Origin of the sequence: Flavobacterium psychrolimnae (assembly GCF_003312425.1) — a bacterium.
GTDB classification, from domain to species: domain Bacteria; phylum Bacteroidota; class Bacteroidia; order Flavobacteriales; family Flavobacteriaceae; genus Flavobacterium; species Flavobacterium psychrolimnae.
Genome location: NZ_QNUX01000002.1, coordinates 1 through 57,671, shown reverse-complemented (window position 1 = coordinate 57,671; position 57,671 = coordinate 1). Strand labels below are relative to the sequence as shown.

The window sequence follows — 57,671 nt, the reverse complement described above, 5'->3', positions numbered from 1 at the left end:
CCATAAGAGTTTGGCTGAAAAAGACCATCGAAGGTTACGAAAAAATGTTTCCTCAATTAGCTGAGCAAATAAGCGGATTAGAATTACATAAACAAGTAGGTGAATTGAAAGACGACGAAGTACTTTCAATATTTTCCCCTTTTAATAAAATTAAGTTATCTGACGGTTCTGAACAAATTCCAACAATCTCTGTAAGACAATATGCCAACTCAGACATAAGTAAATTGCCGTACCGAATTGCAAACATTTTAAATACTCTTCCAGAAAATAGAACAACTAAACAAGACGAAGACTTAAAAAGACTGTCCAAGATGAGTAAAGGAGGAGAAAAACTAGTGGATGAATACGGTTCTCAGATATATGAAATCAATGAATTTACATATGGTGATGATGAAAACATCTTAATTTATAGCATGCCAATTAGTGAATTTAATAAAAGAGTTAAGCAAAAATCTACTAAACCTAATATAGAATCAATAATGATACCTGGAGGAACCACTGGGGTTTATATCTCAAAATACAGTTTTGAAAAATTATGTAAAAAATTAGATGTCAAAGAAGAAATTAATAAAGATTTTTTTTTCAAACATATATATGAAAATCATAAAATTTCAAAATTTTTCAATAAACTAGATTTAAAATATCTCTTTAATGTAAAAAACATGCTTAATGGAGAAATTAGTTTTTATGAGATGACCGCTAAATCTAATGACTCAAATTCATATGTTTTTGAACAAAGTGGTCGGACATTAAAATACCATTTAAATTCAGATTGTGTTTATCTGAAAAATGATTATCAAAACTACACTGTTCCATCAGAAATAGGCAATCTTGGAATTGAAGCGGTAAAGAAATACAGAGATTGGTTTATTGATAATAAATTTAAAGAACAAATAGAAAAAGGAGAGATAGATAAGTCTTTAATATTATACAAATATAATACTGAATTTAGGAAACAGTTAGGTGTTCCTGCTTTAAATGAAAATTACGAATTAATTAAAATTATAGAGCATTCCGGTTCAATAACTATTAACAGTGAATTTACCCATGAGTTTTTTTTAGATACACTAGAAGAATGTGTTATAAAAACAGAATTAATATTACAACGCAAACCTTATTGGTATAAAAAATTATTAAAACATGATTATTTAATAGAGAGAGATGATTTGTATATTCGAGAGAAAATGAAGTCGCTTTTTTATGAAGAATCCTCTCTTTTGGAAATAATAAAAATTAAAGAATTTTTAATTGAATATAGAAAAATAAAAGAAATAGTTATAAAAAATCTAATTGATTATTTTATGTGGACCTTTAAAAAAGGTATTATTGATTTTGATAAAATTATATTCGAAAATTTCGGATTAGAATGTTGTAAATTTTGTGAAACGGAAAATAATAGCTCTAGTATATTTGATCCAAAACATCGCGAAATAAAAGTCCTTTTCATATCCTCTAGATCTCTAATTTTTCAAGATAATTTTTTTTTCATTGCTAAGGTACAAACACATCATCAGATTTTAAATATACAAATACATGAGGAAGACCGGGATTATTATGAGAGAGGTAAAACCTATTCATGTATTATTGTAAGAGACAATAAAGGTAAAATAAGATATGAATTGGGATTAGAAATAACTGACTGAATAATAAGATAAATCAACTTGCTTCAGTTCGCAAAATGTCCACCTTGAAAAAGTAAAAGAATTTCTAAACCACAATCAATAAAAACCATTGATTAAGTGGTCAGATACTAAGAAGGGCATCTCAAAATCAAAGGCTTTTAGAGCTAGAAATAATTTCTAAGTAGCATTGATAGATAATTAAACAAATCTTAAAACTCAATTTCGTTTATACTTTCTTTTTCTTTTTTACTAACTTTGAGAAAACTAAAAAAACCTATTAATGAAACCAACCTCAATATTCTGTTTGTTCCTACTACTATTCATTTCTCATACCAATTACGCACAAACCACAGTCGATGATCCCGAAATAAAAAAAATGATTACCGAAGTACAATCGAAAAACATGGAAGCTACCGTTCGTAAACTCGTATCCTTTGGAACCCGACATACATTAAGTGACACCAAAAGCAACACCCGCGGTATTGGTGCGGCGCAACGCTGGGTAAAATCAGAGTTTGATAAATATGCTTTGGCATCAAACGGAAGACTAACTTCAGTTATTGATTTTTTTACCATCAAAGCAGACGGAAGACGTATTACCACCGACAGCCAGTTGGGGAACGTGATGGCAACCTTAAAAGGAACTGACCCTACAGATGATCGTGTATTGATCATAAGCGGCCATCTAGATTCCCGTGCTTCAGATGTTATGGATGCTAAATCAGATGCGCCAGGTGCTAATGACGATGCTTCTGGAGTTGCAGCGATGATGGAACTTGCCCGAATATTGAGCCAAAGAGAATTCCCTTTTACGCTGATTTTTGTGGCAGTTGTTGGTGAAGAACAAGGATTGTACGGAGCTAAACATTTAGCGGATGTTGCCAAAGATGGAAAATGGAATGTAATTGCGATGATCAATAATGACATGATTGGAAACAGTTTATCCAGCGGAACTTTATTGAGAGACAATACTAAAGTTCGCGTTTTCAGTGAAACAATTCCATTCTTAGAAACGGAAGCAGAATCAAAAATGCGTAAATCTACCAATCGTGATAATGACAGTCCATCGAGACAATTAGCCCGATATATCAAAACAGTTACGAATCAATATGTAGAGCAACTGGATATTAATTTAGTCTATCGCAACGACCGTTTCTTGCGTGGAGGAGATCACACTCCATTCAGTCAAAACGGATTTACAGCGATTCGTTTTTGTGAAATGAACGAAAACTACGATCACCAACATCAAAACGTGCGAAAAGAAAACAACATCCAGTACGGTGATTTAGCTGAATTTATGGACTTTGAATACATGAAGAAAGTGACCTGTTCTAACTTGGCTACATTCAGCAATTTGGCTTGGTCACCTAAAGCACCTACAAACGTAGGAATTGAAGTAAAGGATTTGACTAATTTCTCTACTTTAGTTTGGACAGCTCCTGAAGGAAAGTCGGTTTATGGATATAACATTCTTATCAGAGAGACGTCATCACAGCATTGGGAAAAAACAATTTTTGTTAAAGACACAAAAGCTGAAATCCCATATTCTAAAGACAATTTTTTCTTCGCTGTTCAAGCTGTAGATGCATTAGGACATTCCAGTTTACCGGTTTTTCCAATACCAATTCGCTAAAAAGCATTCAATACTAAATAAAAAAAGCGTTTGCCTGAGGCAAACGCTTTTTTTATGGGTATCATTTACAAATTAAATATTAATTGTAAACACTCTCTTTTTTGAAGTGAACAGTCAGTAAATAATAAATTACCACTCTGTATTTATTCTTGTTAGAACGACCGTATTTTTCCATCACGGCATCTATTGCCGCATCTAATTCCGGTCCGTCACTAAGTCCTAATTTCTTGATTAAGAAATTGTTTTTTACCGTATCTAATTCGGCTTGCTGACTTCCGGCAACCGTTGCCGAATCAGCATTATAAATTGACGGTCCACAACCAATAGTTACTTTTGTCAACAAATCCATGTCTGGACTTACACCACATTTGTCTTTTAAATCAGCGGCGTACTTTACAATTAATTCTTCTCTTGCACTCATAAATTAAGATTTTGTTATTGATTAATAGGTTTTTATATAACCAAATTTAAACATTAATTCATCTCATTTCACGAATTAGAAAAAAATATTAGACTAATTCTTTAAAATATTGCAGTAAAATGCTGTCATTTTTTAATGTGGGTGTGAAAATTTCCAAAATACTTGGTTTTTCATTTTGAGCATATAAAGCGGTCAAACTTCTTGATAAACTAGCTTCATCGCTGGCAATACTATATTCAAAACCATACATTTTAGCCAAATGTTCCGCAGTTAAACAATGGGAAGTTTCAAAGAAAGTATTAAAAACAGGACTCTCTTCGTGTCCTGGTAAAATCCTAAAAATTCCGCCACCTCCATTATTGATTAAAATAATCTTGAAGTTCTTTGGGATATAATTGTTCCATAACGCATTGCTATCGTACAAAAATCCAATATCTCCTGTTATAAAAACAGTTTGTTTATCATCTCGTCCTAAAGACGAGACAGCCGCACCTATAGCAGTAGAAGTACTTCCGTCGATTCCGCTGGTACCACGATTGCAATACACTTCAATGGAAGGATCAATATCTATTAATTGTGCATATCGAATCGCTGAACTATTGCTGATTTGCAATTGACTGTTGATGGGCAAACAGTGCATCACTTTTTCGAAAACTTTAAAATCCGAAAAAGGAATTTTGTTTAAATAAATATCACTTTTTAGCTTTCGCAACGCTTTAACAGCGTCTAATTGCTCGAAATAATTACTTTCTATTGCGTTTATAAGTGGCAAGAAAGTGTCAAAAAACACATTTGGGTCAACTTCAAAATGTTTAGTCAAAGCGCCAAACGTATCATACGCTCTCCAAGAATCAATATGCCAGTGGTGTTTTGGTTTGTATTTTCTTAAAAAAGCCTTGATTCGTTTTGAAACGACCATTCCGCCAAAAGTCACCAATATTTCCGGACGAAAATTTTCAAAATCTTCATTCGTAAAAGGCGTAATTATCGTGTCAATATTATTGATAAAAGTATCATGATGCAAGTTAGAAGTCGTTTCGGTCAACACTACAACCGACTCATCTTTGGCGAAAGCCTCAATTATTTTTTCATTGATTGCATTCGGTTCATTCACGCCAACCAGAATCATTTTTTTGGTGGAATTGTTCCAAATCGTTGCGTATTCTAAAACATCTTCCATGGAAATCGTCTGAGTAGCATTTGCGAAAGCAACAGTATTGACTTTAACTGAAAGCTCAGAAACGGTTTCATATAAGGGCTCTTCAAAAGGCGCATTGATGTGAACAGGACCTTTTTGAGTGATAGCCGTATTAATCGCTTCGTTAATTTTTAAATCATTCTCGGCTGAAACATCTTCATGCAAATTAGCATTGTATAGCGAATGGTTTTCGAATACATTTTCCTGTCGGATGGTTTGTCCGTCACCAATATCAATTTTGCTTTGCGGTCTGTCTGCCGAAATCACAATCATAGGAATCTGGCTGTAAAATGCTTCCGCAAAAGCTGGGTAATAATTCAATAATGCAGAACCGGAAGTACAGACCAATGCCACTGGCTGCTTGGTTTGTTGTGCGATTCCCAATGCAAAAAATGCAGCCGAACGCTCATCAGCAATACTGTAACATTGAAAGGCGGGATTGTTTACAAAACCAATTGTAAGCGGGGCATTTCGAGAACCCGGAGAAATAATTATGGTGGTGATTCCTTTGGCCAAACAAATTTCAATAATGCTTTGTGCTAAAGGTATTTTGGGGTAAATCATTGTGTAAATTTTCTGAAATACAAAGTTACAAACTTGCATCCCTTTTTCCTTTATTTTTAACGGTTATTTCTTAATTTTGAAGCAAATAAACAACACATGGAAATTAAATTACGAGCTTATAAAACGGAAGATACTCAGGCTATTTTGGACATAATTAATTACAATATTTTGCACTCCACAGCGCTGTATGATTACAACATCCGAACATTTGAGCAACAAAAAGCCATACTCGAAGAAAAAATTGGAAAAAACTTCCCGGTGATTGTAGCGGAATTAGAGGGGACAGTTGTTGGTTTTGGAATGTATAGTGAGTTTCGTTTTCGGGAAGCCTATAAATTTACGGTTGAACATTCAGTTTATGTCAACCAAGACCACCATGGGAAAGGTATTGGAAAAATTCTGCTGCAGGAATTAATCCGTCTTGCTAAGAATCAGAAATTACATACCATGATTGCCGTAATTGATGCTGAAAATCAAAGCAGTGTAGAATTTCATGAGAAATTTGGTTTTAAAACTGTGGGAATCATCAAGGAATCCGGTTATAAATTTGATCGTTGGTTGCACTCTGTGTTCATGCAATTGATTTTAGAATAAAGCGAATTTTATCATCATGTAGTTCATTTTGTGCTATGTTTTGACTTTATGAATTTTATAACTTTAAGACCTGCTACTTTATAGTATATTTGCGCAACTAAAAATTTCATGGATTATACCTTACTTTCATCGCCTTTACAGGGATTTACCGACTTTCGTTTTAGAAATGCCCAAAACAAATTATTTGGAGGAATTGACACTTTTTACTCGCCTTACATTCGCTTAAACGGAAAAATGGTTATCAAACCATCTTACGAACGCGACCTGCTTCCAGAGAATAATCTTGATTTAGAGGTAATTCCACAAGTGATAACAAACGATGCCGATGAATTTTTATTTGTAGCAAAATATGTTAGAGAATTGGGTTATAAAGAATTAAACTGGAATTTAGGCTGTCCTTATCCTATGGTGACCAAGTCTGGCATGGGTTCCGGCTTAATAAGTAATCCCGAAAAAATCAACAATATCCTTCACAGAGCACACAATGAATCTGACATTATTGTGTCTATGAAAATGCGTTTGGGGTATGAAAACAGTGAAGAAATCCTGGATGTCTTACCTATTTTAGATACCTATCCTATTAAGAATATTGCGATTCATGCTCGCATTGGAAAGCAATTGTATAAAGGTGGCGTAAACTTAGATGCGTTTCAGTTATGTGTAGATAATACCAAACATAAATTGTATTACAATGGTGATATAACCTCCGTTGCTAAATTTCATGAAATGCAGCAACGCTTTCCAACTATTGATCATTGGATGATTGGCCGAGGATTAATTTCGGATCCATTTTTACCCAGTATGATAAAAAACAATACATTAGAATATCCTGCAAACAAAATAGAATTGTTCAGTGCGTTCCACGATACTTTGTATTCTATTTATAGTGAATCTCTTTCTGGTTCAACCCATATTTTATTGAAGATGTACCATTTATGGGAATATTTTTCAGCTACTTTTTCGAATCCCCATAAGGTTTTAAAAAAAATAAAAAAAGCGCAAAGTATTCGGAATTACGAAGCTGCTGTAGCTGAAATTTTCAAAAACGAAAAATTCTAAAGAAAAAATAAACCATTAAGAAATTAAGAAAAATTAAGCTCTGATTCTTAATGTAACTTAATTTCTTAATGTTTAAATTTTTAGAAAATATTCGACACCTACTTAAACCACAAAAAAAAGAGATTTTCATTTGACTGAAAATCTCTTTTGATTATTTACTTAATAAAAATTATCAAATTAGCGGTAGAAAATTATGCTTTAATCCAATTCAATACTTCTGGATCTGTTACTAATGTTCTTGGAGCAATTACTTTTTCCAATTCCCCTTTTTCGTTGATTAGGTATTTTTGAAAATTCCATTCTACAGTTGAATCTTGCAATCCATTTTTAGATTTCTGAGTCAAAAATTGATAAATAGCCGCCATGTCATCTCCTTTTACAGAAACTTTATCCATCATTGGGAAAGTAACTCCATAATTCATTTGGCAAAAAGTTGCAATTTCTTCATTAGTTCCTGGCTCTTGTGACGCAAAGTTATTTGCTGGAAAACCTACAATTACTAATCCTTTGTCTTTATATTCTTTATAAACTGCTTCAAGATCTTTGTATTGTGGAGTTAATCCACATTTTGAAGCGGTATTTACAATCATGATTTTTTTTCCTTTCAAAGAAGCAAAGTCAAAACTTTTACCTGATAAATCTTCTACTTTGAACTGATAAATCGTTTCTTTAGCAACTACTGGTGTACTCATTTTATTTTCAGATTTTTGTGGTTGTGCCTGGTTTTGACAACTAAATAACATCAAAGCGCAAGTCGCTATGTATACTAGATTTTTCATAATTGAAATTTTTTATAAAATTAGATAAAAATTTGTTTTATCAAAGCATTTTTTAGTTAAACAGTAGTTAAATAAAAAAGAAAACCTGACACTATGAAAATGCCAGGCTTCCAAACAAATAAACAACAAATCTTAATGTGGTATTTAAAACGTATAGGTAATTTTTCCTTTCATGAAGAAAGGCGTTCCTGGAGTAAAATGAATTTCTTCAACACTTTCAGGCTCATTTTGAAGCCTGGATTCAGTGGCAAATTGTGTTTCGTTCCATGCCGTGTCAAAAATATTCTCTACTGCAATTCCGAAATTGATATTTTTATATTGATAATTAACATTTAAGTCGGAAATAAAATAACCTTTGGCAACAATAGAATTATCTTCATTTGCCGGACGATTTTTTAAATAACGATACCTAATTCCTCCTGAAAAACCATTCAACTTTTGGAAACTTAATCCTCCGGTAGTAGTGAAATCTGGTGCTAATGGAATGTAATCTTGTCCTTTTGGTTCATCAATACTTCTGGCATACGTATAATTTGCATCAGCATCAAAATACAACCAATCGTTCAATTGATAACGCAATCCAAGCTCTGCTCCCATACGTTTTGATTTTCCGCTTGGCTCAATAATTCCGGCATCTCCAACGTAAACAAACTCCTGTTCTAAAAATAAATACCATAAAGCTGAAATCACAATCAACTTAGGAAATGGTTTCCAAATGGTACCAATATCTGTTCCTATTGCGGTTGGTAAAATTTGTTTTCCACTGTTTTGAACGACAACACGAGCATCATTCGAATGGAAACCCATTCCTGATTTTACAAAAAACTGCAAATTATTATTTTGCGAATAAATGAAATTCAGTTTTGGAGAAAACTTAACTTTTGATTCCGATTGTGTTTTGTAATTCTCCATCAATTTATCTTGATAATTGAATTTGAAATAATCCAATCGAATGGCCGGATTAATCATCAGTTTCCCAAAATTAAATTCTGAATTCAAATAAGTAAACAAATTTGATTCATCAATATCACCTAATTTTATATTCTCAAGAACCGTTCTTCTGTTCAAAGTGTGTGAAAGCTCCGTATCTGTTGTCGCATCGGCACGAAAACCAGCTCCAAATTGCAACAAAACATCTGTATCATTTATTTTCGTCTTCTTATTCAACTCCGCATTCATTCCATAGATATCGCGATTTTCTTTCTGTTTAATTTGGTCCCCATTAATAGGATCATCCAAAAAGAACGTAAAATTAGAATACAATTCAAATTGATAGTTTGAATAAAAAGCATTCGCTTTCAAAAATGTATTTTCATCAATTGGTTTGCTCAAACTCGCATTAAAATTGGTTCGGGATGTATTCCCTCCTTCGGTATCATCAACAGCACCAAATCTTGAAATCGTTCCATTATCAACCAAACGCTGCGGAATTTGTCCCGAAGCATCCCATTTGCTTGAAAAGCGAGAAGCCAAAATTGAAAACTTGCTGTTATCCTTCAAAATAGCGGAATATTTCCCTAACAAGTTTATTCTATTAAAATTTTGAGGAGAATCAAACGGACCATCTGTCAAGATATATTCTGTGGCAATGTAAGCACTTTGTGTTTTTTGGTTGCCCAAAAGATTAAAAAGTCCTACCGTTCTCAGCGTGTTAAATTGTCCTACTTCTACGCCAATACTACTTTTTTCTATTTTATCTTTAGTTTGGAAGGTAACGTATCCTGCCGTTGCAAAATCCCCTTTGTTAGCATAATACGTTCCTTTTCCAAAATCTATTTTTTCTACCGTTTCCGGAATAACAAAATGCAAATCTGCATAACCTTGACCATGTGCGTGAGACACCATATTTACTGGCATTCCGTCTACTGAAATGGCAATATCAGTTCCGTGATCGATGTCAAATCCTCTCAAAAATATTTGCTCTGCTTTTCCTCCGCCGGCATGTTGCCCGATGAATAATCCAGGAACTTTTCTAAGAATTTCCTGAGAAGAATTCACTGGAGTCGTTTGCAAATCTATTTTTGAAATAACATTCATTGCGGAAAGTTTCGGTTGAATTACGATTTCATTCAATCTAAAAATATCATCTTCAATGATAATTGTATCATCAGAGGAAACAATAGTGAAATTTGATTTTTTATATCCTAAAGCGGTTATTTTGATAATATCACCTAGAACCGTTTTATCCAAACTGAACAACCCAAATTCATTGGTATGTGCATGGCTTTCAGAATTTGTATTCACTAAATATGCGTTTTCAACAGGATTACCGTCACTATCCAACACTTTACCTTTTTGAATTTGGGCATAAGTTGACACTCCAAAAAGGATAATCAACACTAAAATAATATTTTTCATACGCTATAATTGATTTACCTTTTTCTCGAAATTAGGACCCAATTCATATAAACTGGATAGTAATTCCTCCTTAATAGGTTTCGTTTTGAGCGCTAAATTATTTGATTTGTAAATCATTGCCAAGTGGTATTGCACCTTTGGTTCAAAGGATTTTCCAACCACATGATTCTGAGCAATTTCTAATGCTTTTTTATTTTCTCCTACATTTAAATACGCCCAAGCTAATAAATCGTAAGAATCAGCTGTAGGTCTGTGATCTACTTCAATTTTGGCAATTTCTAATGCTTTTTGAGCGGTTTGTTTATCATCAGCATAAATTAGAGCATTGTATTTATTGTACATCGCACCATAATTATTCTTTTCCATCATAGAAAAATAGGCATTTCTGTTTTTTACTTCCTCACTTTTATTGCCTTCAAATTGAGCAATTTGAGATTTCAATAAATAAAAATCCGGTGTATTATGAGTTGCTGCAATAGCATCAATAATTCTATTGGCCTCGTTTACATTTCTTTCTTTAGAAAAAACAATCCATGCAATTCCTTTTAACGCATAGGAATAATTAGGATCTAGTGCTAATGTTTTGAGGTAACTATCGTACGATTCTTGAATTCTTCCAGAATGTCCATAAAAATCCCCCAAATTCGAATAGGACCAGATTTTCAGCACTTTATTGTCTTCTTTTTCAGCAATATCTCGTGCCTTTTCCATGAAAGTTATCGCCGTTTCTAAATCGCCTTTGTGATCGTTCCATTTAGCCAAGCGAATCAAATAATCGAAACTATTCATGTCTCTTATTGCATTCAGATTTTTAACCGCTTCCGGATAATTTCCCAATTCCATTTGAACATCGAACAGTAATTTTTGAGTTTCTTTTTTTCCTTCGCCTATAGCTAATGCTTTATTAGCAAGTTCAAGTGCTTCCTTAAACCTATGTTGTGAAATATAATTTCTTGCCAATGATCGAACTGTGGAAACCCTTGAATAATTGTATGCTTCATTTGATTTAGTCAATAAATCTTCTGATTTATATAAGTTTTTGATATCACCAGTATATTCAAAAAGTGTGTTATAGTTTGCCGCAAGTTGACTTAAATAACTGATTTGGTTTGGAGCACCGTTATATTTTTTCTGCCAAAAATCAATTTCTTTATGAGCAAAAGACAACGATTTATTGTCTTTTAGACTCAAGTATTTAGAATAGTCTTCTTTGCTGGTGATTTCTTCTGATTTACTTTCACAACCTAATAAAAGTAGGGTTGTGAAAACAAAAAGGAAAGTTGTTTTTAAAGTTTTCATACTCTAATTATTTTGTTTGTTTGTTTGTTTGTTTGTTTGTTTTATTAAAAAAAACAGAGCGAATAGTAATGTTGTAAACGCTCTGTTTTTTTTGAGGAAATACTACCAAGCAGAAGCTAGGTAAGGGAAAGTTGTTCCAAATGCCTTATCATTTGCATTTACATTATCTTTAGTCAGACCTGGATTAGAAGTTCCCATTGGTCCTCCAAAAATCAATAATAATTCAACATCTATTACGTCATCTGCCAAAGCTCTTCCTGTCAAAACATTAGTTCCGTCAAAGAAAGTTGTTGGTGCAGTTTTAGACACTCCTAATACATCTGTAGCTAAAAGACCTGTAAGCTGCGCGGCAGTTTGTCCTAAAGCATTTGTAGTATATGCAGGATTCAAAGCCAATAATCTGGATTGAAAAATAGATTGGTATTTAGCTCCCATTGCTGATGGAATGGCAGCATTGAAATCATCTTTAGGTTGTCCTGAAGCAACGAATACTGTATTGATTGCTGGTCTCGCCATTTGATCTTGCTGAACATAAGTGCCTGAAAAATCAAGGCTTACACTAGAATCACCGTTTGAATCGTCATTATCACAATTTACTGAAACAACTGCAGCTACTAGTGCGATTGTTATAATTTTGAATTTATTTGTTTTACTCATGATGTTTATATTTTAAAATTTTTTCGAAATCAAAAATCTTCGATTTCATGTTTTTGCTTTTTTTAAATAAATTTAATTATTGTTTTTTCTTAGTTTCAGCCCAAACACCAACAGTACTTGATGAACCCAACATTGATTTTGGAACTTCAACAACTATAGACATTACATTAGTACCTGCAAATGTGTCTGTCCCCGGATTATTAAATCCTGTAGCTGTTCCGCCAAGAATTGCTTGAAAGCGACCTAAATCAAAAAAGAAGGGATCGTCTCTTGGTCCTGCGAAAAATTTCATTCCGTTTTGTTCTGCTGTCAAAGCTGCTGTACCATATTTAGATATAGTAACACTTCCTGAGGCTGCTGCAGTTTTAACGGTACTTGAAGTTCCAGTTGTTCCTGGAGCTACAGGTCCAAAGAAATACATTTTGTCGTCTCTCTTAATTGCCTGAATCACTAAATCTTCAACATTGTCACCATTATTGTCAATGTTTATTTCCACCATCACATTATCTTTGAATGTGGCAGCACCAGTAGCATTAGGACTTAACAATCCTTGAGTGTTTACTGCAAATACTAAATTACTTGTGTTTTGCCCTTGAAAAGCATAAACATCTGTAATATCACCTGCGTCTCCTGACATTGTAGCCGGTGCATCAATGTGATCCGCTGCTACTAAAATTAAGCCCGAAACCGCCACTAGCGACAGACCTAAAAGCATTTTTGTTTTTTTCATTTTGTTTTAAATTAAAAGGTTATAAATGCATTTACGGTATTGTTTCCGATTTGGTTTTTTAAATACTAAAAAAAAATTAAAATAATACACAAACAACTGATTATTAATAATTTAAATACTTAAAAAAAGTAAAATTATTTTTATTTTGATGTTGGCAACTAGATAATCTGTTATTTTTAGATAAGAATGTATAAGTTTGTATTAGTTAAATAAATAAACGTATGAGTCAAGAAGAATTATTAGTATTAATTTACAAGAAAGACGAAAGAGCATTTACACATCTCTATGATATGTATTCCAAAAGTTTATTTTCGGTAATTAATGTTCTTGTAAAAAATAGAGAAGAGGCCGAAGACGTGCTACAGGAAGTATTTGTTAAAATCTGGAAAAACATTGATTCCTACCATGAAAGCAAAGGAAGATTTTATACTTGGATACTGAATATTGCCCGAAATACTTCTATTGATAAACTGCGTTCTAAGAATTTTAATAACAGTCAAAAAAACCTTTCTACTGATAATTTCGTAAATCACTTTGAAGACAGTTCGAAACTGTCGGACAAAGTGGATACTATAGGTTTACAGGAATTTGTAAAAAGACTGAAACCAAAATGTATTCAAATAATTGATTTACTGTTTTTCAAAGGCTATACCCAACAGGAAGCTTCGGACGAATTGGCAATTCCTTTAGGAACGGTAAAAACGCAAAATAGAAATTGTATTAACGATCTACGAAATTATTTGAAAGTATAATGGAAACAAAAGAATATATTGAATCAGGAATTCTGGAACTTTATGTTTACGGTTTATTAAGTGAAAACGAAAACGAAGAAGTTACAGCTATGGCAAAAAATAACCCGGAAATAAATGCTGAAATTATAGCTATTGAAAAAGCGATTGTTGCACTATCATCTAGCTTTTCACCATTTCATTCGGTAGCTAATTTCGAAAAAATTAAAGAGAAATTAGAGCTGAAACATGCCGAAGTCATTCAATTAGAACCTCGTAAAAACAGGTCTCAATACATTGGATGGGCAGCAGCTGTGTTATTATTGGTAGGTATTGGATACCAATACAATCAGTTGAACCAAACATCAACGCAAGTGGCTAATACTGAAATTGAAAAAGCAAAACTAGAAAAAGAGTTTAATGTCTTGAAATTAAAAAATGCGGCTAACGAAACAAGTTTAGCGGTTGTCAGAGACATTAAAAATACGGTTGTAGCTCTTGGTGGACAAGCAGTTGCTCCCGAATCTTCGGCTAAAGTGTATTGGAATCAAGAGACCAAGGTTGTCTATATAGATGCAGCAGGTTTACCTGAACCACCGGAAGGAATGGTGTATCAGGTTTGGGCTTTAAAATTAAGCCCGTTGACTCCAACCAGCATTGGATTATTAGAAGACTTTGATGTAAATGAGCAAAAATTATTTGCAGTGAATAATGCCAATGAAGCTGAAGCTTTTGGAATTACACTTGAGCCTAAAGGAGGAAGTTTGACTCCTACAATGGAACAATTATATACGTTAGGAAAAGTATAATTCTTTTAAAATTTGAATTCATATTAAAACCAGACTTTCAGTGAAAGTCTGGTTTTTTTATATGAGCTAAAGTGCTTTTCATTATATCTTATATTAGGAATATAGCAAATCCCTTTCCTAAAATACCCATATATTTCTGAAAATAAATTATTTATGTAAATATTTCTCCGTTATATTTTACAATTTTCATAAAGAAAAAAAGCCAAGAGCATCCGAAATTATGAAGCGGCTATTACAGAGATATTAATGGCAAGAAATACAATATTTTAAATGGATTTTATAATATTGGAATAGAATAACTTTTAAATTATACCTACAAGCCGTACCTTGTTTTAAGATTGTTAAAGTTTTGAATGATCTCCGCCGGGCTTAAAATTCTATTATAAACTTGGAAATTCCCAATTGCACCATTCCATTGCCACCCACCATTAGAGCCTCCTATATATAATTTAGTATTTGCAGAGGCGTTTCTGTAGCCAGCTGTTCCATAAAGTACGCCGTCATAATACAATCTTGCAGTATTAGACACAGCATCGTTAACCACCACATAATTATGCCAATTACCATTTGCTGCCGTAGCAGGTATATTTCCAAAAGGATTATTAGAGCTGTCCCAAGTATTCCAACTGAGAACCCCGCCGTAAAAAAATAAATCTGGACCAGAACCATCATTACCCGCATTAAATAACATATTGCTTGCAGAAGTCGATTTAGTCCATACTGAGAATGTACATGATGCAGTTTTTGTAAGCGGGGCATCTACATAAGTATTGGATCCATTAAACACAAGGTTACCTCCATTAGAAGAATTATAAACAGGGTTATTTACTAATATTCCATTATTTCCCAAACCACTTAAGTCGGTCCAAGTAGTTCCAGTTCCCAGGTAGCTGGCTAGATTACCAGCATCTAAATTCATTACCAAACCAGTTAATAAATCATAAGATTTTGTTTGAATAGAGAGCCCATTTTTATTAACCCCAAAATCACTCCTTATAGCCCCATTTTTATTAACATAATTGAAATCAGTTGTAGAAACTTGTCCATTTTTTGTTAAAACAGAAACCGCATTTACTGTCAAAGTAGCACTTATAGAATCACCATAATGAGTCGAATTAGCTGCTTGAGTAGCGGTAATTGTGGTGCTTCCCGCTCCTACAATTGTTACTGTTGTACCAATGATAGTTGCTACAGCAGTATTACTACTTGCATAACTAATAGCGTCCGTACTACTGGTACTTGGTGGTGAAATTGTATAAGAACCATCAAAATACGTTTTTATTTGTGAATTAAAATTACCTAAATTTGGATTTTTTAGTACGGTTACAGTCACACTACTAGAAACAGAACAGCCTTCATTAGCAGAATAACCCGTAACTTGATAAGTAGTAGTTTCTGTTGGAGTAACTGTAAATGTTTGTCCCGGTACCATTGGTTGTCCATAAATACCGTAATAAGAAGCGGTACTTTGTTCGATTTTTTCCCTATTATTGTCTGATAACACGGAATTAAATACAAATATATCTGCCACATCAGCGTCTGAAGGTTCACTTTCATTTATTCTTAATCCATTTGGACCGTTCAATCCTCCATTGGTATTTAAAGTTTTAGAAATCCCATTTTCAAAAATTCTTGAGGCACTTCCAGTTCCCGTCGCAGTGTATACATATGCGTTGTTATCAGCCGTAGTGTTTCCATCTCTAGAAACCCAACCGTCATAGTGAGCTTGACTTTTACTTCCATTCCACCAACCAAGCAACCAGTTATTATTTGCATTTAAAACACGACCTCTACTTGGACCTGTCTGTTTTGCACCATAAACTACTGTGTATGGTGGTGTGAAATTGATATTATTTTTTATACTTTGTGCAGTATTAAATCTCAAAATCGGTTTAGCATTCAATCCATTATAAACATAAAGTGGTTGCGCATTTACAGATGGTGGAACCATATCATTCCCATTACCTGATTGATCATAAAGTTTAACACAATATCCTGCTGACATACCCAACCAAGAAGATATCGCTGCTGTATTTAAATCCGTAAGTGTAAATCCAAAATCAGCTTCTACATTGTCGCTCGCACGTCTCAAACGAACTGCAGGTCCTGTATATTCAGTCCTAAGTAAACGCAAACCAACAGCAAGTTTACAACTTGCAACTTGGTCCAATGGCGTTGTTATACCTGTACCCCACAAATAAGTACTCGCTCCTGATGCAGTAAGAGTAATTGAGTCTCCTGAATTAATGCTTACAGCTGATGGTGTAACAGTTATTGCAGTTAAATTCTCTACTATTATTGCTCCAGAAATACCGCTAGTAATTGTAGTTCCTTGTAAATCGGAAACAACAACATAATAATACGTTGTCCCGCTAACAGATGTTGGCGGAGTAAAAGTATTAGTAATAGCACCATTAATTAAAGTTCCTCCAGTTGCGCTTGGACTGGAATTACTGTACCATTGATACGTTATATTTTTTCCTGAAGCCTGAACTGTCAATGGAATTGCCGTTGCCCCCATACATGTGTTTTGAATTGAAGAAGCAGGATTTTTCAGTATTGCAGTAGCACATAATGTCATTGAAATTCCAAAATAAGTACCTTGATTACATTCTATTGATTCCCGAATATTATTCGCATTTAAAGTAGAAAATCCGATGGCTTCACTTTCTAAAATGGAACCTCCACTTCCACCTCCATCGTAATTACCTATAAAGATTTTATTTAAGTTATCCGTTCGAGAACTTATGGATAAAACCATACCTTCATTAACAGGAGTAAGGGATTCAGCAGTTGTTTTCGAAATCCCATTTTTCCATATTGCAAGTGGATAAACGTTAGAATGAAATGTTGTCCCTCCAGTTTCTAATATCCCTCCTATTCTTGGACTTCCCTCAAGAATAGTATGATAACTTGGCCAACTAGTACTTTCTGATCTTATAACACTAGTAATACTTGCTAAAATTAATGAACCCGAATAAACCAGTCCCTTATTTCCTGAAAAATCAATCGCCACTTTAGTTCCAATGTATTTGAACGCTCCGTTAAATACTATTTGTGGTTGAAGATTATAATCGGTTTTAATCAAATTCCTTGCATTCCCACTTTGATCGTACCAAATAGTCACGAAACCATTATTTGCACCAACAAAAGTCAATAAAGCAGCCGTGTTTAAATCTCCATTACCATCAAAACCAATATCCTGAGTGGTATTGTCTGTACTTCGTCTTACCTGTACGGCACTACCAGCGTAAGAGCTGCTTAATTTCCTCAAACTATAAGCTCCAGCCGCTGGTGTAGCGCTAGTAAGCCCTAAATTGTCTAGCGTGTTTTGAGCATAAACTTCTAAAGTAGCAACAATCAAAAAAAAGAAAACTATTTTTTTATAAAACTTCATGATATAACTTTTTTAGAAGTCACTATTAATAAAAATAATCAAACTGAACTCTATCATTAACAGATAATATGTAAGAACCATTATTAGCTGGAAAATAGGTTAATGTTGTTCCACTTACACTATAAGCAGCATTACTGATTCTAATTCCATTAACATACATTTTTACTTTACTATTAATTGATGGAGTTTGAGTCAATGTAAAACTATTTTGACTTGCTGCAGCAGATGTTTCGTCTGCAACTTCACGTACTGGAGCAGCACCGGTTGAAACGGTTCCATCTGCCATTAAATATTGTGCTGAGGTTCCTCCTGATTTCACAAAAGAATTTCCAGTAACTGTACTACTAAATGTTTTTGCCCCAGCTATAGTTTGTGTGGTAGTTAAGTCAACAAACTCATTGCTTGAAGCAACAACAGGGGCAACCCAACTAGCATTACCGAAGGCATCCGAAGTAAGAACTTTTCCATTTCCTGGACTTCCTGCAGTTACCGCTAATTTAGTAATAGAAACCACTCCGTTGTTATCAATATGCATAGATTCAATATCAGTACCATCAGCATTTTTGTAATATGAAAAAGTCAGTTTTTCTAACACTCCGCTGTTTTGATTTGTTTTAATTCTAAATTCATTTTGTCTAAAACCAAATTTTAAAGCTCCTTCACCAGACCCGTATCCATAATCATATTTCAGTGGATTATCAAAATTACCATCACCACCAATTTGGAATTTAGAAGTGGGACTATCGGTAAAAAATCCAATTGTATTTGTAGAACTATTTACATTAAACTGACTGTTATTAACGTTTAAGCTGGATAAAGTTGCTGCTCCTCCATTAACGGTGCCAGTCACATTTAATTTTCCTGGGATATAAATTCCATCATTTGCAATTACAAAACGATCACTATCCACTCCTGTACTTTGATTATAATATGAAAATGTCAAATTTTCTAAAACGCCACTATTCTGATTTGATTTTATTCTGTATTCGTATTGTCTAAAACCAAATTTCAAAGCGCCGTTACCTCCACCATCATAGTCATATTTAAGTGGATTATCACCTGAACCATTACCTCCTATTTGAAACAAAGAAGTAGGCGCATTAGTTCCAATCCCTATTTGAGTTCCCGAATCAAAAATTAGACTATTCGCTAAAGCACGCGATGAAGAAAATTTTGGAATATAATTAGTTGTTCCGTTCCCTGTAACACCTATGGAAGTTAATGCGTCTACATAATTTTTAGTAGCTGCATCTTGAGGATTTGTTGGATCGGCTACTTCTGTTAACTTATTATTGCCTAAAGCAACAGCACTAGCAGCTACTCCAAAACCACTCAGAGGAATATTTGCTTTGTCTAATTTAGCATTGGTTATGTTACTATCAGCAATTTTAGTAGTTGTTATTACATTAGTAGCAATAGTGGTTAAGTTTCCAATACTTGTAACATCACCAGTTAAATTAGCATTTGTTGCGTTTGCAGCTGTAACGAAAGCAGTAGTTGCTAAAGCTGTTGAATTATTTTCAGCAGATTGTGTTACAGCAATTGTTCCGGTTGGTAATGATGGTGTTCCTGTAAAGTTTGGGGAAGCCAAATTAGCTTTTAAGTCCAAATTAGTAGCTAAAGTATTTTCGGCCAAAGTTGCTCTTTCGGTTTCTATAACCAAATTACTAGCAATTGTATTTTCCGCTAAAGTTGCTCTGGAAATCTCATTCGTTAAAGCCAAAGAATTTGAAGATGAACTTGCGTCCACATATGTTTTTGTCGCTTTTTCGGTTGGGAATTTCACATCTGAATTTGAAGTAAAACTTCCGTCTGTACTTTTATTTACAGCATCTTCTTTCTTTGCTTCAGCAACAATTGCTCTGTTTACTTCCGTAGTAATTGCAGTTGCATTTGTAGTTTCCGCCAAAGTCGCTCTTGAAATCTCATTGGTTAAAGCTAAAGAATTGGATGAAGCAGATGCGTCAACATAGGTTTTAGTCGCTTTTTCAGTTGGGAATTTCACATCTGAATTCGAAGTAAAACTTCCGTCTGTGCTTTTATTTGCTGCATCTTCTTTAGTAGCTTCCGCTAAAGTCGCACGAGTTGTTTCAGCAGTTATTGCAGTTGCGTTGTTTGTTTCCGCCAAAGTCGCACGATTTGTTTCAGAAGTTATTGCTGTTGCGTTGTTTGTTTCCGATAAAGTTGCTCTTTCGGTTTCCGTAACTAAATTCGCTGCAATAGCATTTTCCGCTAAAGTCGCTCTTGAAATTTCATTAGTTAAAGCCAAAGAATTAGATGAAGCGCTTGCATCCACATAGGTTTTAGTCGCTTTTTCAGTTGGGAATTTCACATCTGAATTCGAAGTAAAGGTTGCGTCTGTACTTTTATTTGCTGCATCTTCTTTAGTCGCTTCGGCAGCTGTGGCGCGATTTACTTCTGCAGTTAAGTTAGTTGATAAAGTATTTTCTGCTAAAGTCGCACGATTTGTTTCAGCAGTTAAATTCGTTGATAATGTAGCTTCCGCTAAAGTTGCACGATTTGTTTCAGCAGTTATTGCCGTTGCATTTGTAGCTTCCGCTAAAGTTGCTCTTTCAGTTTCTAAAACCAAATTTGCTGCGATAGTATTTTCTGCTAAAGTTGCTCTTGAAATTTCATTGGTCAAAGCCAAAGAATTGGAGGAGGCAGAAGCGTCAACATAGGTTTTCGTAGCTTTTTCGGTTGGGAATTTCACATCAGAATTCGAAGTAAAACTTCCGTCAGTACTTTTATTTGCTGCATCTTCTTTAGTTGCTTCTGAGGTCGTAGCACGATTTACTTCTGCAGTTAAGTTTGTTGTTAATGTAGCTTCCGCTAAAGTCGCACGAGTTGTTTCAGCAGTTATAGCAGTTGCGTTTGTAGCTTCGGCTAAAGTTGCTCTTTCAGTTTCTAAAACCAAATTTGCTGCGATATTATTTTCCGCTGTAGTTGCTCTCGAAATTTCATTGGTCAAAGCCAAAGAACTGGATGAAGCGCTCACATCAACATACGTTTTAGTCGCTTTTTCAGTTGGGAATTTCACATCTGAATTTGAAGTGAAACTTCCGTCTGTGCTTTTATTTGCTGCATCTTCTTTAGTCGCTTCTGCGATCGTGGCGCGATTTACTTCTGCAGCTAAGTTTGTTGCTAATGTAGCTTCCGCTAAAGTTGCACGATTTGTTTCAGCAGTTAAATTCGTTGATGAAGTAGCTTCCGCCAAAGTTGCTCTTTCGGTTTCTGAAACCAAATTCGCTGCGATAGTATTTTCTGCTGTAGTTGCTCTAATGATTTCATTGTTCAAAGCTAAAGAATTGGATGAAGCACTTGCATCCACATAAGTCTTAGTTGCTTTTTCTGTTGGGAATTTCACATCAGAATTTGAAGTAAAACTTCCATCAGTACTTTTATTTATTGTATCTTCTTTGGTTGCTTCGGCGGTTGTAGCACGATTTACTTCTGCAGTTAAGTTTGTTGTTAAAGTAGATTCCGCTAAAGTCGCACGATTTGTTTCGGCAGTGATTGCTATGGCATTGTTAGCTTCCGCCGAAGTAGCTCTTTCAGTTTCTGAAACCAAATTTGCTGCGATAGTATTTTCCGCTAAAGTTGCTCTTGAAATTTCATTGGTCAAAGCTAAAGAATTGGATGAAGCAGTTGCATCAACATACGTTTTAGTTGCTTTTTCAGTTGGAAATTTCACATCTGAATTTGAAGCAAAACTTCCGTCTGTACTTTTATTTGATGAATCTTCTTTAGTCGCTTCTGAACTTGTGGCACGGTTTACTTCAGCAGTTAAGTTTGTTGTTAAAGTAGTTTCCGCTAAAGTTGCACGAGTTATTTCAGAAGTGATTGCAGTTGCGTTGGAAGTTTCCGCTAAAGTTGCTCTTTCAGTTTCTGAAACCAAATTTGCTGCGATAATATTTTCCGCTGTAGTTGCTCTAGTGATTTCATTGGTTAAAGCCAAAGAATTGGATGAAGCACTCGCGTCCACATAGGTTTTAGTCGCTTTTTCGGTTGGGAACTTTACATCTGAATTTGCAACAAAACTTCCGTCTGTACTTTTATTTACTGCATCTTCTTTAGTCGCTTCAGCTGTTGTGGCGCGATTTACTTCTGCAGTCAAGTTTGTTGTTAAAGTAGCTTCCGCTAAAGTTGCACGAGTTGTTTCAGCAGTTATAGCTGTTGCGTTGTTTGTTTCCGCTAAAGTTGCTCTGGAAATTTCATTGGTCAAAGCTAAAGAATTTGATGAAGCACTCGCATCCACATACATTTTCGTTGCTTTTTCGGTTGGGAATTTCACATCAGAATTTGAAGTAAAGGTTCCGTCTGTACTTTTATTTACAGCATCTTCTTTAGAGGTTTCGGCAACTGTGGCACGGTTTACTTCTGCAGTTAAGTTTGTTGTTAATGTAGTTTCCGCTAAAGTTGCACGATTTGTTTCGGCAGTGATAGCTGTGGCATTGTTAGCTTCCGCAGAAGTGGCTCTTTCAGTTTCTGAAACCAAATTTGCTGCGATAGTATTTTCTGCTAAAGTCGCTCTTGAAATTTCATTGGTTAAAGCCAAAGAATTGGATGAAGCAGTTGCATCAACATAGGTTTTAGTCGCTTTTTCAGTTGGGAATTTCACATCTGAATTCGAAGCAAAACTTCCGTCAGTACTTTTATTTACTGAATCTTCTTTAGTTGCTTCTGCAGTTGTGGCGCGATTTACTTCTGCAGCTAAGTTTGTTGTTAGAGTAGTTTCTGCTAAATTCGCACGATTAGTTTCAGTAGTTATTGCAGTTGTATTTGAAGCTTCCGCTAAAGTTGCTCTTTCAGTTTCTAAAACCAAATTCGCTGCGATAGTATTCTCTACTAAAGTCGCTCTAGAAACTTCATTGGTTAAAGCCAAAGAATTGGAGGAAGAAGATGCGTCAACATAGGTTTTAGTCGCTTTTTCGGTTGGGAATTTCACATCTGAATTTGAAGTAAAACTTCCATCAATACTTTTATTTGCTGCATCTTCTTTAGTTGCTTCTGCTGTTTTTGCACGATTTACTTCTGCAGCTAGGTTCGTTGTTAAAGTATTTTCCGCCAAAGTCGCGCGATTTGTTTCAGCAGTGATAGCTGTGGCATTGTTAGCTTCCGCAGAAGTGGCTCTTTCAGTTTCTGAAACCAAATTTGCTGCGATAGTATTTTCTGCTAAAGTCGCTCTTGAAATTTCATTGTTCAAAGCCAAAGAATTGGATGAAGCAGATGCATCAACATAGGTTTTCGTAGCTTTTTCAGTTGGGAATTTCACATCTGAATTCGAAGCAAAACTTCCGTCTATACTTTTATTTACAGCATCTTCTTTGGTCGCTTCGGCAGCTGTGGCACGGATTACTTCAGCATTTAAATTAGTCGATAAAGTAGTTTCAGCTAAAGTTGCACGATTAGTTTCAGCAGTTATAGCCGTTGCATTTGTAGCTTCCGCTAAAGTTGCTCTTTCGTTTTCTGAAACCAAATTTGCTGCGATAGTATTTTCTGCTAAAGTCGCTCTTGAAATTTCATTGGTCAAAGCCAAAGAATTGGATGAAGCAGATGCATCAACATAGGTTTTCGTTGCTTTTTCTGTTGGGAATTTCACATCTGAATTCAAAGTAAAACTTCCATCTGTGCTTTTATTTGCTGCATCTTCTTTAGTCGCTTCGGCGGTCGTGGCGCGATTTACTTCAGCAGTTAAGTTTGTTGTCAAAGTAGTTTCCGCTAAATTCGCACGATTTGTTTCAGCATTTATTGCTGTTGCGTTTGTAGCTTCGGCTAAAGTCGCTCTTTCAGTTTCTGAAACCAAATTTGCAACGATAGTATTTTCCGCTGTAGTTGCTCTGGAAATTTCATTGATTAAAGCTAAAGAATTTGATGAAGCAGTTGCATCAACATAGGTTTTCGTTGCTTTTTCAGTTGGGAATTTCACATCTGAATTCGAAGCAAAACTTCCGTCTATACTTTTATTTATGGAATTTTCTTTAGTCGCTTCGGCAGTTGTGGCACGATTTACTTCAGCAGTTAAGTTTGTTGTTAATGTAGCTTCCGCTAAAGTCGCACGAGTTGTTTCAGCAGTTATAGCTGTTGCGTTGTTTGTTTCCGCTAAAGTCGCTCTTGAAATTTCATTGTTCAAAGCTAAAGAATTTGAAGAAGCAGATGCATCAACATAGGTTTTCGTTGCTTTTTCAGTTGGGAATTTCACATCTGAATTCGAAGCAAAACTTCCGTCTATACTTTTATTTATTGCATTTTCTTTAGTCGCTTCTGCAGTTGTGGCACGATTTGTCTCAGCAGCCAAGTTAGTTGCTAAAGTAGTTTCCGCCAAAGTTGCTCTTTCGGTTTCTAAAGTTAAATTCGTTGCAATAGTATTTTCCGCTAAAGTCGCTCTCGAAATTTCATTGTTTAAAGCAAAAGAATTGGATGAAGCAGTTGCATCAACATAGGTTTTCGTGGCTTTTTCGGTTGGAAATTTCACATCTGAATTCGAAGTAAAACTTCCATCTGTACTTTTATTTGCTGCGTCTTCTTTAGTCGCTTCAGCGATCGTTGCACGATTTGTCTCAGCAATTAAGTTCGTTGATAAAGTAGTTTCCGCCAAAGTTGCTCTTTCGGTCTCTAAAACCAAATTTGCTGCGATATTATTTTCTGCTAAAGTCGCTCTTGAAATTTCATTGTTCAAAGCCAAAGAATTGGATGAAGCAGATGCATCAACATAGGTTTTCGTAGCTTTTTCAGTTGGGAATTTCACATCTGAATTCGAAGTAAAACTTCCATCTGTACTTTTATTTGCTGTATCTTCTTTAGTAGCTTCAGCTGTTGTGGCGCGATTTACTTCTGCAGTAAAGTTTGTTGTTAAAGTAGCTTCCGCTAAAGTTGCACGATTTGTCTCAGCAGTAATTGCAGTTGTATTGGTTGTTTCCGCTAAAGTTGCTCTTTCGGTTTGCATAACTAAATTCGCTGCAATAGCATTTTCCGCCAAAGTCGCTCTGGAAATTTCATTGTTCAAAGCCAAAGAACTGGATGAAGCAGTTGCATCAACATAAGTTTTAGTCGCTTTTTCTGTTGGGAATTTTACATCTGAATTCGAAGCAAAACTTCCATCTGTACTTTTATTTGCTGCATCTTCTTTAGTAGCTTCCGCTAAAGTCGCACGAGTTGTTTCAGCAGTTATTGCAGTTGCGCTGTTTGTTTCCGCTAAAGTTGCTCTTTCGGTTTCCGTAACTAAATTCGCTGCAATAGCATTTTCTGCTAAAGTCGCTCTGGAAATTTCATTGGTCAAACCTGATAAATTGAAGGAAACACTTGAATCTACATAGTTTTTAACAGATTTTACAGTTGGGTATTTAATATCTGAATTTCCATCTGTAGTTACATTAGTACTTTTATTTATAGTATCTTCTTTTAAATTCAATGCTAATTTTGAAGCAGTACTAATTGGTTTATTCAAATCAGTAGTGTTATCTACATTTTCAAGTCCCAAATTAGTTTTAGCACCAAGTACTGTAGTCGCATTTGTACCTCCATTTTCTAAGGCCACAACACCTGTAACATTCACAGCATTTATTGATGAATAAGCAAAAGGAACAGAACTAAAAGGTTGATTGCTAATTTCTGTAAATGAAGAACAGTCTCCAGTAAAACTTATCCCAACCACCAAATTCTTTTGTACTGAATCCCAAGAAATTTTATCGAAAGAAGTTGAATATCCAGCCGTTTGTGTTCCAGTTCCAATGATTAGGTTAACCATTCCGTATGGGTCTGTTTTGGTTCTAATAACTTCCTGATATTCAACATTTGAAAACTCATCAACAAATTTAAATAGCATACAAATATCCTTACTCACTAAAGGTGAATTTGTATTAGTTGCAGTTGATACTTTTCCTTCTGTTGGATTTAGAATTAAAGCTTGGTAGGTAATCCCATTGGTTTGCGCAAAACTCTTAGCGCATAAAAAAAATATAAAAAGTAAAATTATTTTTTTCATGGTTCAATAATTTTTAGTGAAATGAATTCTAAATTCGATTAGAGTAAATGATAAATTTTCTTGGGAATTGTAAATAACATATTAGTTTCTATAAAAAAGAATACTATGTACAACTTAAAGGATTGTTAAGCCTTTATTCCTTTTCTTAAATACGTGGTAGATCCGATCGATTCTAACAGAATTAAATCATTACTTTTTATTGAGAAATGATTAAAACAAGAAAAAAAGGAATTACATCTAACCTGATTAAATGGATTTATTAGATCTAAATAATAAAAATTAATGAATAAAGTACAGGTGTTTACATTTGGGAATCCAAATGAAGCTTGAGTTACATCAGCATTCAAATTATTTTCTAAATTCCGGTAAAATCCTTTAGAAAAAACTTGACAAGTTGTGATAAGAGCAATAAACAAAAAGTATTTTTTTATCATATTTTGATGATTTTAGTGAAATGTGTAAAACTTGAGGTGCTTAATCGAACTAAATATTGTGAGCTGGGCAAGAAAGGAAGTGTAATGGTCAGAATTAAATTATCAGCTTTTTTCTTTTGTTCAAATACCAAACGGCCGCCTAAATCAAATACATTAATATCTATCTCTTCTGTAATAACTTTTGAAAATTCAAAGTTCACTGTTTGAACAAATGGATTAGGAAATGTTGTCGTTTTGATTGTTTCAACTGTATTAGAAGCAATATAGTTTCCCCAAAAGCTTTGTTGAAAACCCTGCATCACAACATAATACTTGTTTGAAGTTCCAGTGAGACTTTGCTGTCCGATTGTTTGAGATATCACCGTTCCATTTGACAAAATTTTGGACGTACCTTGAGATGATACCATTTGATGGTGCAAAACTTGTCCGTGAAAGGTGACCGTAAAAAATATAAGTAAGTACCTCATGAAATTTATTTTAGACAATATTAATCTAAAATAATGTATTTCATCGATAAAAAATGCATTTAAACGGAAATGCAATTGATTAGTAAGAACTTTTCAGTTTTTAGTAACTCTAAAACTATAAATTAGAGAAAAAAAATATTGCAACTGATTGTAAATATTGACATTAATAAGGAGTTATAATTTCCAAAAAAAAAGACAATTCTAAAATAACATTTGGTTATTTTTCAATTTATAGCAACTAAATAATTCAACTTTAAAAAAAAATTGTAATTTTAAATTTAGAAAAAATTAACAAAAATGCTTTCAAATTTACTTTTCATAATTACAGGATTAATTGGATTAATAACTACTTTTTTAATTTTTACAAATTATAAATCCAATAGAATAATGAACCTTTACATTATTCTTTTTATACTTATTATTTCTTTACGCTTTTTCTTATCCGGATTGACCAATTTCGTTTTCGACTCCAATTTTAGAACTACTTATTTCAAATATTCAAACTTTTCGCTGATAGTAATCCCAATTTGTTATCTGTACTTTAAAAATTTATCTGAAAATAACAGAAAACTAAATTCAAAGGAGCTTTTACATTTCATATTTCCCGTAGCGCTATTTTTAGTTACTATCAATCGAGATTATTTCGATTATAATTCAAAACAAATAGAAATCATAATATATGGCATATTTTTTATTTTTGCCATTACGTATGTAATTTTATGTTTTCGACTATTAAGAACTACTATTTGGACTAGAAAAGGAGATATAAAAGTGATTCAGAAACAAAATAAGTTAATAAATAACTGGACACTTTTTTTATTTATTGGACTAATACTCACGATATCCCGACTTTTCATATCAATTTCAAAGGAAATATATTTTGATGAAAGTATCAGAGGACACAGTTATCAATGGATATCCGCATTGATTTGGTTGACCATTTTGTTCAAAATATTACGCTCTCCAGAAATTCTTTACGGTTATAATGTACTACACCAGAAGATTAATGAGAATAAAAATAATACTTTAGTCTTGAATGATATTTGGAAAAAAAATACTGACATTCAATTAAATAACAACCAACATTTAGTTCTTAAAGAAAAAATAGATTCAAATATTATTGATTATATTAAGGAAATTGAGTCTATCTCACTGAAATTTGAATTGTTTAGAAATTCAAATCTGACTATTTCAGACTTAGCGAATAGCCTGAAAATTCCAAAAAGTCATCTTTCCTATTTATTTAAATACCACTCAACAATCTCGTTTTCTGAATATAAAAAAGTAATTCGGATTCATGATGCCATCAATCAAATTGAACAAAACTATTTAAAAAATAACACGTTAGATTCTTTATCAAAAAAGGTTGGGTTTACCTCGTACAACCCTTTCTTTACAAGCTTTAAAGAAATTGCAGGTGTATCTCCATTAGAATATTATAAAATGAATAAAGCTGATTTTGAGGAATAAAAAAAAGGTTCAACTTGGGTTGAACCTTTTTAGCATCTAAATTAAACAAATCTTATTTCTTGTAATACTTCTTATATTTTGGATAGGAAATTGCACCAAACAACGTAATTCCTCCAAGAGAATACCAAATCCAACTCAACGAATGTGCTTCACCACTTGCATACGAATGCAATCCTACCAAGTGAAAATTCACTCCATAATACGTAAACAAAATGGATATAAAAGCAAACATACTCATCAAATTGAAAATCCATTTTCCTCGTAAAGAAGGAACAAATCGAGCATGAATTACAAAAGCATAGACCATAATACTGATCAAGGCCCAAGTTTCTTTTGGATCCCATCCCCAGTAACGTCCCCAACTTTCATTGGCCCACTGTCCTCCAAGGAAGTTTCCAATAGTTAACATTATCAAACCTATCGTTAATGCTAATTCGTTGATATAAGTGATTTCCTGAATATTCAAATCCATTTTGGCTTTGTTCTTTTCATTTGTAAAAGAAATCAGTAATAAAGAAACTGCTCCTAAAATAAATCCTAATGCAAACGGGCCATAACTAGCCACAATTACCGCAACGTGAATCATCAACCAATAGGAATTTAAAACTGGTTGCAGATTTGCAATCTCCGGATCAATCCAGTTTAGATTTGCAGCCCAAAGAATCATTGCGGTTACAAAAGCTGATGAAGCCACAGTAAGTTTTGATTTTCTGTCGAAAGCCAAACCAAAAAACATGGTTGCCCAAGCTATATATATAATTGATTCATACGCATTACTCCAAGGTGCGTGACCAGAAATATACCAACGGGCAATTAAGCCCACAGTATGCAATCCAAATAATAATCCTACAATAATATGCATTGTATTTACTGCTATAGCTAATGCTTTGCGCTCTTTGAAGATTTGCATAATTGTAAAAAACAACATCAAAATTGCAGCTAAAACATACCAATAAAAAAGTTTATTAAAAACATCATATTTATTATACAACACTTCTGATGTAATTCTTTCTTCACTTGGTCTCACTTTACTACCAAAACGCTTTTGGAAACCATTGATACTTTCAAGCAGTTCATCGGCAGTTTTGTAATCATTAGAAGTTGAAGCGTTTGCCAAAGAACCAAAATACAAAGGCAATACATTTTTAGTATACGTCGCTTCCATCCCTTTGAAACCTGCTTCGTTGAGTTCTAAATAAGAAACCCACTTGTTATTTTTATCATCTGGAATAGGGAAAATTTTCAATATTCGACCGCTTAACGCCGATTCCATCAAGTTTACTCTTTTATCTGTTTCGATAAAATCCTTTTCAAATTGATTGGGGTTAGCCGCTTTAAATGATTCTTCTAAATATTTAGAAAGTTTATAATTGCCTTTAGCATCAAAGAAAGCTACGAAAGGTGCAAATTTAGCTTTCTTATCAACACCTATTATTTGTCTTAAACTGTCGTTACCTCTTCTTAAATAAATGATTGGAATCTCTATCCAATAACTGGCATACTGAGTCATTGATAAGAAAACTTGGTCTGAATTCATATCATTGTATGAATCACTTTGGCTTACTTTACGCAACAATTCTGATGAAAACGTATTAATCGGTTTCATTCTACCGCCACCATCTTGAATTACAAGTCTACCAAATTTTGCTGCATGTTCTGCAGGAACTTTATACTTAGTAATCAAATCATTCAGTTCATCCTGACTGAATACTTTTTTAGAATGATTTGCGTGCGTTGCCGGCGCTGCTTCAGCTTCTGTGTGCGCATGTCCTTCGTGATCCGCGTGATTGTGTTCCTGTTCTTGTGCAAAACTGCTGAAACTGAACATAAAAATTAAAATAGTCAACAATTTAGCTTTCTTAGTTTTAACGACTTCCAGCTTACGTTTGATATCTGCAAAACGAGAATATTTTGTAAACATAATTGCCATCATTGCAAAGTACAACATAAAATAACCAATGTAAGTCAGCGTAGTTCCCCAAAAATCATGGTTTACAGACAAAACAGTTCCTTTTTCATCAGGATCAAAACTAGACTGAAAAAAGCGATATCCTTTGTGGTCCAATACATTATTCATATAAATTCTGGCATCAAATGGTTCTTTATCTTCAACGGTTACTTTACTTTCAAACGAAGAATAACTTTTCTCCGTTCCTGGATATTTCTGAGCAATAAAATCATTCAATTTTATCTTAAAAGGCAACACATACGCTTTACTTCCGTAGAAAAAAGAGTAATCAATATTCCCAATTTTTACAGTTTTGGCCTCTCCTATTTTACCTTTGGAACCTAAAACAGTAACAGTTTTTTCTTGACCGTCAGCAATAACTTTAACCGTTACCGCATCCTCATGATTTTTAGCTTTGAAATCATTATCCGATTCATAATCAACAATTCCTTTTACTGCAGGATCTGGAAATACAAATCGCATTTCACCGATGCTATATAACGAACGCATCATCAAGGGTTGCGCATTATCTTTAGTCACTTTGCCCTGTAATTTATCCGCCATTCGCATAAAGTTTCCTTCAAAAGGCGTTTGAATTGTGTAGGCACTTCCAGTCGTATTGATATTTATGGCTCCATCCGTAAATTTATTTAACGAAAATAAAACATTATGAATATTTTGTACTTCGCCCTCTTTCAAGAAATGCTCGTGACGACCGCCATCACCAGCTTCTACAATTTTTAAAAATATTGTTCCCTTTGGATCAGGCTTAATATATTCTTTGGCTCCCATTATGAAATTTTCATATTTTACTTCAAATGGTGTGTCGGCAAACTTTTCAGAAATACGGAAATTATTATTTACAGCCGGAGAGAGCAACACTTGTTTTTCAAAAACGCGTCGTTTCATTTCGCCTTTATATTCACCATCAACAAAAACTGTCAGAAAGGTTTTATCTGAAAATATTTGATTTTCTGAAGCGCCTTCTCTGATGGGCATCATTCCTTCATAACTGATGTAACGCGTTACAAAAGCACCCGCAATAATGAATATAAAAGACAAATGGAGTAATAAAGTAGCCCATTTTTCTTTTTTTAAGAGTTGGTAACGCTTAATATTTCCAATGAAATTGATCAAGAAAAATACGTGAATGGCTTCAAACCACCAGGCATTGTAAATTAAAATTTTGGCGGTATCGGTGTTGTATTTACTTTCGATAAAAGTTCCGGTGGCCATTGCAACGGCATAGGAAATAAATAAAAAAGCCATTAATCGGGTAGAAAACAAAAAAGAGAAAATTTTTTTATCCATTTTTATGGGATTATGTTTTGTAAAAGTGCCACAAAAGTACTTAAAAATGTTGACTTCTTTATTCTGACATTTGTTAATTAAATCCAAAATTAAGAATGAAAGTCAAAGACAGAAAAGGCTCTTTTCAAGGCTAATTTCCCTTTTTTATTCGTGTAATTTTCGAATAAAACTCTTAATATTTTTTTGCTAATTTTGTCGCATGGTCAAAGTAGTAATTATTGGTTCCGGAAATGTTGCGCAACATCTGATTGCTGCTTTTCAAAATGCTCAAAATTCAGGAACAGAAATCGAGCTAATTCAGGTGTATTCCAGACAAACAGCAAGTGTATCTCACCTACTCGATTTAGATCAAATCACAAATGATTTAGATGCTTTGGCGGAAGCGGACTTGTATATTATTGCTGTTTCTGACGATGCAATTGGAGCAATTTCGTCACAACTTCCGTTTAAAAACCGGTTGGTAGTGCATACTTCAGGAAGTGTTCCGTTGAATATTTTGAATGAAGACAATCGAAAAGGAGTTTTTTATCCTTTGCAAACCTTTACCAAAAACAAACCAGTTGATTTTAAAACTATTCCCATTTGTTTAGAAAGTGAAAATGCTACTGATTATCAATTACTGGATAAGGTAGCCAAATCAATTTCTGAAAAAGTTTTCGCAATCAATTCAGAACAACGAAAAGCCTTGCACGTGGCAGCAGTTTTTGTCAATAATTTTACGAATCATTTGTACCAAATAGGTCAGGAAATTTGTCAGGAAAACCAAGTTCCTTTCGAAATTCTGAAACCTTTAATAGCTGAAACCGCCAATAAAATAATGGTACTTTCTCCGGAAGAGGCGCAAACTGGTCCTGCAAAACGCAATGATACGGCAACTATCGAAGCGCATGAAGCTTTTTTGGCCAACGAAAATTACCTTAAAATTTATAAAACACTAACACAATCAATACAAGAGAATGGCAAAAAGTTATAAAGAAATAATGAACGATATCACAACTTTTATTTTTGATGTCGATGGCGTACTTACGGACAGTTCTGTTTTTGTAACCAATGAAGGAGAAATTTTGCGAACTATGAACATCAGAGATGGTTATGCAATGAAAGCAGCCGTTGAAAGCGGTTATAATGTATGTATTATTTCAGGTGGAAGCAATGAAGGCGTGAGAGTTAGACTGCGAAATCTTGGCATTACTGATATTTATTTGGGCACACCTGATAAAGTGGAAACCTTTGATGAATATACAGATGTGCATCAAATAAAACCAGAACACGTATTGTATATGGGCGATGATATTCCAGATTATCATGTGATGAAATTAGTGGGATTACCAACTTGTCCTCAAGACGCAAGTCCTGAAATAAAAGGGATTTCAAGATATATTTCTCATAAAAATGGAGGAAAAGGTGCCGCAAGAGACGTGATTGAACAAGTTATGAAAGCGCAAGGAAAATGGATGGCGCATTTTGACGGGAAACACGATTAGTGCTATTTTAAATATTAAAATATAAATTTTAAATGACATTTGTGGTTCCATTTCTAAAACTCATCCGATACCAAAACCTACTTATGCTTGCTTTTATGCAGCTTATTTTTAGGTACGGATTTTTTAAAATTCAAAATATTCCTTTGGCTTTAGCTGATTGGCAATATGGATTATTGATTTTGTCAACCGTTTTGATTGCTGCTGGTGGCTATGTGATTAATAATATTTTTGACCAACATACGGATGTTATAAACAAACCCAAAACTGTTATTGTAGGCAAAGACATTTCGGAAATACAAGCCTATAATTTATATATTGGACTTACTGTAACAGGCGTCGCAATTGGTTTCTATATATCAAATGTTATTGTAAAACCAGGTTTTGCTTCCATTTTTATTTTGGTTGCAGCTACACTTTATTTATATGCCACAAGCCTGAAACAAATGATGCTCATTGGCAATATTATTGTAGCATTGTTGCTTTCGTTTAGTGTAATTATAATTGGGATTTTTGATTTATATCCTGCCACAGGATTAGACAATCAACAACAAATGGGATTGTTTTTTTCTATTTTACTTGATTACGCTATTTTTGCTTTTATGATTAATCTGCTTCGGGAAATCGTTAAAGACATTGAGGATACCGATGGTGATTACAATCAAGGAATGAACACCTTACCTATTGCAATAGGAAAATCCAGAACTGGAAAAATAGTTTTTGGATTAAGTTTTATTCCACTTTTTTTTATTTTATTTTACATCAATAAATACTTGTTCGAATTACTTTTCGTTACACTATATCTGTTGCTTTTTGTTGTTGGTCCGCTAATTTTTTTCACTGTAAAAGTGTGGACTGCTAAAACCAAAAAAGAATTTCATTTTTTGAGTATACTTTTAAAATGCATTTTGCTCTTTGGAATCCTTTCCGTTGTTGTTATCAGTTTAAATATAAAATATAATGCTTAGAAATAAATTAGAAAAATACACTTTAATTCTGGCTTCGGGTTCACCGAGACGCCAGCAATTTTTTAAAGATTTAGACTTGGATTTTGAAATTCGGTTGAAAGAAATCGAAGAAATTTATCCGCCAGAATTGAAAGCGCATGAAATCACTAATTATTTGGCTGAACTTAAAGCCAGCGCTTTTGAAGGAGAATTAAACCCAAATGAAATTCTGATAACCAGCGACACCATCGTTTGGCACAACAATATAGCTTTGGGGAAACCAAAAGATGAACAAGATGCTTTTGAAATCTTGAGATCTTTATCAAATGCTACTCATGAAGTCATTACTTCTGTTTGTTTTAAAACCAATAAAAAAGTTGAGATTTTATACGAAATAACAAAAGTTACTTTCACTGAATTAAGCGATGAAGCCATTTATTATTATTTAGAAAACTACAAGCCGTATGACAAAGCAGGTTCGTACGGAATTCAGGAATGGATTGGCTTTATTGGTGTTTCAAAAATTGAAGGTTCTTATGCGAATGTTATGGGAATGCCCACGGATAAAGTGTACGAATATTTAAATAATTTATCCTAGTCGTTTATGGAAATGTCATTTATAAAGGAGTTTACCCGAGAATTAATTGCAACCGGGGTATTAGGCATTCTGCTGATTTTATTGCGAATAATTTCAACAAAATTGGTACGCCGTTATGCAAAATTAAACCAAAAGATGGAGCACAGAACCAATTTGGTTATCAAATACATTCATTTACTGATAAATATCTTGGTAATAATTGCTTTAATAGTCATTTGGGGAGTTCAGACCAAGGATATTTTCATTGCACTTTCATCAATTACAACCGTTGTAGGAGTTGCTATGTTTGCGCAATGGTCCATCCTGAGCAACATCACTTCCGGTGTTATTTTGTTTTTTTCTTTTCCTTTTAAAATAGGCGATATTATCAAAATCCATGATAAAGATTTTCCAATTGAAGCAGAAATTGAAGATATTGGTGCCTTTCATGTTTTCTTAAAAACGATTGAAGGCGAAAAGATTATTTATCCCAACAATTTGCTTTTGCAAAAAGGAATCTCGATTTTAAAAAATCATTTTGAAAATAGAGAATTCGTAGATTAATTCATAACTTTATAAATAGTAATTTTTTTTTTATTACTAAATCACTTGATTAAGAAGTGATAATTATGCAAAAATTGCTAAAAAATATGTAATACTTTAATTTTTATATTAACACATATTTGTCGGTTGAAAACTGGTAAAAAACAGTTGATTTATAAAACAAAACCAAAAAGATATGAATGACATCCTAAAACTTCCATTTTATGCAAAATTAAGCTTGACTTTACTGGGTTTAATTTCGATTGTCTTTATTTTTTACATTGGTCAAGACATATTGATTCCTGTAATGATGTCGTTTTTATTTGCCATCTTATTGTATCCTATTGTTCAGTTTTTCAAATCAAAACTTCGTTTTCCGCATGTATTGGCTGTAATGATAGCGGTGATATTGTTTGTATTAATTTTTATCGGACTTTTTGTATTCCTATCTTTTCAAATTAGTGATTTCGCCGATGATTTTGATAAAATTGAAAGAAATATTAACATTCATCTTAGAAATATTCAAGGATTTGTTAGAGATAATTTTCATTTGAGTTCGAGAGAGCAAAAGCAATATATTGATACTGCTACTGAAGATTCGATGGAAAAAGGAAAAGAAATCATTGGAACTACATTAATGTCATTTACGGATACGCTGGTAAATTTAACTTTGATTCCTATTTATACTTTTTTAATTCTTTTATACAGAACTCATTTTTTACTGTTTTTATCAAAATTAATTAAAAAAGAAAATCATGATCAGCTAAAAAATATTCTTACGAATGTTAGAGTAGCCATCAACAGTTATATTGTGGGTTTGATTATAGAAATGATTTTAATATCTGTAATGACAACGCTCGGATTTATGCTTATAGGTGTGAAATACGCCATTTTATTGGGAATAATTACTGGAATTTTAAATTTGATTCCGTACATAGGAATTCTATTTGCAGGCGTTTTAAGTATTGTAGCTTCACTTACCGGTTCCCCTGATTTATCAATAATTGTTGGTGTAATTGTAATTACAATCGTGGTTCAGCTAATTGATAATAATGTAATTGTACCATTAATTGTAAGTTCAAAAGTTGAAATAAACGCATTTGTATCGATTGTTGGAATCATTATTGGTGGTGCAATTGCCGGAGTTTCCGGAATGTTTTTAGCACTTCCTATTCTTGCTGTTTTAAAAGTGATTTTCGACAGAATTGAATCATTGGAACCTTGGGGATATTTAATGGGCGATCATTTACCTAAAACGTATACGTGGCGTAAAATTAAATTACCGCTCTTTGATTCTGAAGCACCATCTGAAAAAATCATAATCAAAGCTGATGTCATTGTTCCTGTTTTTACCGAAACTACTACAGAAACTGATTCAAACCGAACCAATAATTAGATTAAGTATTCAAAAAAAATATCACTTTCAAATTCTGAACCTTTTAAATCTTATGTAATCAAAGAGCTATATTCTTGATTTGCTTCACTATTTTTACAGTTGATTCTTTGACAATGTATAAAAAAATAAAACTGCTATTATTTCTTCTTTTTGTCTGTGTTTCTCAGATAACTATTGCACAAGAAACAAAGACCAAAAAAGATTCCTCTAACTTTTATTCAGATATTAAAAACTATTCCAAAAAAAATAAGTTCACCAGATTAATGCATAAAATCGTTTTTAGAACGCCAGTTATAAAAAACGAAATAACAAAAGAAGTCCAAAAAGAATACAGAAGTTTTGAAGGTAAAATCATAAGGAACATTACTATTCTAACGCTCGATCCTTTTGGTTATTCTGAAACTGACACTTTAAAAAAGCCTAAAAATTGGGCGGAAAGAAATGGAAATAAAATCCATATTAAAACTAACCGACTTGCAATAAGAAATTTATTGCTTATCAAAAAAAACAAACCTTTTGATTCGCTGCTTGTGAAAGAATCAGAACGTTTGATACGTACACAACGCTTTATAAACCGCGTGGATATTGCTCCCAAATTAATTCCGAATAGCTCTGATTCTGTTGATATTGCTATCCGAGTTTTAGATTCGTGGAGTTTGGTTCCTAAAGGCTCGCTTTCCAGTTCACGAGTAAGCTTTGGGCTGAACGATCGCAATTTTTTAGGATCAGGTCATCAATTTGAAAACAAAATAAGAAATAGATTCAGTGATGGTAAAAGCGCTTATTCCGTTGCGTACAGTATTCCAAACATAAAAAACACATTTATAAACACTAGGGTCAGTTATCAGATTGATTTAGATGAATATTATGGTAAAAGTATAGCTATTGATCGTCCTTTTTATTCTCCTTTGACAAAATGGGCGGGAGGAATTTATGTCGATCAGCAATTTAGAAAAGACACTGTTCCTGACTCTAATCTAGTTTTTGCTTATCAGAATTTTAAATACAACACACACGATTTTTGGCTTGGACGTGCTTTTAGAATTTTTAAGGGTAATACCGAAAGTGAAAGAACGACAAATCTTGTTACTACAGGCCGATTTTTACATCTTAAATACCAGGAAAGTCCAGTTTTTGAATATGATCCCGATGATTTTTATTCCAATGAAAAACTCGCTTTGGTTGGCATTGGTATTTCATCACGTAAATTTATTAGAGACCGCTTTATATTCAGAAACGGAATTATTGAGGATGTGCCCATTGGAAGAATATACGGAATAACAACCGGTTATCAATATAAAAACAGTGCTGGAAGATACTATTTGGGTGGTCGTGCCGCTTTTGGAAACTTCTATAAATGGGGGTTTCTAAGCGCTAATTTTGAAATTGGAACTTTTTTTGAAAAAGCAACAACAAAACAAACAGCATTTTCTTTTCAGGCCAATTATTTTACCAATCTGCTAAGCATTGGAAGATGGAAATTGCGTCAGTTTGTAAAACCACAACTAGTCATTGGTTCCAACCGAATGGAAGCTATTGGAGATCAACTTTCAATCAACGAAAATTATGGACTCAATGGATTTACGATTGCGCAATATGGTACCAAAAAAGCACTATTAACACTGCAAACTCAAGCCTACGCACCTTGGGATTTATGGGGTTTTCGATTAAATCCTTTTCTAAATTATTCAGTTGCATTACTCGGGAATGCTAAGAACGGCTTTACAGAAAGTAAAGCATATTCAAAAATTGGAGTTGGTTTCATTATCAACAACGATTATTTGGTTTTTAGTTCGTTCCAAATTTCAATTTCCTATTATCCTTCAATACCGGGATATGGTGAGCATATTTTTAAAACAAATTCCTTTGAGACCACTGATTTTGGTTTTCAGGATTTTGAATTAGCAAAACCAAGAACTGTAATTTATAGGTAAAACAAATCTTTAATGATAGTACAAAAAATTTAAATTTTTGGAATACTAATTTTTAAAACATCAAAAATTAGACGTCATATATTAGTGGAAATTATATAAGTAATGACATTAATAGTATAAGAATTTGTAGCGTATTATTTGTTACATTTATCAAATAGAAATTTTTAACTAAAACCTAAAGAAATGAAAAAAGTTACCTTTTATTTAATGATGATGGTATTGTCATTGAGTGTTGTTCCTACGCAAATGTTAGCTGCTGAAAAAACTCCAACTTCGGTTTCAAATACCCCAAAAGAAGTTCCTGCTGAAGTTAAAGTATTGCTGAATCGTCTTGACGAAATAAAAGCAATGGACAAGTCTGAATTAAGTTCAACTGAGAAAAAAGAATTACGTAAAGAAGTTCGTGCTATAAAAGCAGAATTGAAATCAACTGGAAATGGTATTTATTTATCTGTAGGAGCAATTATCATTGTTATTTTATTGCTGATTCTTTTGTTATAATCCAATAAAAATTACAAATAAAAAAAGGAAACGGACTACCGTTTCCTTTTTTTATGCGATGCATAATTCATTAGTGGCATAGTTGTTGGCTTTTGTAAAGAAAATATTGACTTAGTGAGTTACCTTTAAATAGATTATTAATTAAAATTTGAAAATATGAAGACATTAAAATTAATCGCCGCGGGAATAATACTTTTAGTATCCACTACTGCGATGCAAGCGCAAGTTTCAGTAAATGTAAATATTGGTAGTCCTCCTGCTTGGGGTCCTTCAGGTTACTCAGCTGCTGAGTATTATTATTTACCAGATGTTCAAGCTTATTATGATGTAAGACAGAGTCAGTTTATTTATTTGGGCGGAGGACAATGGGTTCGTTCCAGAAATTTGCCAACACAATATAGAAACTATGATTTGTATAATGGATACAAAGTGGTGTTAAATGATTATCATGGTTCAAGACCGTATAGCAACTTTAATAGTCATAAAGTTAAATATTATAAAGGATATAAAGGAAAACCACAAAAAACAATAGGAGTACGAAAAGTGGTAGTTCATAAAGATTCTTATAAAAGAGGAAATAACGGTAATGGACATCAAAAAAATGGAAATAACGGAAATGGAAAAGGACACGGAAAAGACAAACATTAATCCTTTATAAAATCCTAAAAATCAGAACCTCCAATCGAGGTTCTTTTTTTTTACTAAAAACACAGTCTTAATTAAATCTTAAAAAAATGTTAATTATTTTACGTTGGCACAGTTGTTGGAAATCAGTAAAAAGATATATCAATTAAAGAGTCATATAAAATTATTAAAATTAAAGAACATGAGAACACTAAAATTAATCGCCGTAGGAATTATACTTTTTGCATCAAGTACCATACATGCACAAGTTTCAGTTAATGTAAACATTGGTAGCCCGCCATCTTGGGGACCTGTAGGATATGCTGAAGCACAATATTATTACTTACCAGATGTTGAAGCTTATTATGATGTGAGAGCTACCCAATTTATATATTTCGGTGGTGGACGATGGATTCGTTCCAGAAATTTACCTAACCAATACAGAAATTATGATTTGTATGGCGGTTACAAAGTTGTACTCAATGATTATCGTGGATCAAGACCTTACAATAATTTTAGAAACCATAAAGTCAAATATTATAAAGGATATCATGGGAGAGAACAAAGAAATATAGGTTATAATAATAATCGTCGTGTATATGTAAGTCAAAGACAAAATGATAACCGAAGATATTACAATAATCACAGAGATAACAACAATCACAGAGACAATAGGAACTATAACGATGACAGAGGAAAAGGCCATGGAAAAGGCCATGAAAAAGGTCATGGTGGTGATCACGGACGCGGACACGGTAGAGGTCACGATAGAGACTAAAAAAATAAAATAACATCAAAGAGAGAAAGCTACAATTAGTTTTCTCTCTTTTTTTATTTTATCAAAATGCTATTACATAAAGAAAACTAAAAACATTTCAGAAAAAAATATTTAATTCCTACATTTGAAGCTATTGCAAATTAAATTTAAAATAATGCATAAAAAACTCTCCTCAGCCATAATAGCAATTTTAGTTTGTTTTCAAATAACAACCGCTCAACAACCTGCAAAATTAAATTCTGTTGAAATTTACAACCAAATCGAAAAACTCAATTTTCTGGGTTCGGTACTTTATATAGCAGCACATCCTGATGATGAAAACACCCGATTAATTTCATATTTATCCAATGAACAAAAAGCGAGAACCGGATATTTGTCTTTGACACGCGGCGATGGTGGCCAAAACCTAATAGGAACACAATTACGCGAATTATTAGGAGTCATAAGAACCCAAGAACTTATTGAAGCCCGAAAAATTGATGGCGGAGAACAGTTTTTTTCCCGTGCCAATGATTTTGGTTTTTCCAAAAATCCAACAGAAACCTTAGAAATTTGGGATAAAGAAAAAGTATTGGCAGACGTTATTTGGGCCATCAGAAAATTTCAACCTGATGTAATTGTCAACCGATTTGATCATCGCTCTCCAGGAACTACGCACGGTCATCACACTTCATCGGCAATGTTGAGCGTCGAAAGTTTTGAACTGGCTAACAATCCAACTATTTTTCCAGAACAATTAAAATTTGTAAAACCTTGGCAAACCAAACGACAGTTTTTCAATACTTCCTGGTGGTTTTATGGTACTATCGAAAAATTTAATGCTGCTGACAAAAAGAATTTAATAGCTTTAGAAACCGGTGTTTATTATGCAGGATTAGGAAAATCAAATCAAGAAATTGCAGCACTAAGCCGCAGCCGTCATCAATCACAAGGATTTGGAAGTACTGGTGAGCGCGGTGAAGAAAAAGAATATTTAGAATTCATAAATGGAGATGCTTTAAAAGATAAAAAATCACTTTTTGAAGGAATTGATACTTCTTGGAACCGAGTAAAAGGAGGAAAAGCAATAGGAGAATTATTGACAACTATTGCCGCTGAATTCAACCATAATAATCCTTCGGCAAGCATTCCTAATTTGGCGAAAGCCTACATTATGATAAATTTTTTAGACGAAAATCATTGGGCGCCATTGAAATCAGCAGCCATAAAAGAAATTATAGCGGCTTGTTCTGGTTTGTATCTTGAAGCCGTTGCCCAAAATCAGGAAGCGACTCCCGGAAGCACAATTAAATTGAAACTCGAAGCCATTAATAGAAGTACATTGCCTTTTCAATTAATAAGTGTGAGCACTTTACCAAATCAAATTACGACAGCTCAAAATCGGGATTTAAAAAATAATATTCGAAATAGCATCAACTTAGATTTAAAATTACCAGAATCAATTAACTATACACAACCGTATTGGTTAAGAGAAAACGGAACCGTGGGAATGTATGCTGTAAATGACCAAGAAAGTATCGGAATTCCAGATATAATTCGGGAAGCTAAAGTGGTATTTAACGTTCAAATCAACGGAATAGAAATCCCATTTGAGCGTACCGTAGTTTATAAATATAATGATGATGTAAAAGGCGAAGTCTATAATTATCTGGATATTGTTCCTGAAGTTACCACTTCAATTGTAGACAAAGTATTGCTTTTTAAAGATAGCAAAATTAAATATGTAGGCGTAAAAATCAAAGCAGGTAAAGATGCCGTTAAAGGACATCTTCAACTTGAACTGCCTCAAAATTGGAATGTTTCACCAAAATCTATTCCTTTTAACATCCCAAAAAAGGGAACGGAACAAATTGTTTATTTTGAAGTAACTGCGCCTAGCAAATCAGATGAAGCAGTTGCAAAAAGTGTTGCGATAATTGATAACAAGCGATTTGACAAAGAACAAATCATCATTAATTATGACCACATCACGAAACAGCAAGTTTTACAATCGGCAGAGGCTAAATGCATCAAAACGGATTTAAAAACTAACAGTGAAAAAATTGCCTACATTATGGGTGCCGGAGATGAAGTTCCTGGCAGTCTGATTCAATTAGGATACTCGGTTACCCTGCTGAAACCCGAAGAAATAACACCAGAGAAATTAGAAAATTTTGATGTAGTGATGACAGGTGTTCGTGCTTACAATACCGTTACAGCATTAGCAAATAAGCAAAATATACTTTTTGATTTTGTAAAAGGCGGAAAAACAATGCTCGTTCAATACAATACTGCAGGCGATTTGGTAACCGAAAATATCGCGCCTTATCCATTGAAACTGTCCCGCGACCGTGTTACTGAAGAAGATGCCGAAGTTCGATTTTTAGCACCAAACCATCCCGTTTTGAATTTTCCAAACAAAATCACTTCTAAAGACTTTCAAGGTTGGAAACAAGAGCAGGGATTGTATTATCCAAGCGTATATGACAAAGCATTTACTCCTATTTTATCTTCTAATGACAAAGGAGAAACACCTAAAAATGGTGCTTTACTGATTGCTCCTTACGGAAAAGGGCACTATATTTATACGGGATTAAGCTTTTTTAGAGAATTACCTGAAGGCGTAACCGGGGCGTATAAATTAATTTCAAATATCATTTCGCTGAAATCATCCGAAACTATTCCTCCCCAAAAAATCAAAAACTAAAACAGTCTGCAATGGAAACAAAAAAAATAAAAACCTGGAAGAAGAACTATACCTGGGTGCTTGTAGCCAATGCTATATACATCTTGATCTTTTGTCTCATCATGAAATTATACTCTTAAATTATGCAATTATTTGATTGGATTATACTCATAGTTACTTTACTGTTCATCGTAATTTACGGTGCATGGAAAACCAAAGGAAGTAAAAATGTAGAAGACTTTATTTTAGGAAGCAATGAAACGCCTTGGCATGTCGTGGGACTTTCCGTGATGGCAACTCAAGCCAGCGCCATTACGTTTCTTTCTACTCCAGGACAAGCTTATCACGATGGGATGGGTTTTGTCCAATTCTACTTTGGACTGCCAATTGCCATGGTTGTAATTTGCGTAACCTTTATCCCTTTATACCACAAATACAAAGTATATACGGCTTATGAGTATCTCGAAAAAAGATTTGATTTAAAAACGCGTTCCCTTGCAGCCATTCTTTTCTTGTTTCAAAGAGGTCTAGGAACTGGATTAACTATTTACGCTCCGGCGATTATTTTGTCGGCAATATTGGGTTGGAATCTTACATACATGAATATTATTATTGGTGTTTTAGTCATCATTTATACTTTTTCAGGTGGAACTAAAGCCGTTAACGTAACTCAAAAACAACAAATGTTTGTGATTATGTCGGGAATGTTTATCACCTTTTTTCTGATATTGCATTATCTTCCTAATGACATGACATTTACTAGTGCGCTTCATATTGCTGGTGCAAATGATAAAATGAATATTGTCAATTTCTCTTTTGACCCGGAAGAAAAATATACTTTTTGGAGCGGAATCACAGGAGGTTTTTTCCTTGCATTGGCTTATTTTGGAACTGACCAATCGCAGGTAGGACGTTATTTATCAGGAAGATCAGTTAGGGAAAGTCAAATGGGACTGATTATGAATGGGCTGCTAAAAGTTCCTATGCAGTTCTTTATTTTATTAACCGGAGTTATGGTTTTTGTTTTTTTTCAATTCAATCCTGTTCCATTAAATTTTAATCCAAACAACAAAGCCATGATTGAAAAATCGGCTTATAAAGGTGAATACAATGCTTTGGAGCAAAAATTAGACGGTTTATCCGAAGATAAAAAGGTAATTAACTTGTTGTACATCGATCAGCTCAATCAGGATTATGACAATCCAATTCTTCGAAAAGAACTGGTGGCTTTGTCCAATAAAGAAAAAGATTTAAGAGATCGCGCTAAAGAAATAATCCTAAAAGCCGACAGCAACAGTGAAACTAATGACAAAGATTATGTATTTTTTCACTTTATCCTGAATTATTTGCCAAAAGGACTTATCGGCTTATTGTTGGCCGTTATCATTTCTGCGGCCATGTCATCAACTGCTTCCGGATTGAATGCATTGGCATCTACAACAGCAATCGATATTTACAAACGAAATGTAAAAGGAGAAAAATCAGAACGCCATTATCTGTATGCCACAAAATTCTTTACATTGTTGTGGGGAGTAATTGCAATCCTTTTTGCTTGTATTGGAACGTTGTTTGAAAATTTAATTCAGTTGGTAAATATCATTGGATCTATATTTTACGGAACGGTATTAGGGATTTTCCTGGTTGGTTTTTATCTACACAAAGTCCAATCCAAAGCTATATTTTACGGCGCTGTTATTAGTCAAATTACTATTTTCATCATCTACTATTATGCTATTTATATTTTCCCAAGCGGAGAAGAAAAACTGGGTTATTTATGGCTTAATTTCATTGGCGCAATGTTAACGATTGTTATTTCGTTACTGTTACAATGGACAATTTTCAGGAAACAGAGAGCGATTATAGCCTAATAAAAACAGTAAAACTAATTATTATATTAGTTTCTAATTTTATAAACCGCAGATTCGGAAATTATAATAATTTCCGAATCTGCGGTTTTTTGGTTCTTACAGGTTTACATTATGAAACCCATTATTCTCAAACATTTACAAATTATACAATTCAAAATTTCAAAAAAAAAATCCCGTCTCGATAATCAAGACGGGATTAATTGGAAAACAGTGAGGTTAATTAGTTCTTACTCCACTCTGCAATACTATCTTTATTCATTTTTACATAATCTTGATTTTTAGCGATTTCAGCTGCTGCAAGTGATGCTTTAGCAGTTTCAATAGCTCCTTTTTTATCACCAAGTTTAGCTTGAATCAATGATTTCAATCTGTTATACCAAAACGGTTTGTCTTTTGTCATATCCAAAGCTTTATTTATGTAAACTAAAGCTTTTGCATTGTCACCATTTGATTGGAATAAAAATTGAGCTGCAGCAAAATAATCTGCTCCAGTAGGTCCTGCTAATGCTTTCTCGATATTAGCTGTTGCTTTTTGTTGTGTAGGAACTTCAAATTTTAAAGCTGCATACGAGTTCTCCCAGTAAATTTCTAAAAAGGCAAAATTATTATCTAGACCACTAATTCCAATTGTAAATGTTTCCACACTTTTATTTAAAGTTTCTGGTTTAACAGTGGCTTTAAGTGCTACATTTTCTTCTTTCCACTCTTCTGGATTACCCCAGTTATCAGTAGTTTTGTAGAAAATTATTTCCCAACTTTCTATTTTTGGAATAGTATACAACGAATATTTTCCTTTTTTCAAGGTTTTACCATCAATAATAACATCGTCGCTAAAATATACAGTCGTATTTTCATTAGCTCCGGTTCTCCAAACTTTTCCAAAAGGAATTAAATTACCAAAAACAGCTCTTCCTCTGGCACTTGGTCTTGAATAATTGATTTCTACATCTGTCAAACCTACTTCTTGTTTGATGATAGATTTTGGACTGGATTGAGGTGTTTTTACTTGTGCCTCAATGGTGAAATTTGCTATAATAATGGCAAATAAAATGATTATTTTTTTCATGTCTTAAATTTTTTATGTCTTCAAATTTACAAATTCAACGGCTTTCAAATGTTAATTATTCCTTAATTTAGAATCAATATTGGTAATAGCATCAAAACCCAATTCGTTAAAATGATTAATCACAAAATCAGCTTCCGATAAATCTTGTGCTTCAGAGTGAATACTATTGTAACCTACGCACAAAATTCCGGCAGCTTTCGCCGCTTTAATTCCGTTTGTGCTGTCTTCAATAACGATACAGCTTTCTTTTGGTGCAATTGATAAACTTGCTGCATGTTCAAAAATTGCAGGATGTGGTTTTGATTTAGGAAAATCTTCACCGCTAACCACATGCGTAAAATACTCATGCAATTTAAACCTGGAAAACACACGTTCAATAGTAACTTTGGATGCCGAAGAAGCCAGAATCAATTGCATGCCATTTTGATATAATTCTTTAATAAGATTTTCGACACCTTCCAGTAATTCCAAATCAGCTTTACTATCAAAAGCATCATTAAAAATAGTCCGTTTTCTTTGAATTAAATCCTCTACTTCCTGTTCTATCACAAAAACTTCTTTCAATTTCTGAAACGTATTCCGAGTAGAAAAACCAGTAAATGAAGTATACATTTCCTCTGTAACAGGAATATTCAACTCATCAAATTGTTTGAAATAAGCATAACGGTGTACGGGTTCAGTATCGACAATTACACCATCCATGTCAAAAATTACGGTTTGTATCATTTTTTTAGATTATTAGATTTCTTAGATCCTAAACACTTTACTGAGCATGATATGTGATTGCTTCGTTCCTCGCAATGACAAACTGAACATTATTTTTTTAGTAAATAGCGAATCACGGTTTCTGCAGCATACAAACCAAATAATCCCGGCATGTAACTGTTTGTTCCGTAAAAGGATTTTTTGAAATTGGATCCATCGGTCATTTTCAAACTCGATTCATCCTGAATTTCAGAAGAAAAAACCACTTTCAGTTTATCAATTTTCACCTCTTTCAATCGTCTTCTGATGGTTTTAGCAAAATAACAATTCACGGTATTCGTGATATCAGTCACTTTCACTTTAGAAGCTTCCATTTTCCCGCCAGCACCCATACTGCTTATAATTTTGACTCTTTTTCGTTTGGCACCAATGATCAAATTCAACTTTGGAGTCACACTGTCTATGCAATCCAAAACATAATCAAATTCCTCTGAAACAATTTCGAAAGCACGTTCCGGCGAAAGAAATTCCTGTACACGTGTCAATTTTAATTCTGGATTGATATCCATTAATCTATCTCCAACAACAGTAACTTTAGCTTGTCCCACGGTCGAATGTAAAGCCGGTAATTGTCGGTTTATATTGGTAATATCAACTACGTCACCATCTACAATAGTCATGGTTCCCACTCCTGCTCTTGCCAAAAATTCAGCTGCAAAAGAACCAACACCACCCAATCCTACAACTAATACATTTGCATTTTTTAAATTATCTAAACCTTCTTTTTTAAATAAAAGTTCGGCTCTTTCTGTCCACTCTGCCATTGTTTTTTTGTTTAAAGTTTAATGTTTTTGAAAAATTTTGAAATCAAAAATTTCATTAAAATTTGCATTCACTATTTCCTGTATTTCTTTAACAGAAATTCCTTTATATTTCGCTGCCAATTCATAAACTGCCTCAATTCCTTCATCAACCGTATCCGTTTCCAGAAAAAATCGATTATCAGGAACGCTTTTAAAAACAGCTTCTAATTCTGGATTAAGCAATAAATATTTCCCAAACGAAATATAAAATCCATTGTCTACTAATTGTTTAGCGACTTGTATATTTTTCGAAAATCCATGAATCAACATTGGAACTGATATGTTCATTTTTTTCTTGATTGCTATCAATTCCTGAAAAGCCGCAACACAATGTATCACAACCGGTTTTTTATATTTTTGTGCCAAAAGTAATTGCTTTTCGAAAACCATTTGCTGCAATTCCATCGAGATTTCAATGCGTTTGTCCAATCCGCATTCGCCAACAGCGAGACAATTTGCCTCTTGTAACTTACTTTCCATTATCGCCAAGTCAGCTTCTATTCGTTCTTCAACGATAAACCAAGGATGAATCCCGATGGAATAATTCGGAATTGTTACATCAAATTCCTGTGGATATTGATTCACTAATTCCAACACATTCGGTTGATTGGTCCATTTATGCGTATGCAAATTAAAGAATTCCATTAATCGTGAAATTTTTTAACTCCCGCTTTTATTTCGATATCCAAATCATTTTCCAATGGAACTTTTGGACAAGAATACTTGTGGTTATATGCGCAATATGGATTGTATGATGTATTGAAATCAATCACAATCGTATCTCCTTTTGGGATTCGTAAATCGATATATTTCCCGCCGATGTAACTATCCTTGCCAGAAGTCAAATCGGAAAACGGCAGAAATAAATAGTCTTTATACTCCTTCTTTTTGGAAAGTTCAATGTTTTTATAAACGTTCAGTTTAAAATCCCGACCATCAATTGTAAAAGAAAGTTCGCCATATTTGACATACAATGGTTTTCTGTCCGTTGATGTTTCCATTTCAAATGGCTTCTCTTTTTGAGTTCTGATAAACTTTGCGACCACAAAAAACTTTTCGTCAATAGGATAAAAGTCAAGTGTTTTGAACTCTGCTAAATCTTCTGCAGTCAAAGGACTTTTCTTGGCATCCGCATATTCTTCGTTCAATTCAGTTTGGAATTTGGTTACAGCCGAAACATCAAATTTTTCTTGGCCAAAGCCTAAATTCAAGTGTAATAAAATAAACAAAGTGAATAGCGTTCTCATGTTCTTATTTTTATGCAAAAATAGTTTAAAAGTTACTAGGACACAAAGACGCATCGGAACAAAGTTTTCTACCTTTGCAAAATAATAACTCATTATATGTTTCAAACAGCTTTTCAACGTTACATAAATAATTTCAAAGGCTTCACCAGAGAAATTTGGATACTTACACTCATCACTTTTATCAATCGAGCTGGTACGATGGTTTTGCCGTTTTTGTCCAAATATCTAAAAGAAGATTTGAGTTTCTCCTATGCACAGGTCGGGTGGATAATGGTCGCTTTTGGTTTTGGTTCCATGCTTGGTTCGTGGCTTGGTGGCAAATTATCAGATAAAATAGGTTTTTATAGAATCATGGTTTTCAGTTTGTTCACCAGCGGAATACTGCTGTTTTTAGTACAATACATTCGTACGTTTTGGGGATTATGCATTGGTATGTTCGTCATTATGACCGTTGCTGATATGTTTCGTCCCGCCATGTTCGTTTCCTTAGCGACCTACGCCAAACCTGAAAATCGTACCAGAGCATTGACTTTAGTTCGATTAGCGGTAAATTTAGGATTTACTGCAGGACCGGCTTTAGGTGGTTTGATAATCATGAATTTAGGATACAGCGGATTATTTTGGGTTGATGGAAGCTCGTGTATTATTTCTATATTAATTTTTACCTTATTAGTGAAAGAGCGCAAAAAACCAGCCGATTTAGACTCCGCAAATAGTGAAACCGAAATACCTGCTTCCGTTTTCAAAGACAAGATATTCTGGATTTTCCTCTTTATCTGTTTTATTACGGCCATGCTTTTCTTTCAACTTTTCACCACTTTGCCTTTATATCACAATGAAAAATTTGGTTTAACCGAATTTCAAAGTGGACTTTTATTATCCTTAAATGGGTTGCTGATTTTCTTCTTGGAAATGCCAATTGTGAGTATTAGCCAAAGAAAAAACATCGATAAACTCAAAATTATTCTTTGGGGTTCGTTACTGATGTCTCTAAGTTTCTATGTTTTAATGATTAATATGTGGGCAGGAATACTAATCGTGAGCATCCTTTTTATCACTTTTGGAGAAATGTTCATCTTCCCGTTCTCTAATTCTTTTGCGTTAAGCCGAGCGCCAAAAGGACACGAGGGTCGCTACATGGCTTTGTTTACTATGAGTTTTAGCTTGGCACACATTGCAAGTTCTAAAACGGGGCTGGAAATCATTTCTGCATTTGGCTATCAGGCAAACTGGTTTGTCATGGGAACTTTAGGGATTTTATCAGTCGCAGGGTGCATCTGGCTGCAAAAACTCGTTCAAAAAGAACAAAACTAATTCCATTATCATTCTTTGGGCGTGACCCTATAAAAAAATGGGCTTAGCAACAATATCGTTACTGGCCCCTTTTTTTTATAGCGTCGGGCTATACGCGCTACTTCGGTAGCTAGCTTTTATCCCTCACGCAACCTCATTTTCATAATTACTTCTCTGATGAAAAGATTTTCCAGTTTACATAAGCTACCATTATAAGTTAAAAAAACTATAAAAATAGTTATTAAACTATGTTTATAGTTGCGTAACTATAAAATTAGTTGTAAGTTTGATTCAAATAAAAATATCATGCAAAAACTGACTAATAAAGAAGAAGAAATCATGCACATTTTATGGAAGCTTAAAAAAGCATTCGTAAAAGAAGTCCTTGCAGAAATAACAGAAGATCAACCGCATTACAACACACTTTCAACCATTGTGCGTAACCTCGAAGAAAAAGGTTTTGTTTCTCACAATGCCTTTGGGAACACGCACCAATATTATCCTATAGTAAGTTTAGAAGATTATAGAAAGCGCTTTATGAGTACTGCAATCGATAATTATTTTGACAGTTCTTATAAAAATATGGTATCGCATTTTGCCAAAGAAGAAAAAATTTCCGCTGCTGAATTACGGGAAATTTTAGCCATGATTGAAAATCAAAAAGAGGAAATATAAACTTTATAGTAACAACAATATTTATGGAAGCATTCTATATTTATCTTATAAAATCCAGTGGATTAATTGCGCTGTTTTATTTGGCTTATCATTTTATGTTGCGAAAAGAAACCTTTTTTACCAGCAATCGTTGGTTTCTGTTACTGGGTTTATTTACTTCCGTTCTTTTGCCGTTAGTCGTTTTTACGAAAATAATCTGGGTCGAACCTACTCCTGTAAATTATGATTGGTCATCATTACCTATAACTACAACTGTAAATGAAGACCATACAGAAGAATATATTTATCTTGGATTAGCAACACTCTACTGCGTTGGTGCATTATTTCTATTAACTAAATTTGCTTTTGATTTTTACAGCTTACAAAAAGTATTTAAAGGAAAAATAATAAAACGTCAAGCCGATTTTAAATTTATTGACTTACAAGACAACCTCGCTCCGTTCTCTTTTTTTAATACTATCGTTTACAATTCGTCCTTATACAGCAGTTCCGAATTGGAAAATATTTTGGAACACGAAAAAGTGCACAGCGAACAAAATCACACTGTTGATGTATTGATTTCAAGACTGTTTTGTATCCTTTTTTGGTTCAATCCGTTAATTTGGTTGTACAAAAAGGCGATTTTACAAAACCTGGAATTCATTGCCGATAACGAAGCCACGAAAAAAATATCCGACAAAAAAGCGTATCAATTAACGCTTTTAAAAATAACAACACACCAAAATTGTGTTGCCATTACTAATCATTTTTATCAATCATTAATCAAAAAACGAATTGTTATGTTAAACAAAAATCAATCAAAAAAATCGAATTCCTGGAAGTACACGCTTGTTCTGCCGGCTTTAGTAGCATTTGTATCTTTATTTCAAATTGAAGTAATTGCTCAGGAAAAAGTAAAAGAAGAAACCATTAAAGTGGAATCAAAAAATCCTGTTACCACTACTTTAGAAATCCAACAAGACAAAGACAGCATTAAAAAAATTAAAGCACTTGTAATAAATAACTCGAAAAATGAAGGTATTGATCCAAATACGGAATTTTTTATTGATGGAAAAAAAGTGAGCAAAGAGGAATTAGACAGAACCAATCCGGACGACATAACCACAATGAATGTCATTAAGGAGAATAACAAATCTATAATTAGAATTGTAACAAAAGGAAAAATTACAGGAAGTACAAGTATTTTTAATTCTGAAATAGAAAAAACGGATTTGGGATTTGATAATGTCGATCCTAACAATGTGACTATACGTCAAAAAACAAAAGATACTTATACCGTTACAAAGGTAACGACAGAGAAAAATGGCATACCTGGTGATGCAGAATATTTTATTGACGGTAAAAAAGTAAGCCAGCTAGAGGCCGAAAGCATGAATCCAAATCAAATAAGCTCAGTAAATGTGCAAAAAGATGGCACTTCAACTAAGAATTCAATCCGTATTATTACTAAGAGCTATCTAGATGGGAAAGAAATGATACCAGAGCCACCAACTCCTCCTACTGCACCAACTTTTAAATTTAAAGCCCCTAAAGCACCTGTCTTTCCAAAAGCTCCTAAAGCTCCAAAAGGAGATCCTATCACTGGTGATAAAAAAGCTTGGAAAGAATTTGATAAAAAAATGGAAGATTTCAATAAAAAAATGGAAACATTAGCACCTGAAATGGAAGCATTTGATAAAAAAATGGCTGAATTTGACAAAAAAATGGAACCTTTCCATGCGCAAATGGATAATTTTGAAAAGAAAATGAAAATCTACGAAAAGCAAATGGAAGAATACCAGTCCAAAGTTAACGGTAGAAAATAAATAGAAAATCACAATTTAGACGGTCTCAATCAAGACCGTCTTTTTTATATCTTTGTCCAAAATAAAACATCATGTATAAAATTCTAGCCAAAATAAACAAAGTCCTTTTACCCAGTTTCACAAAGCAGCGTTTGGATTTAGCAAAAGCCAAGAAATGGCAAATGGCAATTATTGGTTTTAGGTACTACGTAACGACGCGTGCGCTAGATTAATACGTAATTGCAGCAAAAATTTCATTTCCTTTAATTTTTGCCCTTCCATTTAGGAAAGCTAATTCCATCAGGAAATTGCATTGCACGATTTCTCCACCCAATCTTTCGACTAATTCACAAACTGCTTTAGCCGTTCCTCCGGTTCCCAAAACATCATCGTGAATTAGGATTCTATCCCCTTTTTGAATCGCATCGGTATGAATTTCTAAAGTATCTGTTCCATATTCTAAATCATAAGTCGCCGAAATAGTTTCATAAGGCAACTTGTTGGGCTTTCGAACTGGAATAAAACCAACATTCAATTCCTGAGCAATCAACATTCCAAAGAAAAATCCCCGGCTTTCCACTCCTATTACCTTGTCAATTTTTTTTTCTTTCAAGGACGAAACCAGTATTTCAAGGCATTTTTTCCTTGCAATTGGGTCAATTAATAACGGTGTAATGTCTTTAAATAAAATTCCTTCTTTAGGAAAACCCTGAATATCACGGATATAATTTTTCAACGCCATATTTTTTTATTTTTTTACAATTTTACACTTGCAAATTACACATTTATACCTATATTTGCACCCGCAAGCAGGATAATAAATCCGATTGCAAAATGGCCTTGTGGCGCAACTGAATAGCGCACTTGATTACGGCTCAAGAGGTTACTGGTTTGAATCCAGTCAAGGTCACTACTCGGGACAAAAGAGAAATATCATCTTTTGTTCCGTTTTTTTTTGCCCGTAATCTATTGTTTACCAAATAGATACAGTTAATAATTTCGTTGAGTCGGGTGGTTTGGAATTGGTTTTCCCGAAACGTGAAATTTTCGGGATAAATTAAACCAATTAGTTCTCTAGTATCAGCTAAACTACTGTTTTCACAGGCTTCTCCGAGCTTTAAAAGGTTTTCCAATCCTGTATTCATTAATTGCTCAATATTACCCTTATCATCATCTGCATTCCCAATCTGTTTTTCTAAATTACTTATGATGCCATTGTATTCTTTTTTCATAAGATTGTAATCTTCAACCTCGATTTTTTCAGTTACCAATAAGTTCCTTGCAACTGATAATTTCTTTTCATATTCCGAAATCTGTTCCAGCGACTTTCTCTTTTTATTAGCTATAATCCCTGTATGCTCTCTATAAGCTTCAAGTAGCACAGCAGTATATAGTTTCTTAACTGGTTCTAAAGGTTTGAATTTATTTAACTGTTCAATAAATATCTTGTTTGCTATTTCGGAGTTGACTCTCCATTTACAGAGCTTATCACAATGATAGTAATAGTAATATTTGTTTCTCCCTTTGCATTTACTGCCTGTGAGCTTTCGTCCGCACTGTGGACACTGGAAAAAACCTCTTAGAGGAAAATTTTCTATTGTTCTGACCTTAGGCCTATACGTTCTGGATTTACCGTCAAGAACATCCTGCACTCGGTAAAATAGTCCTTCACTGATTATTGCTTCATGTTGTCCATCCACCCATCGGACCTCTTCATCTTTATATTTAGGAACTACGATTTTCCCACAATACAGCGGATTACGCAAAATAACCCACATGTTACTCTTAGCAATGCGCAACCCTTTTTCCTTTGCCATCTGGTAAATGGATTCAGTGCTGAAAGCATTTTTTGCAATCTGCTCAAATACCCATATAAGCTGAGTTGCTGCCTTCGGCTCGGGGGCTATATATTTTTTTCCGTCTTCAGTTGCTTTATTAACATAACCATAAGGAGCCATGCCCATATGCCTTCCTTCTTTCTTACCGCGTCTGAGCCCTTGAAATGTATTGAGTGCCCTTCTGTCATTTTCTACTTCTGGTGCTGCCAGATAAAATGCAAGCATCATCTTATTTTCTGGGACACTTAAATCAAGAGGCTGCTCTATAGCCTGAGGTTCAACACCTAGTTTTCTTAACAGGTTTATCATTTGATAGGCATCCCCTGCATTACGACTGAACCTATCCCATTTCATGAAAAGAATCAGGTCTACTTTATTTTTATGTTTTTTAAGATTAACCAAAAGTTTTTTCCACTGTGGCCTGTTAAAAGTCTTTGCAGAATGATCTTCATAGATTACGTTGCGTATTTCCATATGATTAATGTTACAATATTTTCGCAACATTTCTTCCTGATTACGTTGTGAAAAACCTTTCTCAGCCTGCTCGTCAGTGCTGACCCTTATATATAAATCTGCTATCTTACTCATCTTCTTTCGCTTAAATGTTTAGACACAGCGATATTAGCGATTTTCCTCAACAAATACAAAATTTCCTGTACCTGTTCGAAAGTTACATCTAATCCTTCTGATCTCAGCATATGTAAAGCCCTTTCAGGCGTCAGCTTTGAATCCCTATAGTCCATATCCTTCTCCATCCTCTTACTTTTTTAAATTCATATTCTTTTAAAAAGTAATTTAACCGTAAAACTGGCTCTAATAGTCATAATGGCAGTACTTGGCTCTGTCTGGAAATATATTTCCTATCTCTTAAAAATACTTCAACAAATTGCAAAAAAAATACCCATCATTTATAATTCTGGTTATTCACATGTCATCAATTATCCAATACAACTAAACAATTAGGATAAAGACTTCGATTAGTTTTATAGCTATTTTTTTTTCTCCGTTTTATCTCATTTAACTTCCTTTCTTCCTATTTCATTTGGTGAGGAGCACCGATGCTTGGTTCTTTTTTTTCAGGAGCAAAGGTATTTTCGGGCTCTTAACGGATAACCAAGGTCAGGCCCTTTTAGGTTTTGAATAAAATCTCCACCCATGCGGGTTGTATTTTTCTCAAAAACCTTGGTTTTCCTGAACCCTACCTTTTTATGCTCATGAAACAAAACCAGCATACTCCGGCTCTTTACACGAATAAAAAAAATGTCACATATGAAAAACAATGACTTAAATATTACAAATGAAACAAAACAGCGCCTCCTCTCATTGCCGAATAAATATTTTAAAAAAATAGGCAAACCTAATAAGGCGCACAGAGGAGAGCAGATTGAAAGAAAATCAAGTGTAACAATAGTGAATAACAGTTAAAAAAGAAAATCATGAACATCATCGGAAGACTGACAAGGGATGCGGAAGTACGCAGAACGTCACTGGAAAAACAAGTAGTAAACTTTTCGGTAGCTACTAACGACAGCTACAGAAACAAGCAGGGCGAACGCATAGAGCAGACAACATACTTCGACTGTGCGTATTGGCTTAGTCCAAAAGTAGCGCAGATACTCACAAAAGGTACGGTGGTAGAACTGACAGGCAGAGTAAGTGCAAGGGCGTGGACAGGAAGTGACGGACAACTACACGCAGGGCTGAACTTCAACACCTCGCAAATCAAACTCCACGGGGGTGGCAAAAAATCCGAAACGGTACAAACTCCCACAGGAACCAACAATAGCAAGGAAAAGGACGACCTCCCATTTTAATAACAAGTATCTAAACAATTTTCAAACTTTTAAAATCATTTTATCATGGCACATAATATCAATTTCAACAGCACAACAGGACGTTATTCATTCTTTAGCGTAAAAGAAAAAGCGTGGCACGGCTTAGGGCAAGTCGTAGAGCAATACCCAACAAGTGAAGAAGCCATAAAACAGGCAGGCTTAGACTATGAAGTCATCAAAACACCTTTATATACCAAAGGTTCGGGCATTATTGAAATGGCAAACGGTATTGAAATAGGCAGTAGCGAATTGGAAGTACCTTCCTATTATGCCAATATCCGTGCCGATAACAATGCCGTATTGGGCGTGGTTGGCAAAGACTATCACATCGTACAAAACCGTGAAGCATTCAATTTTTTTGATGCTATTGTAGGTGGTTCACAAGGAATATTGTACGAAACCGCAGGAGCATTGGGACAAGGGGAACGCATCTTTATCACTGCCAAACTACCCGACTATATCCGAGTAGGAAATGGCGATGATGTAACGGAAAAGTACATTTTCCTGACCACTTCACACGATGGCAGTGGAAGCATAACAGCAGCCTTCACCCCTATCCGTATTGTTTGCCAAAATACCCTTAACGCCTCGCTTCGTTCGATGAGCAACGTGGTACGCATCAAACATACTTCGGGAGCAAAACAGCATTTGGAAAATGCCCACAAGGTTATGGGATTAGCGGATACCTTAAGCAACCAGTTAGAAGGAATATTCAACCAATGGGCTAAAGTAAAGGTGACTGACCAAGAAGTAAAAAAACTAATCCAATTGGCTCTTTGCCCGAACAAGGAAACATTGGATTTGCTTAAAAAGGGTGCGGAAGATGAAGTTTCCACCGTGTTCAAAAATGTGGTGCAAGATGCCTTTGCATACGCTATGACAAGCGACACTCAACAAATGGATACCACCAAAGGCACATTGTTCGGGGCATACAATGCTGTGACAGGGTACTATCAGAATGTGCGCAATTACAAAGATGATGAAGCCAAGTTACAAAGTATTGTAATGGGTGGAACCGCTCAAATCAAATCACAGAAAGCATTTGAATTGTGTACTGCCTTTTCAATAGAAGGAGCGGAAATCTTAAATCTTAATTAATAATTACAGGCGACTGCCTTTAGAGGTGGTCGCCTTTTTAAAATTTACAATCATGACAAAGGAAAACAAGAAGAAAAATGAATTTGCAGATTACCTTTTCAACCAATTTGTAAAAGCAGAACGCAGGGACAAACAAGATTGGTCGCTGAATTATTGGAACGTTTTAACCCAATATGCAGAGATTGGGTTGTCTGACGAAGAACAGTCTGAAGAAAGATTATACGTATTTAAACTTGATATTACAATTAGGGAAGCTATGTCAGGCTGGAACACACACCTATTGATACTGCGTGGAAAAGAAGCCGAGCAGGATTACAGGGAAAGAATGAAAAAATATGAAGAACGCTTACGTGCCATTGGACATGACGAAGCAACAATTAAGCAAATGTTAGTGGAAAAACCAGTCAAATTGACCATCCTATTCCAGTGCAAATTGACCACCAGTTTCGGAGCAAACTGACCACCACTTTCCAGTTCAAATTGACCACCTA

At 34.1% G+C, this 57,671-nt stretch carries 45 protein-coding genes and 1 tRNA gene (1 of these 46 running past the window's edge); 28 read left to right on the top strand and 18 right to left on the bottom strand.

Going from position 1 to position 57,671, the window contains the following annotated elements:
• Both DR980_RS02490 and DR980_RS02485 read left to right on the top strand, forming a co-directional pair.
• On the top strand, positions 1–1,643 hold the 3' portion of the coding sequence (locus DR980_RS02490) for a hypothetical protein (RefSeq protein ID WP_113633692.1). Its footprint begins 253 nt before the window's first position; the window shows 1,643 of its 1,896 coding nt (coding positions 254–1,896); its start codon lies off the left edge, out of view; its stop codon occupies positions 1,641–1,643.
• A 259-nt stretch (positions 1,644–1,902) separates the two neighbouring features.
• A complete protein-coding gene (locus DR980_RS02485) occupies positions 1,903–3,255 on the top strand; it encodes a M28 family metallopeptidase (protein ID WP_113633691.1) in 1,353 nt (450 codons plus the stop codon).
• A gap of 79 nt (positions 3,256–3,334) precedes the next feature.
• Here the strand turns inward: DR980_RS02485 and DR980_RS02480 are convergent, their stop codons facing one another.
• Together DR980_RS02480 and menD are read right to left on the bottom strand one after the other, a co-directional pair.
• Positions 3,335–3,676: a DUF2853 family protein gene (locus DR980_RS02480; RefSeq protein ID WP_113633690.1), complete on the bottom strand. Its 342-nt coding sequence runs from the start codon at positions 3,674–3,676 to the stop codon at positions 3,335–3,337.
• A gap of 88 nt (positions 3,677–3,764) precedes the next feature.
• Complete coding sequence (gene menD / locus DR980_RS02475; protein WP_113633689.1) at positions 3,765–5,438, bottom strand: 2-succinyl-5-enolpyruvyl-6-hydroxy-3-cyclohexene-1-carboxylic-acid synthase; 1,674 nt, start codon at positions 5,436–5,438, stop codon at positions 3,765–3,767.
• A gap of 96 nt (positions 5,439–5,534) precedes the next feature.
• Here menD and DR980_RS02470 point away from each other — a divergent pair, with 96 nt between their 5' ends.
• Positions 5,535–6,032, top strand: a complete 498-nt coding sequence (locus DR980_RS02470; RefSeq protein WP_113633688.1) for a GNAT family N-acetyltransferase — start codon at positions 5,535–5,537, stop codon at positions 6,030–6,032.
• 108 nt (positions 6,033–6,140) lie between these two features.
• Positions 6,141–7,091: a tRNA dihydrouridine synthase gene (locus DR980_RS02465; protein WP_113633687.1), complete on the top strand. Its 951-nt coding sequence runs from the start codon at positions 6,141–6,143 to the stop codon at positions 7,089–7,091.
• Between the two features lie 191 nt (positions 7,092–7,282).
• Here DR980_RS02465 and DR980_RS02460 read toward each other — a convergent pair whose 3' ends face one another.
• The 5 genes from DR980_RS02460 to DR980_RS02440 form a co-directional block, all read right to left on the bottom strand.
• Positions 7,283–7,783: a glutathione peroxidase gene (locus tag DR980_RS02460; RefSeq protein ID WP_394335932.1), complete on the bottom strand. Its 501-nt coding sequence runs from the start codon at positions 7,781–7,783 to the stop codon at positions 7,283–7,285.
• A gap of 231 nt (positions 7,784–8,014) precedes the next feature.
• On the bottom strand, positions 8,015–10,228 hold the full coding sequence (locus DR980_RS02455; RefSeq protein WP_113633685.1) for a TonB-dependent receptor: 2,214 nt from the start codon (positions 10,226–10,228) through the stop codon (positions 8,015–8,017).
• A 3-nt stretch (positions 10,229–10,231) separates the two neighbouring features.
• A complete protein-coding gene (locus tag DR980_RS02450; protein WP_113633684.1) occupies positions 10,232–11,527 on the bottom strand; it encodes a tetratricopeptide repeat protein in 1,296 nt (431 codons plus the stop codon).
• A gap of 102 nt (positions 11,528–11,629) precedes the next feature.
• Positions 11,630–12,184 carry a DUF4331 family protein gene (locus DR980_RS02445; protein WP_113633683.1) on the bottom strand — a complete coding sequence of 185 codons (555 nt, stop codon included), beginning with the start codon at positions 12,182–12,184 and terminating at the stop codon, positions 11,630–11,632.
• A gap of 76 nt (positions 12,185–12,260) precedes the next feature.
• Entirely contained in the window at positions 12,261–12,914 is a 654-nt protein-coding gene (locus DR980_RS02440) for a DUF4331 family protein (RefSeq protein WP_113633682.1), read from the bottom strand.
• A 221-nt stretch (positions 12,915–13,135) separates the two neighbouring features.
• Here DR980_RS02440 and DR980_RS02435 point away from each other — a divergent pair, with 221 nt between their 5' ends.
• Together DR980_RS02435 and DR980_RS02430 are read left to right on the top strand one after the other, a co-directional pair.
• Complete coding sequence (locus DR980_RS02435; RefSeq protein WP_091170368.1) at positions 13,136–13,666, top strand: RNA polymerase sigma factor; 531 nt, start codon at positions 13,136–13,138, stop codon at positions 13,664–13,666.
• Positions 13,666–14,451 (top strand): anti-sigma factor, encoded by a 786-nt coding sequence (locus DR980_RS02430; RefSeq protein ID WP_113633681.1) that lies wholly within the window; start codon positions 13,666–13,668, stop codon positions 14,449–14,451. Before DR980_RS02435 ends, DR980_RS02430 begins: the two co-directional genes overlap by 1 nt.
• A gap of 313 nt (positions 14,452–14,764) precedes the next feature.
• Here the strand turns inward: DR980_RS02430 and DR980_RS02425 are convergent, their stop codons facing one another.
• The 3 genes from DR980_RS02425 to DR980_RS02410 form a co-directional block, all read right to left on the bottom strand.
• Entirely contained in the window at positions 14,765–17,848 is a 3,084-nt protein-coding gene (locus DR980_RS02425) for an Ig-like domain-containing protein (RefSeq protein WP_113633680.1), read from the bottom strand.
• Positions 17,849–17,873: 25 nt separating this feature from the next.
• On the bottom strand, positions 17,874–25,832 hold the full coding sequence (locus DR980_RS02420; RefSeq protein ID WP_113633679.1) for a beta strand repeat-containing protein: 7,959 nt from the start codon (positions 25,830–25,832) through the stop codon (positions 17,874–17,876).
• A gap of 430 nt (positions 25,833–26,262) precedes the next feature.
• Positions 26,263–26,733, bottom strand: coding sequence for a T9SS type A sorting domain-containing protein (locus DR980_RS02410; RefSeq protein WP_113633677.1), 471 nt, complete (start codon positions 26,731–26,733; stop codon positions 26,263–26,265).
• Positions 26,734–27,504: 771 nt separating this feature from the next.
• On the opposite strand from DR980_RS02410, the gene DR980_RS16315 reads away from it, so the two are divergent.
• On the top strand, positions 27,505–28,203 hold the full coding sequence (locus tag DR980_RS16315) for a helix-turn-helix domain-containing protein (RefSeq protein ID WP_167400533.1): 699 nt from the start codon (positions 27,505–27,507) through the stop codon (positions 28,201–28,203).
• 52 nt (positions 28,204–28,255) lie between these two features.
• On the opposite strand, the gene ccsA is transcribed toward DR980_RS16315, so the two are convergent.
• Positions 28,256–31,462, bottom strand: a complete 3,207-nt coding sequence (ccsA, locus tag DR980_RS02400) for a cytochrome c biogenesis protein CcsA (RefSeq protein ID WP_113633675.1) — start codon at positions 31,460–31,462, stop codon at positions 28,256–28,258.
• A 199-nt stretch (positions 31,463–31,661) separates the two neighbouring features.
• On the opposite strand from ccsA, the gene DR980_RS02395 reads away from it, so the two are divergent.
• From DR980_RS02395 to DR980_RS02340, 12 genes are all read left to right on the top strand, one after another.
• Entirely contained in the window at positions 31,662–32,435 is a 774-nt protein-coding gene (locus DR980_RS02395) for a Rossmann-like and DUF2520 domain-containing protein (protein WP_113633674.1), read from the top strand.
• On the top strand, positions 32,419–32,946 hold the full coding sequence (locus tag DR980_RS02390; protein WP_113633673.1) for a KdsC family phosphatase: 528 nt from the start codon (positions 32,419–32,421) through the stop codon (positions 32,944–32,946). Before DR980_RS02395 ends, DR980_RS02390 begins: the two co-directional genes overlap by 17 nt.
• Positions 32,947–33,029: 83 nt before the next feature.
• On the top strand, positions 33,030–33,911 hold the full coding sequence (locus DR980_RS02385; RefSeq protein ID WP_244199251.1) for a geranylgeranylglycerol-phosphate geranylgeranyltransferase: 882 nt from the start codon (positions 33,030–33,032) through the stop codon (positions 33,909–33,911).
• The gene (locus DR980_RS02380; RefSeq protein WP_113633671.1) at positions 33,904–34,488 is read left to right on the top strand and encodes a Maf-like protein; all 585 of its coding nucleotides are present in this window, start codon (positions 33,904–33,906) and stop codon (positions 34,486–34,488) included. The genes DR980_RS02385 and DR980_RS02380 overlap by 8 nt, the downstream gene beginning before the upstream one ends.
• A 12-nt stretch (positions 34,489–34,500) precedes the next feature.
• Positions 34,501–35,031 (top strand): mechanosensitive ion channel domain-containing protein, encoded by a 531-nt coding sequence (locus DR980_RS02375; protein WP_113633940.1) that lies wholly within the window; start codon positions 34,501–34,503, stop codon positions 35,029–35,031.
• 175 nt (positions 35,032–35,206) lie between these two features.
• Positions 35,207–36,406 carry an AI-2E family transporter gene (locus DR980_RS02370; protein WP_113633670.1) on the top strand — a complete coding sequence of 400 codons (1,200 nt, stop codon included), beginning with the start codon at positions 35,207–35,209 and terminating at the stop codon, positions 36,404–36,406.
• A gap of 263 nt (positions 36,407–36,669) precedes the next feature.
• Positions 36,670–38,340 (top strand): BamA/TamA family outer membrane protein, encoded by a 1,671-nt coding sequence (locus DR980_RS02365; protein ID WP_317047913.1) that lies wholly within the window; start codon positions 36,670–36,672, stop codon positions 38,338–38,340.
• A gap of 183 nt (positions 38,341–38,523) precedes the next feature.
• Entirely contained in the window at positions 38,524–38,841 is a 318-nt protein-coding gene (locus DR980_RS02360; protein ID WP_113633668.1) for a hypothetical protein, read from the top strand.
• Between the two features lie 156 nt (positions 38,842–38,997).
• Entirely contained in the window at positions 38,998–39,489 is a 492-nt protein-coding gene (locus DR980_RS02355; RefSeq protein WP_113633667.1) for a hypothetical protein, read from the top strand.
• Positions 39,490–39,667: 178 nt separating this feature from the next.
• Positions 39,668–40,243: a hypothetical protein gene (locus DR980_RS02350; RefSeq protein WP_113633666.1), complete on the top strand. Its 576-nt coding sequence runs from the start codon at positions 39,668–39,670 to the stop codon at positions 40,241–40,243.
• 154 nt (positions 40,244–40,397) lie between these two features.
• Positions 40,398–42,929, top strand: a complete 2,532-nt coding sequence (locus tag DR980_RS02345) for a PIG-L family deacetylase (protein WP_113633665.1) — start codon at positions 40,398–40,400, stop codon at positions 42,927–42,929.
• 122 nt (positions 42,930–43,051) lie between these two features.
• Positions 43,052–44,776 (top strand): sodium:solute symporter, encoded by a 1,725-nt coding sequence (locus tag DR980_RS02340; RefSeq protein ID WP_113633664.1) that lies wholly within the window; start codon positions 43,052–43,054, stop codon positions 44,774–44,776.
• 220 nt (positions 44,777–44,996) lie between these two features.
• Here DR980_RS02340 and DR980_RS02335 read toward each other — a convergent pair whose 3' ends face one another.
• The 5 genes from DR980_RS02335 to DR980_RS02315 all read right to left on the bottom strand — a co-directional run bounded on the left by DR980_RS02335 (position 44,997) and on the right by DR980_RS02315 (position 48,657).
• Positions 44,997–45,842: a DUF2911 domain-containing protein gene (locus DR980_RS02335; protein ID WP_113633663.1), complete on the bottom strand. Its 846-nt coding sequence runs from the start codon at positions 45,840–45,842 to the stop codon at positions 44,997–44,999.
• Between the two features lie 51 nt (positions 45,843–45,893).
• Positions 45,894–46,568: an HAD family hydrolase gene (locus DR980_RS02330; protein WP_113633662.1), complete on the bottom strand. Its 675-nt coding sequence runs from the start codon at positions 46,566–46,568 to the stop codon at positions 45,894–45,896.
• An 89-nt stretch (positions 46,569–46,657) separates the two neighbouring features.
• Positions 46,658–47,371: a tRNA threonylcarbamoyladenosine dehydratase gene (locus DR980_RS02325; RefSeq protein WP_113633661.1), complete on the bottom strand. Its 714-nt coding sequence runs from the start codon at positions 47,369–47,371 to the stop codon at positions 46,658–46,660.
• An 18-nt stretch (positions 47,372–47,389) separates the two neighbouring features.
• A complete protein-coding gene (locus DR980_RS02320) occupies positions 47,390–48,055 on the bottom strand; it encodes a TatD family hydrolase (RefSeq protein WP_113633660.1) in 666 nt (221 codons plus the stop codon).
• Positions 48,055–48,657: a DUF1684 domain-containing protein gene (locus DR980_RS02315; protein ID WP_113633659.1), complete on the bottom strand. Its 603-nt coding sequence runs from the start codon at positions 48,655–48,657 to the stop codon at positions 48,055–48,057. Before DR980_RS02315 ends, DR980_RS02320 begins: the two co-directional genes overlap by 1 nt.
• Before the next feature lie 96 nt (positions 48,658–48,753).
• Between DR980_RS02315 and DR980_RS02310 the strand changes: the two genes are divergently transcribed.
• From DR980_RS02310 to DR980_RS02295, 4 genes are all read left to right on the top strand, one after another.
• A complete protein-coding gene (locus DR980_RS02310) occupies positions 48,754–49,971 on the top strand; it encodes an MDR family MFS transporter (protein ID WP_113633658.1) in 1,218 nt (405 codons plus the stop codon).
• 285 nt (positions 49,972–50,256) lie between these two features.
• A complete protein-coding gene (locus DR980_RS02305; RefSeq protein ID WP_113633657.1) occupies positions 50,257–50,625 on the top strand; it encodes a BlaI/MecI/CopY family transcriptional regulator in 369 nt (122 codons plus the stop codon).
• Between the two features lie 23 nt (positions 50,626–50,648).
• Positions 50,649–52,430: a M56 family metallopeptidase gene (locus tag DR980_RS02300; RefSeq protein WP_113633656.1), complete on the top strand. Its 1,782-nt coding sequence runs from the start codon at positions 50,649–50,651 to the stop codon at positions 52,428–52,430.
• A gap of 71 nt (positions 52,431–52,501) precedes the next feature.
• Positions 52,502–52,642, top strand: a complete 141-nt coding sequence (locus tag DR980_RS02295; protein WP_113633655.1) for an SsrA-binding protein — start codon at positions 52,502–52,504, stop codon at positions 52,640–52,642.
• On the opposite strand, the gene DR980_RS02290 is transcribed toward DR980_RS02295, so the two are convergent.
• Positions 52,639–53,151, bottom strand: a complete 513-nt coding sequence (locus tag DR980_RS02290) for an adenine phosphoribosyltransferase (protein ID WP_113633654.1) — start codon at positions 53,149–53,151, stop codon at positions 52,639–52,641. The genes DR980_RS02295 and DR980_RS02290 overlap by 4 nt on opposite strands.
• A 94-nt stretch (positions 53,152–53,245) precedes the next feature.
• Here DR980_RS02290 and DR980_RS02285 point away from each other — a divergent pair.
• A tRNA-Arg gene (locus DR980_RS02285) sits at positions 53,246–53,319 on the top strand.
• Here the strand turns inward: DR980_RS02285 and DR980_RS02280 are convergent.
• A complete protein-coding gene (locus DR980_RS02280) occupies positions 53,285–54,835 on the bottom strand; it encodes a recombinase family protein (protein WP_113633653.1) in 1,551 nt (516 codons plus the stop codon). The genes DR980_RS02285 and DR980_RS02280 overlap by 35 nt on opposite strands.
• A gap of 681 nt (positions 54,836–55,516) precedes the next feature.
• Here DR980_RS02280 and DR980_RS16310 point away from each other — a divergent pair.
• Genes DR980_RS16310 through DR980_RS02265 form a run of 4 tightly spaced genes read left to right on the top strand, consistent with a single transcriptional unit; the run spans position 55,517 to position 57,640 of the window.
• The gene (locus DR980_RS16310; protein WP_167400532.1) at positions 55,517–55,672 is read left to right on the top strand and encodes a hypothetical protein; all 156 of its coding nucleotides are present in this window, start codon (positions 55,517–55,519) and stop codon (positions 55,670–55,672) included.
• Positions 55,673–55,683: 11 nt separating this feature from the next.
• Positions 55,684–56,061, top strand: a complete 378-nt coding sequence (locus DR980_RS02275; RefSeq protein WP_113633652.1) for a single-stranded DNA-binding protein — start codon at positions 55,684–55,686, stop codon at positions 56,059–56,061.
• Between the two features lie 45 nt (positions 56,062–56,106).
• On the top strand, positions 56,107–57,180 hold the full coding sequence (locus tag DR980_RS02270) for a DUF932 domain-containing protein (protein ID WP_099715239.1): 1,074 nt from the start codon (positions 56,107–56,109) through the stop codon (positions 57,178–57,180).
• 52 nt (positions 57,181–57,232) lie between these two features.
• Positions 57,233–57,640, top strand: a complete 408-nt coding sequence (locus DR980_RS02265; protein ID WP_113633651.1) for a hypothetical protein — start codon at positions 57,233–57,235, stop codon at positions 57,638–57,640.
• Positions 57,641–57,671: the final 31 nt, after the last annotated feature.

What these genes read in the sequence shown, in the direction of transcription:
- DR980_RS02485 (WP_113633691.1), top strand. Translation starts at nt 1,903, where the DNA reads ATGAAACCAACCTCAATATTCTGTTTGTTCCTACTACTATTCATTTCT.
- ccsA (WP_113633675.1), bottom strand. Translation starts at nt 31,462, where the DNA reads ATGGATAAAAAAATTTTCTCTTTTTTGTTTTCTACCCGATTAATGGCT.
- DR980_RS02300 (WP_113633656.1), top strand. Translation starts at nt 50,649, where the DNA reads ATGGAAGCATTCTATATTTATCTTATAAAATCCAGTGGATTAATTGCG.
- DR980_RS02335 (WP_113633663.1), bottom strand. Translation starts at nt 45,842, where the DNA reads ATGAAAAAAATAATCATTTTATTTGCCATTATTATAGCAAATTTCACC.
- DR980_RS02350 (WP_113633666.1), top strand. Translation starts at nt 39,668, where the DNA reads ATGAGAACACTAAAATTAATCGCCGTAGGAATTATACTTTTTGCATCA.
- DR980_RS02445 (WP_113633683.1), bottom strand. Translation starts at nt 12,184, where the DNA reads ATGAGTAAAACAAATAAATTCAAAATTATAACAATCGCACTAGTAGCT.
- DR980_RS02420 (WP_113633679.1), bottom strand. Translation starts at nt 25,832, where the DNA reads ATGAAAAAAATAATTTTACTTTTTATATTTTTTTTATGCGCTAAGAGT.
- DR980_RS02275 (WP_113633652.1), top strand. Translation starts at nt 55,684, where the DNA reads ATGAACATCATCGGAAGACTGACAAGGGATGCGGAAGTACGCAGAACG.
- DR980_RS02325 (WP_113633661.1), bottom strand. Translation starts at nt 47,371, where the DNA reads ATGGCAGAGTGGACAGAAAGAGCCGAACTTTTATTTAAAAAAGAAGGT.
- DR980_RS02410 (WP_113633677.1), bottom strand. Translation starts at nt 26,733, where the DNA reads ATGAGGTACTTACTTATATTTTTTACGGTCACCTTTCACGGACAAGTT.
- DR980_RS02295 (WP_113633655.1), top strand. Translation starts at nt 52,502, where the DNA reads ATGTATAAAATTCTAGCCAAAATAAACAAAGTCCTTTTACCCAGTTTC.
- DR980_RS02360 (WP_113633668.1), top strand. Translation starts at nt 38,524, where the DNA reads ATGAAAAAAGTTACCTTTTATTTAATGATGATGGTATTGTCATTGAGT.
- DR980_RS02270 (WP_099715239.1), top strand. Translation starts at nt 56,107, where the DNA reads ATGGCACATAATATCAATTTCAACAGCACAACAGGACGTTATTCATTC.
- DR980_RS02455 (WP_113633685.1), bottom strand. Translation starts at nt 10,228, where the DNA reads ATGAAAAATATTATTTTAGTGTTGATTATCCTTTTTGGAGTGTCAACT.
- DR980_RS02370 (WP_113633670.1), top strand. Translation starts at nt 35,207, where the DNA reads ATGAATGACATCCTAAAACTTCCATTTTATGCAAAATTAAGCTTGACT.
- DR980_RS02320 (WP_113633660.1), bottom strand. Translation starts at nt 48,055, where the DNA reads ATGGAATTCTTTAATTTGCATACGCATAAATGGACCAATCAACCGAAT.
- DR980_RS02385 (WP_244199251.1), top strand. Translation starts at nt 33,030, where the DNA reads ATGCTTGCTTTTATGCAGCTTATTTTTAGGTACGGATTTTTTAAAATT.
- DR980_RS02450 (WP_113633684.1), bottom strand. Translation starts at nt 11,527, where the DNA reads ATGAAAACTTTAAAAACAACTTTCCTTTTTGTTTTCACAACCCTACTT.
- DR980_RS16310 (WP_167400532.1), top strand. Translation starts at nt 55,517, where the DNA reads ATGAAAAACAATGACTTAAATATTACAAATGAAACAAAACAGCGCCTC.
- DR980_RS02265 (WP_113633651.1), top strand. Translation starts at nt 57,233, where the DNA reads ATGACAAAGGAAAACAAGAAGAAAAATGAATTTGCAGATTACCTTTTC.
- DR980_RS02290 (WP_113633654.1), bottom strand. Translation starts at nt 53,151, where the DNA reads ATGGCGTTGAAAAATTATATCCGTGATATTCAGGGTTTTCCTAAAGAA.
- DR980_RS02365 (WP_317047913.1), top strand. Translation starts at nt 36,670, where the DNA reads ATGCATAAAATCGTTTTTAGAACGCCAGTTATAAAAAACGAAATAACA.
- DR980_RS02340 (WP_113633664.1), top strand. Translation starts at nt 43,052, where the DNA reads ATGCAATTATTTGATTGGATTATACTCATAGTTACTTTACTGTTCATC.
- DR980_RS02380 (WP_113633671.1), top strand. Translation starts at nt 33,904, where the DNA reads ATGCTTAGAAATAAATTAGAAAAATACACTTTAATTCTGGCTTCGGGT.
- DR980_RS02435 (WP_091170368.1), top strand. Translation starts at nt 13,136, where the DNA reads ATGAGTCAAGAAGAATTATTAGTATTAATTTACAAGAAAGACGAAAGA.
- DR980_RS02315 (WP_113633659.1), bottom strand. Translation starts at nt 48,657, where the DNA reads ATGAGAACGCTATTCACTTTGTTTATTTTATTACACTTGAATTTAGGC.
- DR980_RS02430 (WP_113633681.1), top strand. Translation starts at nt 13,666, where the DNA reads ATGGAAACAAAAGAATATATTGAATCAGGAATTCTGGAACTTTATGTT.
- DR980_RS02310 (WP_113633658.1), top strand. Translation starts at nt 48,754, where the DNA reads ATGTTTCAAACAGCTTTTCAACGTTACATAAATAATTTCAAAGGCTTC.
- DR980_RS02355 (WP_113633667.1), top strand. Translation starts at nt 38,998, where the DNA reads ATGAAGACATTAAAATTAATCGCCGCGGGAATAATACTTTTAGTATCC.
- DR980_RS02440 (WP_113633682.1), bottom strand. Translation starts at nt 12,914, where the DNA reads ATGAAAAAAACAAAAATGCTTTTAGGTCTGTCGCTAGTGGCGGTTTCG.
- DR980_RS02460 (WP_394335932.1), bottom strand. Translation starts at nt 7,783, where the DNA reads ATGAGTACACCAGTAGTTGCTAAAGAAACGATTTATCAGTTCAAAGTA.
- DR980_RS02375 (WP_113633940.1), top strand. Translation starts at nt 34,501, where the DNA reads ATGTCATTTATAAAGGAGTTTACCCGAGAATTAATTGCAACCGGGGTA.
- DR980_RS02330 (WP_113633662.1), bottom strand. Translation starts at nt 46,568, where the DNA reads ATGATACAAACCGTAATTTTTGACATGGATGGTGTAATTGTCGATACT.
- menD (WP_113633689.1), bottom strand. Translation starts at nt 5,438, where the DNA reads ATGATTTACCCCAAAATACCTTTAGCACAAAGCATTATTGAAATTTGT.
- DR980_RS02280 (WP_113633653.1), bottom strand. Translation starts at nt 54,835, where the DNA reads ATGAGTAAGATAGCAGATTTATATATAAGGGTCAGCACTGACGAGCAG.
- DR980_RS02390 (WP_113633673.1), top strand. Translation starts at nt 32,419, where the DNA reads ATGGCAAAAAGTTATAAAGAAATAATGAACGATATCACAACTTTTATT.
- DR980_RS02480 (WP_113633690.1), bottom strand. Translation starts at nt 3,676, where the DNA reads ATGAGTGCAAGAGAAGAATTAATTGTAAAGTACGCCGCTGATTTAAAA.
- DR980_RS02425 (WP_113633680.1), bottom strand. Translation starts at nt 17,848, where the DNA reads ATGAAGTTTTATAAAAAAATAGTTTTCTTTTTTTTGATTGTTGCTACT.
- DR980_RS02465 (WP_113633687.1), top strand. Translation starts at nt 6,141, where the DNA reads ATGGATTATACCTTACTTTCATCGCCTTTACAGGGATTTACCGACTTT.
- DR980_RS02305 (WP_113633657.1), top strand. Translation starts at nt 50,257, where the DNA reads ATGCAAAAACTGACTAATAAAGAAGAAGAAATCATGCACATTTTATGG.
- DR980_RS02470 (WP_113633688.1), top strand. Translation starts at nt 5,535, where the DNA reads ATGGAAATTAAATTACGAGCTTATAAAACGGAAGATACTCAGGCTATT.
- DR980_RS02395 (WP_113633674.1), top strand. Translation starts at nt 31,662, where the DNA reads ATGGTCAAAGTAGTAATTATTGGTTCCGGAAATGTTGCGCAACATCTG.
- DR980_RS02345 (WP_113633665.1), top strand. Translation starts at nt 40,398, where the DNA reads ATGCATAAAAAACTCTCCTCAGCCATAATAGCAATTTTAGTTTGTTTT.